Origin of the sequence: Pseudoalteromonas sp. BZK2, assembly GCF_014349195.1 — a bacterium.
Lineage (GTDB): Bacteria > Pseudomonadota > Gammaproteobacteria > Enterobacterales > Alteromonadaceae > Pseudoalteromonas > Pseudoalteromonas simplex.
Window position 1 is genome coordinate 57,672 of the sequence record NZ_JACSOG010000004.1, and the last position, 57,671, is coordinate 115,342.

At 38.3% G+C, this 57,671-nt stretch carries 58 protein-coding genes (2 of these 58 cut by a window edge); 37 read left to right on the forward strand and 21 right to left on the reverse strand.

From position 1 onward, the window contains the following. The 4 genes from BIZ38_RS03625 to htpX form a co-directional block, all read left to right on the forward strand. Positions 1–437, forward strand: the 3' portion of a protein-coding gene (locus tag BIZ38_RS03625; protein WP_187489577.1) for an aminotransferase class I/II-fold pyridoxal phosphate-dependent enzyme. 697 nt of this gene lie to the left of the window's left edge; the window shows 437 of its 1,134 coding nt (coding positions 698–1,134); the start codon falls outside the window, past its left edge; its stop codon occupies positions 435–437. After that, positions 434–1,225 (forward strand): methyltransferase domain-containing protein, encoded by a 792-nt coding sequence (locus BIZ38_RS03630; RefSeq protein ID WP_138616769.1) that lies wholly within the window; start codon positions 434–436, stop codon positions 1,223–1,225. The genes BIZ38_RS03625 and BIZ38_RS03630 overlap by 4 nt, the downstream gene beginning before the upstream one ends. Before the next feature lie 13 nt (positions 1,226–1,238). Further along, entirely contained in the window at positions 1,239–1,922 is a 684-nt protein-coding gene (bioD, locus tag BIZ38_RS03635; protein ID WP_130166356.1) for a dethiobiotin synthase, read from the forward strand. A gap of 174 nt (positions 1,923–2,096) precedes the next feature. Further along, entirely contained in the window at positions 2,097–2,957 is an 861-nt protein-coding gene (gene htpX, locus BIZ38_RS03640; RefSeq protein WP_054561446.1) for a protease HtpX, read from the forward strand. A gap of 37 nt (positions 2,958–2,994) precedes the next feature. Here the strand turns inward: htpX and BIZ38_RS03645 are convergent, their stop codons facing one another. Then, positions 2,995–3,198: a hypothetical protein gene (locus tag BIZ38_RS03645; protein ID WP_187489578.1), complete on the reverse strand. Its 204-nt coding sequence runs from the start codon at positions 3,196–3,198 to the stop codon at positions 2,995–2,997. Positions 3,199–3,278: 80 nt separating this feature from the next. On the opposite strand from BIZ38_RS03645, the gene BIZ38_RS03650 reads away from it, so the two are divergent. The 7 genes from BIZ38_RS03650 (at position 3,279) to BIZ38_RS03680 (ending at position 7,251) form a co-directional block, all read left to right on the forward strand. Then, positions 3,279–3,758, forward strand: a complete 480-nt coding sequence (locus BIZ38_RS03650; protein WP_171043817.1) for a GNAT family N-acetyltransferase — start codon at positions 3,279–3,281, stop codon at positions 3,756–3,758. An 82-nt stretch (positions 3,759–3,840) separates the two neighbouring features. Further along, complete coding sequence (locus tag BIZ38_RS03655; RefSeq protein ID WP_138616765.1) at positions 3,841–4,272, forward strand: DUF3859 domain-containing protein; 432 nt, start codon at positions 3,841–3,843, stop codon at positions 4,270–4,272. Between the two features lie 21 nt (positions 4,273–4,293). Continuing rightward, on the forward strand, positions 4,294–4,704 hold the full coding sequence (locus BIZ38_RS03660; RefSeq protein ID WP_138599572.1) for a GFA family protein: 411 nt from the start codon (positions 4,294–4,296) through the stop codon (positions 4,702–4,704). Between the two features lie 5 nt (positions 4,705–4,709). Continuing rightward, entirely contained in the window at positions 4,710–5,021 is a 312-nt protein-coding gene (locus BIZ38_RS03665) for an antibiotic biosynthesis monooxygenase family protein (protein ID WP_138616763.1), read from the forward strand. A 286-nt stretch (positions 5,022–5,307) separates the two neighbouring features. Continuing rightward, entirely contained in the window at positions 5,308–5,667 is a 360-nt protein-coding gene (locus BIZ38_RS03670; RefSeq protein ID WP_187489579.1) for a group I truncated hemoglobin, read from the forward strand. Continuing rightward, positions 5,658–6,548: a GGDEF domain-containing protein gene (locus tag BIZ38_RS03675; protein WP_187489580.1), complete on the forward strand. Its 891-nt coding sequence runs from the start codon at positions 5,658–5,660 to the stop codon at positions 6,546–6,548. Before BIZ38_RS03670 ends, BIZ38_RS03675 begins: the two co-directional genes overlap by 10 nt. A 319-nt stretch (positions 6,549–6,867) precedes the next feature. Further along, positions 6,868–7,251, forward strand: coding sequence for a nuclear transport factor 2 family protein (locus BIZ38_RS03680; RefSeq protein ID WP_187489581.1), 384 nt, complete (start codon positions 6,868–6,870; stop codon positions 7,249–7,251). Positions 7,252–7,316: 65 nt separating this feature from the next. Here BIZ38_RS03680 and BIZ38_RS03685 read toward each other — a convergent pair whose 3' ends face one another. Beyond that, positions 7,317–8,525 (reverse strand): porin, encoded by a 1,209-nt coding sequence (locus BIZ38_RS03685; protein WP_187489582.1) that lies wholly within the window; start codon positions 8,523–8,525, stop codon positions 7,317–7,319. 171 nt (positions 8,526–8,696) lie between these two features. Further along, positions 8,697–9,218, reverse strand: coding sequence for a TetR/AcrR family transcriptional regulator (locus BIZ38_RS03690; protein ID WP_054553889.1), 522 nt, complete (start codon positions 9,216–9,218; stop codon positions 8,697–8,699). A gap of 205 nt (positions 9,219–9,423) precedes the next feature. Here BIZ38_RS03690 and BIZ38_RS03695 point away from each other — a divergent pair, with 205 nt between their 5' ends. The 7 genes from BIZ38_RS03695 (at position 9,424) to BIZ38_RS03725 (ending at position 17,841) form a co-directional block, all read left to right on the forward strand. Continuing rightward, a complete protein-coding gene (locus BIZ38_RS03695) occupies positions 9,424–11,010 on the forward strand; it encodes an ABC-F family ATPase (protein WP_187489645.1) in 1,587 nt (528 codons plus the stop codon). Between the two features lie 148 nt (positions 11,011–11,158). After that, a complete protein-coding gene (gene purE, locus BIZ38_RS03700; protein WP_054561454.1) occupies positions 11,159–11,641 on the forward strand; it encodes a 5-(carboxyamino)imidazole ribonucleotide mutase in 483 nt (160 codons plus the stop codon). Position 11,642: 1 nt separating this feature from the next. Further along, positions 11,643–12,791, forward strand: a complete 1,149-nt coding sequence (locus BIZ38_RS03705) for a 5-(carboxyamino)imidazole ribonucleotide synthase (RefSeq protein WP_187489583.1) — start codon at positions 11,643–11,645, stop codon at positions 12,789–12,791. Between the two features lie 144 nt (positions 12,792–12,935). Continuing rightward, on the forward strand, positions 12,936–13,154 hold the full coding sequence (locus BIZ38_RS03710; protein WP_187489584.1) for a DUF2798 domain-containing protein: 219 nt from the start codon (positions 12,936–12,938) through the stop codon (positions 13,152–13,154). Beyond that, complete coding sequence (locus BIZ38_RS03715; protein WP_187489585.1) at positions 13,151–14,083, forward strand: YeiH family protein; 933 nt, start codon at positions 13,151–13,153, stop codon at positions 14,081–14,083. Before BIZ38_RS03710 ends, BIZ38_RS03715 begins: the two co-directional genes overlap by 4 nt. A 35-nt stretch (positions 14,084–14,118) precedes the next feature. Then, the gene (locus BIZ38_RS03720) at positions 14,119–15,243 is read left to right on the forward strand and encodes an endonuclease/exonuclease/phosphatase family protein (RefSeq protein ID WP_410445777.1); all 1,125 of its coding nucleotides are present in this window, start codon (positions 14,119–14,121) and stop codon (positions 15,241–15,243) included. Positions 15,244–15,348: 105 nt separating this feature from the next. Next, complete coding sequence (locus BIZ38_RS03725; RefSeq protein ID WP_187489587.1) at positions 15,349–17,841, forward strand: prolyl oligopeptidase family serine peptidase; 2,493 nt, start codon at positions 15,349–15,351, stop codon at positions 17,839–17,841. Between the two features lie 64 nt (positions 17,842–17,905). Here the strand turns inward: BIZ38_RS03725 and rrtA are convergent, their stop codons facing one another. Then, complete coding sequence (gene rrtA, locus BIZ38_RS03730; protein WP_187489588.1) at positions 17,906–18,490, reverse strand: rhombosortase; 585 nt, start codon at positions 18,488–18,490, stop codon at positions 17,906–17,908. A gap of 85 nt (positions 18,491–18,575) precedes the next feature. Here rrtA and ggt point away from each other — a divergent pair, with 85 nt between their 5' ends. The 3 genes from ggt to BIZ38_RS03745 all read left to right on the forward strand — a co-directional run bounded on the left by ggt (position 18,576) and on the right by BIZ38_RS03745 (position 23,052). Beyond that, positions 18,576–20,333 carry a gamma-glutamyltransferase gene (ggt, locus tag BIZ38_RS03735; RefSeq protein WP_187489589.1) on the forward strand — a complete coding sequence of 586 codons (1,758 nt, stop codon included), beginning with the start codon at positions 18,576–18,578 and terminating at the stop codon, positions 20,331–20,333. Between the two features lie 174 nt (positions 20,334–20,507). Continuing rightward, positions 20,508–22,202, forward strand: a complete 1,695-nt coding sequence (locus BIZ38_RS03740) for an NAD-dependent malic enzyme (RefSeq protein WP_166340422.1) — start codon at positions 20,508–20,510, stop codon at positions 22,200–22,202. A gap of 133 nt (positions 22,203–22,335) precedes the next feature. Continuing rightward, entirely contained in the window at positions 22,336–23,052 is a 717-nt protein-coding gene (locus tag BIZ38_RS03745) for an SIMPL domain-containing protein (RefSeq protein WP_054553878.1), read from the forward strand. A gap of 6 nt (positions 23,053–23,058) precedes the next feature. On the opposite strand, the gene BIZ38_RS03750 is transcribed toward BIZ38_RS03745, so the two are convergent. Further along, complete coding sequence (locus tag BIZ38_RS03750) at positions 23,059–24,411, reverse strand: DUF2254 domain-containing protein (protein WP_187489590.1); 1,353 nt, start codon at positions 24,409–24,411, stop codon at positions 23,059–23,061. A gap of 119 nt (positions 24,412–24,530) precedes the next feature. Between BIZ38_RS03750 and BIZ38_RS03755 the strand changes: the two genes are divergently transcribed. The 5 genes from BIZ38_RS03755 (at position 24,531) to BIZ38_RS03775 (ending at position 27,627) form a co-directional block, all read left to right on the forward strand. Further along, positions 24,531–24,905, forward strand: a complete 375-nt coding sequence (locus BIZ38_RS03755) for an MAPEG family protein (RefSeq protein WP_054553876.1) — start codon at positions 24,531–24,533, stop codon at positions 24,903–24,905. 1 nt (position 24,906) lies between these two features. After that, positions 24,907–25,812 (forward strand): substrate-binding periplasmic protein, encoded by a 906-nt coding sequence (locus tag BIZ38_RS03760; protein ID WP_166340115.1) that lies wholly within the window; start codon positions 24,907–24,909, stop codon positions 25,810–25,812. Beyond that, positions 25,809–26,441 (forward strand): sulfotransferase, encoded by a 633-nt coding sequence (locus tag BIZ38_RS03765; RefSeq protein WP_187489591.1) that lies wholly within the window; start codon positions 25,809–25,811, stop codon positions 26,439–26,441. Before BIZ38_RS03760 ends, BIZ38_RS03765 begins: the two co-directional genes overlap by 4 nt. 45 nt (positions 26,442–26,486) lie before the next feature. Further along, complete coding sequence (locus BIZ38_RS03770) at positions 26,487–27,059, forward strand: tRNA-(ms[2]io[6]A)-hydroxylase (protein ID WP_054553873.1); 573 nt, start codon at positions 26,487–26,489, stop codon at positions 27,057–27,059. Positions 27,060–27,255: 196 nt separating this feature from the next. After that, on the forward strand, positions 27,256–27,627 hold the full coding sequence (locus tag BIZ38_RS03775; protein ID WP_187489592.1) for a hypothetical protein: 372 nt from the start codon (positions 27,256–27,258) through the stop codon (positions 27,625–27,627). On the opposite strand, the gene BIZ38_RS03780 is transcribed toward BIZ38_RS03775, so the two are convergent. Beyond that, positions 27,619–28,326: a metallophosphoesterase gene (locus BIZ38_RS03780; protein WP_262387551.1), complete on the reverse strand. Its 708-nt coding sequence runs from the start codon at positions 28,324–28,326 to the stop codon at positions 27,619–27,621. The two genes, BIZ38_RS03775 and BIZ38_RS03780, sit on opposite strands and share 9 nt — an antisense overlap. A gap of 245 nt (positions 28,327–28,571) precedes the next feature. Between BIZ38_RS03780 and BIZ38_RS03785 the strand changes: the two genes are divergently transcribed. The 9 genes from BIZ38_RS03785 to BIZ38_RS03825 all read left to right on the forward strand — a co-directional run bounded on the left by BIZ38_RS03785 (position 28,572) and on the right by BIZ38_RS03825 (position 39,745). Beyond that, the gene (locus BIZ38_RS03785; RefSeq protein ID WP_187489593.1) at positions 28,572–30,149 is read left to right on the forward strand and encodes an ATP-binding cassette domain-containing protein; all 1,578 of its coding nucleotides are present in this window, start codon (positions 28,572–28,574) and stop codon (positions 30,147–30,149) included. A gap of 51 nt (positions 30,150–30,200) precedes the next feature. Beyond that, complete coding sequence (locus BIZ38_RS03790; protein WP_187489594.1) at positions 30,201–30,581, forward strand: hypothetical protein; 381 nt, start codon at positions 30,201–30,203, stop codon at positions 30,579–30,581. A 197-nt stretch (positions 30,582–30,778) separates the two neighbouring features. Next, complete coding sequence (locus BIZ38_RS03795) at positions 30,779–32,443, forward strand: hypothetical protein (protein WP_187489595.1); 1,665 nt, start codon at positions 30,779–30,781, stop codon at positions 32,441–32,443. Between the two features lie 472 nt (positions 32,444–32,915). Next, positions 32,916–33,503 carry a hypothetical protein gene (locus tag BIZ38_RS03800; RefSeq protein ID WP_187489596.1) on the forward strand — a complete coding sequence of 196 codons (588 nt, stop codon included), beginning with the start codon at positions 32,916–32,918 and terminating at the stop codon, positions 33,501–33,503. Positions 33,504–34,211: 708 nt separating this feature from the next. Then, on the forward strand, positions 34,212–34,607 hold the full coding sequence (locus BIZ38_RS03805) for a response regulator (protein WP_054553848.1): 396 nt from the start codon (positions 34,212–34,214) through the stop codon (positions 34,605–34,607). 7 nt (positions 34,608–34,614) lie between these two features. Beyond that, positions 34,615–35,508: an AAA family ATPase gene (locus tag BIZ38_RS03810; RefSeq protein WP_166340127.1), complete on the forward strand. Its 894-nt coding sequence runs from the start codon at positions 34,615–34,617 to the stop codon at positions 35,506–35,508. A gap of 3 nt (positions 35,509–35,511) precedes the next feature. After that, positions 35,512–36,471, forward strand: coding sequence for a DUF58 domain-containing protein (locus BIZ38_RS03815; RefSeq protein ID WP_187489597.1), 960 nt, complete (start codon positions 35,512–35,514; stop codon positions 36,469–36,471). A 2-nt stretch (positions 36,472–36,473) separates the two neighbouring features. Next, positions 36,474–38,414 carry a transglutaminaseTgpA domain-containing protein gene (locus BIZ38_RS03820; protein ID WP_187489598.1) on the forward strand — a complete coding sequence of 647 codons (1,941 nt, stop codon included), beginning with the start codon at positions 36,474–36,476 and terminating at the stop codon, positions 38,412–38,414. An 8-nt stretch (positions 38,415–38,422) separates the two neighbouring features. Beyond that, complete coding sequence (locus BIZ38_RS03825; RefSeq protein WP_187489599.1) at positions 38,423–39,745, forward strand: Na+/H+ antiporter family protein; 1,323 nt, start codon at positions 38,423–38,425, stop codon at positions 39,743–39,745. A gap of 41 nt (positions 39,746–39,786) precedes the next feature. Here BIZ38_RS03825 and BIZ38_RS03830 read toward each other — a convergent pair whose 3' ends face one another. Both BIZ38_RS03830 and BIZ38_RS03835 read right to left on the reverse strand, forming a co-directional pair. Beyond that, positions 39,787–40,269 carry a response regulator gene (locus BIZ38_RS03830; protein WP_187489600.1) on the reverse strand — a complete coding sequence of 161 codons (483 nt, stop codon included), beginning with the start codon at positions 40,267–40,269 and terminating at the stop codon, positions 39,787–39,789. Positions 40,270–40,307: 38 nt separating this feature from the next. After that, the gene (locus BIZ38_RS03835; RefSeq protein ID WP_187489601.1) at positions 40,308–41,759 is read right to left on the reverse strand and encodes a histidine kinase dimerization/phospho-acceptor domain-containing protein; all 1,452 of its coding nucleotides are present in this window, start codon (positions 41,757–41,759) and stop codon (positions 40,308–40,310) included. A gap of 166 nt (positions 41,760–41,925) precedes the next feature. On the opposite strand from BIZ38_RS03835, the gene yvcK reads away from it, so the two are divergent. Beyond that, the gene (gene yvcK, locus BIZ38_RS03840; RefSeq protein ID WP_187489602.1) at positions 41,926–42,831 is read left to right on the forward strand and encodes a uridine diphosphate-N-acetylglucosamine-binding protein YvcK; all 906 of its coding nucleotides are present in this window, start codon (positions 41,926–41,928) and stop codon (positions 42,829–42,831) included. On the opposite strand, the gene BIZ38_RS03845 is transcribed toward yvcK, so the two are convergent. Further along, entirely contained in the window at positions 42,796–43,128 is a 333-nt protein-coding gene (locus tag BIZ38_RS03845; protein ID WP_054553841.1) for an Hpt domain-containing protein, read from the reverse strand. The genes yvcK and BIZ38_RS03845 overlap by 36 nt on opposite strands. Before the next feature lie 20 nt (positions 43,129–43,148). On the opposite strand from BIZ38_RS03845, the gene BIZ38_RS03850 reads away from it, so the two are divergent. Further along, positions 43,149–44,183 (forward strand): glycosyltransferase family 4 protein, encoded by a 1,035-nt coding sequence (locus tag BIZ38_RS03850; RefSeq protein ID WP_187489603.1) that lies wholly within the window; start codon positions 43,149–43,151, stop codon positions 44,181–44,183. On the opposite strand, the gene BIZ38_RS03855 is transcribed toward BIZ38_RS03850, so the two are convergent. From BIZ38_RS03855 to BIZ38_RS03910, 12 genes are all read right to left on the reverse strand, one after another. Further along, positions 44,152–45,600 (reverse strand): sigma-54-dependent transcriptional regulator, encoded by a 1,449-nt coding sequence (locus BIZ38_RS03855; protein ID WP_187489604.1) that lies wholly within the window; start codon positions 45,598–45,600, stop codon positions 44,152–44,154. The genes BIZ38_RS03850 and BIZ38_RS03855 overlap by 32 nt on opposite strands. 100 nt (positions 45,601–45,700) lie before the next feature. Continuing rightward, positions 45,701–47,158 carry a SpoIIE family protein phosphatase gene (locus BIZ38_RS03860; RefSeq protein WP_166340143.1) on the reverse strand — a complete coding sequence of 486 codons (1,458 nt, stop codon included), beginning with the start codon at positions 47,156–47,158 and terminating at the stop codon, positions 45,701–45,703. Between the two features lie 7 nt (positions 47,159–47,165). Next, complete coding sequence (locus BIZ38_RS03865; RefSeq protein WP_187489605.1) at positions 47,166–47,870, reverse strand: AAA family ATPase; 705 nt, start codon at positions 47,868–47,870, stop codon at positions 47,166–47,168. Next, positions 47,867–49,933 carry an SLBB domain-containing protein gene (locus BIZ38_RS03870; RefSeq protein WP_054553836.1) on the reverse strand — a complete coding sequence of 689 codons (2,067 nt, stop codon included), beginning with the start codon at positions 49,931–49,933 and terminating at the stop codon, positions 47,867–47,869. Before BIZ38_RS03870 ends, BIZ38_RS03865 begins: the two co-directional genes overlap by 4 nt. A gap of 1 nt (position 49,934) precedes the next feature. Further along, positions 49,935–50,792, reverse strand: a complete 858-nt coding sequence (locus tag BIZ38_RS03875) for an OmpA family protein (RefSeq protein WP_138602250.1) — start codon at positions 50,790–50,792, stop codon at positions 49,935–49,937. Between the two features lie 8 nt (positions 50,793–50,800). After that, positions 50,801–51,121: an STAS domain-containing protein gene (locus tag BIZ38_RS03880; protein ID WP_187489606.1), complete on the reverse strand. Its 321-nt coding sequence runs from the start codon at positions 51,119–51,121 to the stop codon at positions 50,801–50,803. Positions 51,122–51,279: 158 nt separating this feature from the next. Next, entirely contained in the window at positions 51,280–53,115 is a 1,836-nt protein-coding gene (locus tag BIZ38_RS03885) for a sugar transferase (RefSeq protein WP_316247567.1), read from the reverse strand. A 9-nt stretch (positions 53,116–53,124) separates the two neighbouring features. Continuing rightward, positions 53,125–54,201 carry a glycosyltransferase gene (locus tag BIZ38_RS03890; RefSeq protein WP_138602246.1) on the reverse strand — a complete coding sequence of 359 codons (1,077 nt, stop codon included), beginning with the start codon at positions 54,199–54,201 and terminating at the stop codon, positions 53,125–53,127. Continuing rightward, positions 54,198–55,673, reverse strand: coding sequence for a GumC family protein (locus BIZ38_RS03895; protein ID WP_054553831.1), 1,476 nt, complete (start codon positions 55,671–55,673; stop codon positions 54,198–54,200). Before BIZ38_RS03895 ends, BIZ38_RS03890 begins: the two co-directional genes overlap by 4 nt. 153 nt (positions 55,674–55,826) lie before the next feature. Further along, positions 55,827–56,951, reverse strand: a complete 1,125-nt coding sequence (locus tag BIZ38_RS03900) for a glycosyltransferase (protein WP_187489607.1) — start codon at positions 56,949–56,951, stop codon at positions 55,827–55,829. Continuing rightward, a complete protein-coding gene (locus tag BIZ38_RS03905; RefSeq protein ID WP_187489608.1) occupies positions 56,948–57,658 on the reverse strand; it encodes an acyltransferase in 711 nt (236 codons plus the stop codon). The genes BIZ38_RS03900 and BIZ38_RS03905 overlap by 4 nt, the downstream gene beginning before the upstream one ends. After that, positions 57,651–57,671 carry the end of an O-antigen ligase family protein gene (locus BIZ38_RS03910; protein ID WP_054553828.1) on the reverse strand. Its footprint extends 1,344 nt past the window's final position, so 21 of the gene's 1,365 nt are visible here — the last part of the coding sequence; its start codon lies off the right edge, out of view; its stop codon occupies positions 57,651–57,653. Before BIZ38_RS03910 ends, BIZ38_RS03905 begins: the two co-directional genes overlap by 8 nt.

Below are 57,671 nucleotides of genomic sequence, written 5' to 3' on the forward strand. Positions count from 1 at the left end.
TGGCAAGTAGTGGCGCTTGCCTGCTTGCATCAAAGCAAATGATTGATTACATGTTGCAGTTTAATCGCGAATACATTTATTCAACGGCGATGTCACCACTGATGGCAAGTTGTACTCTTGAGCGACTCGAAAAGTTACTAAAAGCAGATAAGAGACGCTCTCAGCTTACAGAGAATATTGCCTACTTTAGAGCACTTGCCAAAGAGCATAACTTGGCATTAATGGAATCAACAACGGCAATTCAGCCCTTGGTATTGGGCGATGCAGAACACACGCTTGCCGTTGCTAATAAGCTTAAAGAGAAAGGCGTGTGGTTAACCGCTATTCGACCGCCCACGGTGCCATTTAATACGGCACGACTTAGAGTAACCATAAGTAGCGCACATCAAGCAGACGATATAAAACAGCTTGTTGATTCACTAGTGGAGTGTTTATGAGTGTTCAACTGCAAGCGCCTTTAAGCTTTCAACACAGTAATAAGCAAACAACACAAACTAAGTTCTCTAAAGCGGCTGCAAATTACGCGAGCCATGCTAATGTACAAAAACAAGCAGCTGCACACTTATTTAAAATGATGGCAAGTAAACATCAGCAGGGTACTTGCCTTGATTTAGGAGCTGGGCCTTTAGTTAATACGGCAATGCTTAAAACACATTTTGATACTGTATTGGCAATGGATTTAAGTCATTCCATGCTAAGCACAGAGCATAACCCGCGTTGTTTAAAAGTGTGTGCTGATATGGATAACCTACCATTACAGCAAAACTCTCTTGATTGTGTGTTTAGTAATTTTGCAATGCAATGGTCTGCTGATTTAGAGGCACTACTTAAAAGTCTTTTTTACTCCCTAAAAGCAGGCGGTAAGGTTTATTTAAGCTGCGTGGTAGATGGATCCCTTAAAGAGATCAAACAGGCTTTTGCTTGTTTAGATGATCAAAGCCATATTAATCAGTTTCATAGTGCTAGTCACATTATTGAGTATGCAAAATTAGCAGGGTTTAAGCTCAATTTTGCAGCCGATAGATGTTATATAGATGCCTATAACTCTCCCTTAGATGCTCTGCGCTCAATAAAAGCGATTGGTGCTACCTCATTGCAAACTAAGCAAAAACGCAAAGGATTATTGACAAGACAGGCACTTAATAGTGTTTGTAGGGCATACCCTCTGGTTGATGGGCATGCTAGAGTGAGCTATCAAGTTGTCCTTTTAGAACTAGAAAAATAGAATTAACTAAAAAATGAAAGAATTTTTTATCACGGGTACAGACACCGATGCCGGAAAAACCCATGTCACCAGTTTATTATTAAACTTACTGGCGCAACATAAACAGCGTGCGGTTGGTTTTAAACCTATTGCAGCAGGCGCAGAAGAAGCATTTGGTCAGCTAGTGAATGATGATGCATTAACCTTAATGGAAAGCTCATCAATTGGGGTTAAATATAACATAGTTAACCCCTTTACCTATGAGCCACCCATTGCACCGCATATTGCAGCTGCCCAAGTAGGTGACAGACTGACATTTGATAAGCTCGATACTGCTTATGCAAATGTAAAAGCACTCAATACCGATTATATTCTTACAGAAGGTGCAGGCGGTTGGTGTTTACCTATCAACGAAACTGATTTACTATGCGATTGGGTTAAATCACAAAACCTTGATGTTGTTCTAGTAGTAGGCATGAAGCTTGGTTGCCTTAATCACGCACTATTGACAGCTGCTCACTTTAAAGCGCTCGGTGTAAATTGTGTGGGTTGGATTGCAAATCATGTAGACCCAAACATGCGTGAACAAGAGGCCAATTTAGAAACACTAAAATCAGCATTGCCTTTCCCGCTTTTAGCGATTAGTCCGTATACAGACGGCACCCCTAAATTAAAAATTTACAAAACCTTACTTGAAATTTTATCTATCAACCCATAATAATTGAGTTGTTACTTTTGACATACTCTGTCACAATTGGTTGCAATTAGTTCCTTGCAACCAATTGCATAAGCCCTAAACTGAGTTGGTAGAACACCCAGATAATTTTATTAACTAACGATTTTTAACCATGTCGTTAGTTAATACAATTGGTATGTTTATTCTGAGGTTTTTATGAAGCGTGTATTTTTGTTTCTACTTACAAACTTAGCGGTAATGCTAGTGTTAGGTATTGTGTTGTCTATTGTGATGAGCGTACTGGGTATTAGCCATCGCAGTCTAGGCGGCATTTTAGTTATTTCGACCGTATTTGGTTTTGGTGGCTCGTTTATTTCGTTATTTATGTCGAAATGGATGGCAAAAAAATCAACTGGTGCACATGTTATTGAACAACCTCGTTCTGAAACAGAACAATGGTTAGTTTCGACGGTAGCAGCGCAAGCTAAAAAAGCAGGTATCGCGATGCCAGAAGTGGCTATTTACGATAGCCCTGAAATGAACGCATTTGCGACCGGCCCAAGTAAGAACAACTCGCTGGTGGCTGTGAGCACAGGTTTATTACACAACATGAATCAAGATCAAGCTGAAGCGGTATTGGCTCATGAGGTGTCACACATTGCAAATGGTGACATGGTAACGCTGACACTTATCCAAGGTGTAGTGAATACCTTTGTTATCTTTATGGCGAAAGTATTGGCAGGTATTGTTGATAACTTCCTTAATAGTGATGAAGAAGAGGGCGGGAGTAGCTGGACATACTTCTTGTTCGATATGATTTTCCAAATGTTATTTGGTGTTCTAGCAAGTGTGATTGTTGCTTACTATAGCCGTAAACGCGAATTCTCTGCGGATGCCGGTGCAGCAAAACTAGTAGGTGCAGATAAAATGCGCAGCGCCCTTGAGCGTTTAAAACAAAACCACCCATCACAACTTGAAGGTTCAATGATGGCATTTGGTATTGCAAGCGGTAAAGGTGTTGCTGAATTATTCTCATCGCACCCACCACTTGATGAGCGTATTAACGCATTACGTTAATTTAAACACGAAAAAGCCAGCTTGATGCTGGCTTTTTTTATTGTTGGTTTTTCTCTCGCTCGAGTTGTTGTGGCAATAAAACCTCAACAATTTCACGGGCCGGTAAGGTATACCTTACGCCATCAAACATCACAGAAGTATGTTCATCAATACTGGTGATCCCTGTTAAGGTCCAGCCTTGCCCGCGTTCTTTACAGTATACTGTGGTGGTAGGTTGAATTACTTTAAATTCTTCACTCATCGAACTTAATCTAATTGCTTGAAATTGCGTTTATAGTAAGACAATAATGCCAGCTCATAAAGCAAAAAGAAGAAATTAACGTGTCTAGCCACGATGACTTAGCCTTTGACTTACGCCCAATTCGTCATAAAGATTGCCAAGCGATATGGGATATTTTAAAAGATCCGCAAGTACAAACATTTAATGATTACGGCGCTGATATAACGAAAGGTGACGTGTACGACTTTATTCAAGGCGACATAGAACGTTTTTATAATCAACAAGGCATTCGTTTAGTTATTGTTTTACGAAGTAGTGGGCAGGTTATTGGCAGCGTAGGCATATTTAACATAATTGACGGACAGGGCATGTTGGGGTTTGAGTTGTCGTCTCAATACTTTGGCAAAGGAATAATGCAAAAGGTACTAGATATGCTATTTGAAAAACTGACGACCTATGTACCTGCTCCGCTAAACAGTGTGTTAGCTTTAGTTAACCCAAATAATAGCGCAAGTATTAAACTTTTAACTAAATGTGGCTTTCAACAACATGACACTCACTGGGTAAAATACGTTAGCTAATTACTATAATAGTACAATCTTGTTCTGCTAGGGTTGCTACTATAAAATAGCGCCTCATTTTTAAAAAGGAGCGCTTGCAGCTATGGCAAAAGCAAAGCCAATTACCACTATTGAAAGTTACGGCATTTACAGTCATTGGGATGCAAAAGAGAAAGACCTGCCACAAATCACCGAGTTTACAACAGACGTTCCTGCACAGTTAGATATTGAATTTGGCTTTATAGTTAACATTAAAAAGGCCAAAGGACAAAAAATTAAATTTTGCGTTTACCACCCAGATATTCCGGATGAAGATGGCGAGATCATGCCACCGTTTGAGGGCGAACAGTACGTTAAAACAAACGATTGGCAGTTTTATTTAGGTGATACGATATGGGCACCTGTTGACAATAAAGTAGGTATTTGGCGCATGACTATTGAGTTAAATGGCCATATAATTGCTGATAAATCCTTTAACTTATTAAAGGAAGCCGAAGGCACTGCCACTGAATTTTGGAAGCATCGCGGTTATTAATCTTTAAACCTGAGAGGGACTATGTATCAAGGAAGTTGTTTATGCAGCAAAGTAAAAGTAACTATTGCTGGTGGTATAGACTCAATTATTCATTGTCATTGCTCCTTATGTCGTAAAAACTCAGGCACAGCCTACGCAACCAATGGCTTTATTCAACGAGATGGTTTTAACCTCACAGAAGGTAAGCAGCATCTAAGCGCGTTTGAATTTAAACCCGGCAGAATTCGTTATTTTTGTAGCTATTGTGGCTCACCTATTTATAGCGAGAATAAAGATGACCCAAGCCGCTTACGTATTCGCTTAGGTTTATTAGATAGCGATATAAATGAGCGCCCGATCAGCCATAACTTTGTAAGCTCTAAAGCAAATTGGGATACATTTGACGAAAAAATTCCATGTTATGATGGTTTTGAACCAAGTAGGGGGAAGTAACAGCCATGATAGCGAATACACCAAAACCGCCTTATTACGCCGTGATTTTTACGAATACCTTATCTGACGATACCGCCGGTTATGAAGATGTGGCTAATAGAATGGTTGAACTTGCAGAGCAACAACCTGGGTATTTAGGTATAGAGTCTGTTCGTGATGGTTTGGGAATTACAGTGTCGTATTGGCAAAGCTTAGATGCAATAAAAGCCTGGAAACAAAACGTTGAGCACTTAAACGCCCAACAGCTCGGTAGAGACAAATGGTACAGCGCCTTTACAACGCGTATTGCTAAGGTAGAACGTGATTATTCATTGTAATAGCCATCAACTATAAAAAGAACATATCATACTGTTTTGAGGTTTATTTCAATCTCGGCAAATATCTTTGAATTTTAGGTTTTTAAATCAACAGATATGGTGTGTAAGAGGGGGTATTAATATTCACGTGCAACAAATGAGAATAATCCCATTATTTGCTTATTCAAAAATGCAAAATCTCTTTTCCTTTCTATAATTTAAATATCAATAGCTTGCAGACTTTCTTGTCATCTTTTGTGGTGCCTTATTAGCTACTTAAATATTTATCGATAATACAGGACTCGATGTGGAATCTTCTTTGTTTCTCAAATACGGTGGTTTTTCTCGAATTTATAAAGTCATAGAAAAGTTTTATGACAATATTTTGAAGTCAGAAACCCTTAATGCTCATTTTAAACATACCAATATGGAAAGGCTGATTCATCATCAAACAAGTTTTATCTCATCTTTAATGAGTGGACCTGATTACATCAGTGATGAACAGCTAGCACAAGCCCATAAAAATTTAGGTATTAATCTTAAAGATTGGCAAGAAATGATAAATATCTTGTCGCTTACATTTTCTGAACAAGGAATATCAGAAGACGACGCGAAGCAAGTCATAGCTAAGCTTGAAACAAAACGAGACTTTATCGTATGTCATTAGGGTCAGAACAAAACGACAAAAATTATTCTGTTTTAAATTATTTGCAGTTACCTGTCGTTGTTTTTTCGGCTAATGAACACAAGGAAGTATTTCAAAACAACTCATTTCAACTTGTTGCACAGCATTATCTAGATGCATCGAACAATCCAACTAACAGAAGCTTAGTACAATTAATTATTTCGAAATTATTAGAAAATGATACTGATAAGCTTGAAGTGGAAATTAATAACGGTTCTTATCGTCATATATTTAGATTTACTGCCAATGTAGTGGGTGAGCACGTCATTGTTGAAGGTGAGGATATCACCGAACTTAAGAGAAACCAGTTTTTGTTTAACCGAACAAACACTCTCTTAGAAGACTACAGTAAGCAAATGTTTGAACTTGCTCATACTGACCAATTAACAAATGTGCCAAATAGGCGAGCCTTATTTGCAAAATTCAGTCAGTTACAATCAAATCATAAAGAATTTAGTTGTACTGTTTCAATTATCGATCTTGATCACTTTAAGCATTTTAATGATTCATTTGGCCATGATTTTGGCGACCAAGTATTAGTCACCTTTGCAAAGCATGTAAAAGATAGCATTGATGATACGTGTTACTTTGCAAGACTTGGCGGTGAAGAGTTTTACCTTATTCAAATAAACAATAAAGACACGTTTTGTTTTGCCAATACAGAAACACTACTTCAAACAACTAAGACCATAAAGCTAATGACACCTGATAACTCAAATATAGGTATGTCGTTTAGCGCAGGTGTTGCTGTGTATGGTAAAGACGGCATTTCACTTGATGAGCTTTTGAATAAAGCTGATAAAGCACTTTATATTGCTAAAGAGAATGGCCGTTCGCGTGTAGTAAAGTTTGAAGGTGCTTAAAACGCTAAATTGATTACTGATACTTAATACATTTTAGATTCGCTAAAAGATTAATAGCTTATTTTTCTGCTAACACGTACCCATTCCAACATACGTAACATATAAGCTATTTACTAAAGTGAAGTGTAACCGTCATTCGTTATTATCGGAAATTTGAACGCTCCATTGCTAACTTTTCTGGCTAGTTATCAGTTAATAGCTCTGGTAGAAATAACTAATTCAGAAAATCGAGCTGTTTTCCTTTAGTAAACTGTGTAATTAGCTTGTCTTACATTTCTTAAATACAAGCGTATTCAATAAATTTGTGAAGAGGTGCTAAATGTCGGTTGATTTAGAATTAAATAAGAGAAATGCTATTGAGTTTTACAAAACCGCTTATCTAGGAAATCCCTCTCTGGCGGTTGAAAAGTATGTAGGCGAAGTATACATACAACATAATCCTTTAGTTGGTGATGGAACAGCCTCATTCATTACCTATTTTGAAAAAATGCATAATGAATATCCAGATAAGAAAATTGATTTTGTTCGTGCCATAGCAGAAGGTAATCTTGTTGCACTTCATACTCACCAAATATGGCCCAGGAATGACCAATATGTCACTATGGATTTCTTTCGGTTTGATGAAAATGGCAAGATTGTTGAACACTGGGATTCAATACAACAGATCCCACAAGAGACTTTGAATGGTAACTCAATGTATTGAATATGTACGTAAGTGATTTATCGCGAGTTTAAAGCCCACAATAGTGGGCTTAGTGTTTATCGTAACTACAAAGTGTAATTAAATCCAATAGCTATACCGTCATCTTCGGTTTGAGACATCTGTGTTTCTTGCTCTGCGTCATTACTTGAAAAGTCACTAAAATCCTTACGAGCTTCGATATATAAAATGGTATCTTCAGCCATAAAGTAGTGCACACCTAAAACTGCAAATTGGCGTTTAAACACATCTTCAGGGTCGGCATTAAAATTAGGCTGAATAACATAGTCACTACCTGCATCAAATACGTTATAGGCAACAAAAGTACGAATGTCATTATCAAAGCGATAACTTAGAATTGACTCTAAACCAACGGCATCTTTGATTAAGCGTCCTAAGTTGTCGGTGTCGTGGTTTTCGTTTTTATTTATATTTGCTGATGCATACCAGCCTGGTTTATAAAAATCACCATAAGTAACACCAACACCATAGATAAGATCTGTAACGAGTTGATCGCGACCGTTTGCATAAACAATATCAAATTCACCTCGGTTAACCCCTGCAGTAAATTTTAAATTATTTGTTGCATTGTAGGTAATAGCCGCACCATAGGTTGAATTAAACTCTACTCTTTGAGCTGCGGCATTACCTTGATTAAATAACAGTTCACATGAACTTCGTGATATGTCTGCAATGTCGCAGGTATAAAAGTCATCTGATTTTAGTTGCGCTTGTAGGGCAAGATGAAATTTTCCCCACGTATTACGATACTGTAGTACTTTATCACCGCGACCAGTACCATTTACTGCACCGTCATCTTTATTGTAGGTATAAACACCCGCGGCGTTACCATCCCACACTAAACTGTAGTTGGTGTTATAAACAACGTCATACCATGCACCCCATTGTTTGCCTAATGTAATTTGACCATAGTCTTCATGTTTAAGGCCAACATAGCCAAGCCGGTTATATAAAAACTCATCTTGAATCGATTCAAAGCGATTATTATAAATAATGTCACTACTACCAACAGGGTTTACACCCCATTCTAATAATGCCAAGGCTTGCCAGCCATTTTTTAATTGACGCTTAAAATCTAAATTGATTCGTGATGCACCATTAACTACCTCTGTTTCACCTTGTGTATTAATAACCCTTGCATCTATAAAGCCACCTATAGTGACACTATTGGTTTTATCGTTGTAGATCTCGATGGCATTCGCTGTAGGCATGGTTATCATGCCCGCAACAAAAAAGGCAGCGTGTGTTCTTTTCATAATGTACCTTGATTAAATATTGTCCCTAATAGGTATAATTTAGTTAAGAGTCGGAGATTATCAAAGCTAAAATTGGGTCAAAAGTGAAAAATTATCATGCAACAAACCTTGTTTGAGGAAAAATTATTCACTTTAGGTTCACAATATCGAATTATCAATGAGTTAGTGAGCTTAAAATATAGACACTTTCTGACTCAGCGTTCTCAGCATCAATTTTGTATTCGGAGTTTCAGCGCCCAATCCATACAATAAGGTCATAAAATAGCAGTCGAGTAATATAGCAGCTTTAACTTTATTAAATTGGGGTTGATCGGCAAATACTAATGATTGAATTAGTTCCATGTGTTGTTGTTGAAAGGTTTTGCAGAACAAGCGTTGGCTAAAAAGCACTTTATAAAAGCGGTGATGTAAACAGTAAAATTGATAAAAGTATTGAGCATAATGATTGATTTTAAGACGAGGAGGGCGGTGAATGTCGGTTTCTTTGGCAAGTTCTAATACGTCATGAAACCTTAGATCAAGACATGCTTCTAAAATCGCAATCTTACTATCAAAATGTTTAAACAAAGTACCGATTGCAATACCACAAGTAGAAGATATTTGCCGTGTAGATGTTTCATTGAACCCATGTTTAGAAAAAAGTTGCCAAGCAACATTTAAAATATGCTGATGTGTCTTATCGTAATTACCCATAGCTAATATCTTAATTTTTATAGTTAAATTTAAAAGTGAGCACGTTCACTATTAAAAGTGAGCGTGTTCACTAAATGTAGACCTAACAATTTAAGTTGTAAATTGAGGAATTGATTTAACTAATCTTTCATGGCGTGCCAAGCGGCTTTAGTTTAAAATTGCCCGCAGTTTCGTTTTTACTTTTTACCCGCTGGAGGGTACCGCTATCATTAGTACAGCTAATATCACCATGCAATTTGGTGCTAAACCTTTATTCGAAAATATCTCAGCAAAATTTGGCGATGGTAACCGTTACGGTTTAATCGGTGCGAATGGCTGTGGTAAATCAACCTTCATGAAAATCCTTAGTGGTGAACTAGAGCCATCTTCAGGTAATGTCAGCACAGATCCAAACGAGCGTATTGCTAAACTAAACCAAGACCAGTTTGCTTACGAAGAGTTTTCTGTAATCGACACAGTGATCATGGGTCATAAAGAGCTGTGGGAAGTAAAAAAAGAGCGTGACCGTATTTACAGCTTACCTGAGATGAGCGAAGAAGACGGTATGCGTGTAGCAGACCTAGAAACTGAGTTTGCCGAAATGGATGGTTACTCAGCAGAAGCTAAAGCAGGTGAGTTATTAATTGGTGTAGGTATTGGCACAGAGCAACACTACGGCCCTATGTCAGAAATTGCACCTGGCTTTAAACTACGTGTGTTACTTGCGCAGGTGCTGTTTTCTGATCCAGATATCATGCTACTCGATGAGCCTACCAATAACTTGGACATTTACACCATCAAGTGGCTAGAAGACGTGTTAAACCAACGCGACTGCACCATGATCATCATTTCGCACGACCGTCACTTCTTAAACTCAGTATGTACACACATGGCCGACATCGATTACGGTGAGCTTCGTATTTACCCGGGTAACTACGATGAGTACATGTTTGCAGCTACGCAAGCTCGTGAGCGTCTACTAAGCGAAAATGCCAAGAAGAAAAGCCAAATTGCCGAACTTCAACAGTTCGTATCGCGCTTCTCTGCGAACGCTTCAAAAGCAAAACAAGCCACATCACGTGCTAAACAAATTGACAAAATTCAGCTTGAAGAAGTTAAAGCATCTTCGCGTCAAAGCCCGTTTATTCGTTTTGAGCAAGAAAAGCAATTATTCCGTAATGCTTTAGAGCTAACAAATTTAACACAAGGCTTTGAAGAAACATTATTCAGTGGCCTTGAAGGCCTAGTTGAAGTAGGCGAGCGCATTGCAATTATCGGTGAGAACGGTGTTGGTAAAACCACACTATTAAATACCCTTGCTGGTCGTTTAGCACCAAAACAAGGTGAATTTAAATGGTCTGATAACGCTAATATCGGTTACTACGCGCAAGACCATGCTGACGAGTTCGAACAAGATATGAACTTATTCCAGTGGATGGAACAATGGCAACAAGAAGGTGACGACGAGCAAGTTGTTCGTAGTTTCTTAGGTCGTATGCTGTTTTCACAAAACGATATCAAAAAGTCAGTAAAAGTGATTTCAGGCGGTGAGCAAGGCCGTATGCTGTTTGGCAAAATTATGATGCATAAACCAAACATCTTATTAATGGATGAGCCAACCAACCACATGGATATGGAATCTATCGAAGCGCTTAACTTAGCACTTGAAGCATACGAAGGGACATTATTGTTCGTATCTCACGATAGACAATTTGTATCATCGCTTGCAAACCGTATTTGGGAAATCAAAGACGGCAAAGTTATCGACTTTAAAGGTACATACACTGAGTACCTAGCAAGCAAAGAAGCTTAATTAGCTGATGAGTGATTAAAAGCCATGCATGTCATGGCTTTTTTGTGCTTCTAGAGTCGCATCTTGATGTGAGTTAGGTATATAATACCCGCCACAAAATAAGGACAAAAGTCCGCTTTTTAGAAAACTATTTAACTGAGGTGTATTTATGACTGTTGGCATTATTATGGGTTCCAAATCAGACTGGCCAACGATGGAACATGCGGCGTTAATGCTAGAAAAATTCGGCATTGAATACGAAACTAAAGTTGTTTCTGCTCACCGTACCCCTCAATTACTTGCTGACTATGCAAGCTCGGCTGCAGAGCGCGGCATTAAAATTATTATTGCAGGTGCCGGTGGTGCTGCGCACTTACCAGGTATGGCTGCGGCGTTTACATCACTGCCAGTTTTAGGTGTGCCAGTTAAGTCTAAAACACTTAATGGTGTAGATTCGTTATTATCTATCTGCCAAATGCCTAAAGGTGTTGCGGTAGGTACTCTTGCTATTGGTGAAGCAGGCGCTGCAAATGCTGGCCTTTTAGCGGCACAAATTTTAGGTTGCCAACAGCCTGAAATCTTCGCAAAAGTTGAAGCTTTCCGTAAAGAACAAACAGACACTATCTTAGCTAACCCTAATCCTGCAGAGTAATATGAATATTCTAATTTTAGGTGCAGGTCAGTTAGCTCGCATGATGAGCTTAGCGGGTGCACCGCTTGATTTAAATGTTGTTGCCTACGATGTGGGTAGTGAAAAAATCATTCATCCATTAACTGGTGAAGTTCATAACAGCACATTACAACAAGCTATTGATAAAGCAGACGCAATTACAGCAGAGTTTGAGCATATTCCTGATGATGTACTTACATTATGTTGTCAAAGCAATAAGTTTTATCCGGGTAAAGCGGCAATTAAAACAGGTGGCGATCGCGCACTTGAAAAAGCATTACTTGATAAAACAGATGTTGAATGCGCGCCTTACCAGCTAATTACAGAAAAAGAGCACCTTGTTGCTGCCGTAGAGCGTTTAGGCAAGCCGCTTGTGATCAAAACTTGCCAAGCGGGTTACGATGGTAAAGGCCAATGGCGCTTAAAGTCTGATGATCAAATTGACCAAATCTGGTCAGAAATGGCAGATTTCATTGCATCAGGCACTGAAAGTGCGCCGCATTCTATTATCGCTGAAAAGATGATCCCATTTGACCGTGAAGTATCTATCATTGGTGCACGCGACAAAGCGGGTAACACCGTTATTTATCCATTGACTGAAAACCAACACACCAATGGTGTACTTACGCTTTCAGTTGCCGGTAAAGAAAAAGCAGCAATTCAAGAACAAGCAGAGCTTGCTTTTAACAAGCTTGCGCAAGAGCTTGACTATGTGGGTGTATTAGCAATTGAGTTTTTTGACGTACAAGGTACGTTATTAGTTAACGAAATTGCGCCACGCGTTCATAACTCTGGTCACTGGACACAGCAGGGTACACATTGCTCACAGTTCGAAAACCACATGCGCGCTGTTGCAGGTTTACCATTAGGTAGTACAGCGTGTCTTCGTCCTACTGCTATGATCAACGTACTTGGTCAGCCTTCAATCCCACACTCAGTACTGGCAACGCAAGACGTTACAAGTCACTGGTATGGTAAAACGGCTAAACCAGGTCGTAAGATGGGTCATATCAATGTATCGGCTGATAACCTTCACCAATTAGGTGAACGTTTAGCGGCACTGGCTGAAATTCTACCAGAGCAAGACTACCCAGGAGTAGCTGATACCAGCACTCAACTTATTTTAAACTAATCAGTTTAAATTCTTAAAAGCCGAGTTTATCTCGGCTTTTTAATTACCCGCAAACTTCGCTAATTTTGTACCTCTTGTCTCAAAGCACTTGCGTCAGGGTCATCTTGCTATAGACTAATATTTTTATATTAATATTAGATCGTTATGTTACATCCTCGATTAAGAACAGTCGTATTTGCGTTCTTTATGGCGCTGTTTATGTCTTTAGTGATCAGCATTTTTAACGTTGGTTTAATCGATAACATTGCAACCATTTGGCTTAAAGCATGGGCTTTTGCATTTTGTGTGGCGTTTCCTACTGTTATATTTGTTGCACCTGTGGTGCATAAGCTAACCAATAAACTTATCAGAGCACCGTTGTGATAGCCGAACGCCCAAAGCAGTTTCTATTTATTGCACTATTTTTAGTATCAGCATTACCATTTGTTGGCTCTGCTACGGCACTTGTCGTCGGTGCTTTATTTGCCATGATATTAGGCAACCCATTTGCATTGCAGTCACAAAAAATAAGTAAATGGATGCTAAAGTTGGCGGTGATTGGCTTAGGCTTTGCTGTTGATTTTAATCAAGTTATAGAAGTAGGTCGCAGCTCTATTGTGCTTACTATTGTTAGTATTACCGCTATTATTGGCCTTGGTGAAATTTTATCTCAGTTATTTAAGTTAAATAAAAACACCGGTGTACTTATTTCTTTTGGTACCGCCATTTGTGGTGGTAGCGCCATTGCAGCAATGGCGCCGGTTATAAAGGCCAAAGATCACGAAGTAGCTATATCACTCGCTGTGGTGTTTTTATTAAACGCCCTTGGTTTAGTGTTATTCCCAATGATTGGTCATTACTTTGGCCTGACTGAGCAACAATTCGGTGTTTGGGCTGCACTTGCTATTCACGACACCAGTAGTGTAGTGGGGGCTTCCGCTGCGTATGGCGCATCAGCACTTGCTATTGCCACAACCATTAAACTAACTAGAGCGATGTGGATAATCCCTTATACAAGCATTGCGGGTGTGTTTTGGAAATCAGACGAAAAAGCCAGTATCCCATTGTTTATATTTGGTTTTTTAGCGGCTGCACTGATTAATTCAAGCTTTCCTGAGTATCAAACACTGTGGCATGCACTCAATGTGGGTGCTAAACAAGTTTTGGTAATGACCTTATTTTTGATTGGTAGTGGTTTATCTATTTCAGTCTTAAAACAAGCGGGCATTAAACCTTTTATCATGGCGATGATCTTATGGATCATTGTCAGCAGTATTATTTTACTACTTATAGTAGACGGATTTATTTCATGAAAAACGCTTTATTAACTTCTTCAATAGCACTGGCCATGGGCCTTTTTGCTAACAATATATCGGCGGCTGATTTACGTGTTGCTACCTTTAATGTGAGTATGGATGCCACTAACTATGCTAAAAAAGGCGAAGCAATAGATAAAGATGCTCTAAGTAAAGCATTAGCCAGTAACCACCAGCAAATTCGTAACATTGCCGAAATTATTCAGCGCGTAAGACCTGATGTAATTTTACTCAATGAGTTTGATTATATTGATGCCGACAAAGGCATTAACGTATTTCGTAAAAACTACCTGCAAGTATCGCAAAATAAGCAAGTTGCCATCGATTACCCGTATTACTTTATTGCACCTGTTAACACTGGTTTACCTACTGAGTTCGACCTAGATAACGATGGTGTAAAGGGGCATTACAAAGGCGACGCACACGGCTTTGGCTTCTTTGAGGGGCATTATGCAATGGCAGTATTGTCGCGCTACCCAATCGATTTAGATAAAGCGCGTACATTACAAACATTCAAATACAAAGATATGCCAAATGCACAAATGCCTATCGACCCCAAAACAGGTAAAAACTGGTATTCAGCTGAAGAGTGGCAAGCAATTCACCTAAGTTCTAAGTCTTTTTGGGATTTACCAATAGATGTAAAAGGTAAAACGTTTCACTTGCTTGCATCGCACCCAACGCCGCCTGTTTTTGATGGTGACGAAGACCGTAACGGTAAGCGTAACCACGATGAAGTACGCCTAGTTGCAGATTACATCAACAATGCTAACTACATTTACGATGATAAAGGTCAAAAAGGTGGCTTAAAAGCGAAAAGCCGTTTTGTTATTGTTGGTGACTTAAATGCTGCGCCAGAAGGAGGTAAGGCACGCCCGAATACAACAGACCAAATTTTAAAAAATCCATTAGTGAATACCTCTTTTACGCCAACAAGCAAAGGTGCAAAAGAATCGTATAAAGAAGATTACGCTAAAAACTATACCGCTTATTGGCAGGCTCGTGCTGATTACGTTTTACCTTCAAATTATGGTATTGAAATAAACGGTGGTGGCGTTTTTTGGCCACAGAAAAACTCTGAACTGTTCCGTTTAATTAAAGATCGTAACGCATCATCTGATCACCGTATGGTATGGCTTGATATCAGCTTAAAATAAGCTGTTATTAAACGGAAAAGTTTGGCTGTTTATCCTATAAAAATTGCTATTTCATCAGTGCTTCTGCTTAAATAGGGCGAATTATAATAACCCGTAAGAAGCACTATGAAATTCAAAACCACTGCTAATAAAACGTTAGTGGCTCTCGCAGTCGCATCTAGCTTCATGCTAGCAGGTTGTCAATCAACCGCCTCAACGCCTTCTGAAGAACAAGTTACCAATGTAGCACCAGTTGTTGCTACTCCTGCTGATACAGGTTCAGCTGAAATCACGTTAGAGCAAGCAATGGCTCACCCTGATTGGTTAGGCCGTCAGCCTGAGCGTGCTTTCTGGAATGGTGATTCTGACAGCATCGTTTATGCACAAAAGCAACAAGGCAATGAGTTACGCGATTTATACGTTCAAGCGGTAAATAGCCAATCTGCATCACAATTAGCGTTAAACAAACTACACACTGTAGGCGCTAAAAATGCCGTTTATTCTGCAGATAAGAAGCAACAGGCTTATGCATTTGAAGGTAATATCTTCGTTAAAAACCTAAGCACTGGGCAAATTACACAAATCACTCACGATAGCGCACAGCAATCAAAACCACAGTTTTTAACTGATGGTAGCCTTGCATATCGCCAAGGTAATGCATTTTATAAAGTTGATTTAGCAACGGGTCGTCAAGTTGAATTAGTTAACTTACACCTAGACGATGCACCTAAAGGTGTACAAGAGCCAGACACTTACATCGCAAAAGAGCAGCACAAACTAATTGATTACATTGCGCTTACGCACAAAAACAAAAAAGATCGTGAAGAGCGTAAAGCACAAATCAACGAGCAAAACGACAGCATTGCTAATGCACAGTTTTATTTAGGTAAAGGTAAGCGTTTAGCAGATGTACAGCTTTCACCAAATGGCCAAGCACTTGTTGCAGTAACCACAGAAAGCCGTTCATGGCGCGATGAAGGCGATATCATGCCTAATTACATTGCCGATGATGCACGCGTTAAAGCAGAAAAAGTACGCCGCCGTGTTGCTGATGAAAAACCAATCAGCTCAGATGTAGTTTACATCGACCTTAAATCAGGCGAGCAAACAACGCTTGCATTCGATACCTTACCTGGCTTTGATGAAGATGTACTTGCAGCTGTTAAGAAAGAAAACTACGCCCGTGATGGCAAAACTTATAAGTCTGAAAAAGCACCACGTGCCATCAACTTAATGATGGATTGGGGTTGGGACCAAAGTGCAATCCAATGGAACACTGATGGTTCACAAGTGGCACTAATGCTTGAAGCATGGGACAACAAAGACCGTTGGTTAGCCACTGTTGATACACAAAACAATAAACTTGTTTCACAACACCGTCTGCATGACGATGCGTGGGTTAACTATGCATACAATGATTTTGGTTGGTTGAACAACTCAGACACGCTTTACTTCTTATCTGAAGAGTCTGGTTACAGCCACATTTACAAAAAGCCACTTAATGGTAAAGCAACGCAGCTTACTAAAGGCCAATTTGTTGTTTCTAACTTAACGTTAACAGCTGATAACTCAGCGATTTACTACAAAGCAAACGTTGAGCACCCAGGTCTTTACGAAATCTATCGTGTAAACCCTGCAAACGGTGAATCTGAGCAAGTAACCAACCTTGATGGTATGACTGATTACCAGTTAAGCCCAGATGAAAGCAAACTATTGCTAACTCACTCAAAAATTATGTCGCCGCCTGAGCTTTATGTTGCTGATGCAAAAGCAAATACCCAAGCAACTCAGTTAACGCACACGGTTTCTGATGAGTTTTTAGCGAAGAAACTGATCGCACCTAAGATTGTTGCTGTGCCTTCAAGCCACACTGATCAGCCAATTTACGCAAAAGTATATTACCCAGCTGATTATAAAGAAGGCGAAACAGGTAAAAACCGTAAAGCGGTTATCTTTAACCACGGTGCTGGTTACCTGCAAAACTCACACATGGGTTGGTCTGGTTACTTCCGCGAGTTTATGTTCCACTCACTACTGGCTTCAGAAGGCTATGTAGTAATGGACATGGACTACCGAGCATCGAAAGGTTACGGCCGTGATTGGCGTACAGCCATTTATCGTCAAATGGGTACACCTGAGATCCAAGATTTAGCAGACGGCGTAAGCTGGATGGCAGACAACGCAAACGTAGATACACAAGCTGTAGGCACTTATGGTGGCTCTTACGGTGGTTTCATGACGTTTATGGCGCTATTCACACAACCTGATTTATTCAAAGCAGGTGCTGCACTTCGCCCGGTAACTGATTGGGCTCACTACAATGGTCCTTATACGTCTAACATCTTAAACCATCCAGATGTTGACCCAATTGCCTATGAAAAGAGCTCACCAATTTACTTTGCTGAAGGGCTTAAGAGTCGTTTATTAATTAATGCGCCTATGGTTGATGACAATGTATTCTTCCAAGACTCAGTTCGCTTAGTACAACGCTTAATTGAGCTTGAAAAAGAAAACTTTGAAACAGCGATCTTCCCAGTTGAGCCGCATGGTTTTGTACAACCATCAAGCTGGTTAGATGAATATCGCCGTATTTATAAGTTATTTAAAGAAACACTTTAATCAATAGCGTAAATTAAAAACAGCCACTTTAAGTGGCTGTTTTTGTTTGTATTAAAAGTTTTAGTTACCCGCGCTTTTTTATTATTTTAATGAAGACAGGCAAAGCCAACAGTGTGCCGCCAATTGCGCCGATAAAGTGGGCATCAATGGCAACATTAGACGCGATTAACTGAGTCACCGATTCACTCGGGCCTGCTATTTGCTCCCAAATCACTTTAGCCCAAGTACCAGCGAACAATAACCAGCCTGATAGCATGCCTGCTTGTACATCTTTAACTGCACCCCAAATGATCACACCGTGCAACAGGGCACTTAATCCGGTGTAAATTTGGATATCTGGGCAAAATAGCCACACACCTAAGCCACACCATAATGCAAGAATGGCAATATTAAACGCATAGCGAGCAGGGCTTGTATGCTCAGCGTGTAGAGCCCAAATTAATAAAATTCCGGCGCAATTTAAGCCTAAATGTGGCCAATTTGCATGCACAAATTGGCTAGTGAAAATGCGCCAAAATTCACCATTTGCAACTAACTCACGGTTAAATTCAAGATATTCATTTAAGTTAAACGTAGCAAATGAGGAACTTAGTATTACTAAACACAGTGGCGGCAGAATATATTCTAGTTTCAGGGGCAGGTTTATCATGTTATTTTTGGTGTATCTGAGATTGTCGCCTATTGTGCACGTTTAATTTTAAGATGCCAAATACACTACGGGATTAAGTTTATTTATGTTATTCAAAACCAAAGCTCTGTTAGCTCTGTCCACCTCATTAATTTATTCAACGGCTATTTTCGCAGCCCCTGCAAAAGTTGAAACTCGCGAACCTGAAGCTGCAACGGGCTTTGCTCATAAGCAGGTTGTTGAAGGCGATAAGTACATGGTCGCAGCAGCAAACCCTTATGCAGTAAAAGCAGGGCAAAAAATGCTTGAGCTAGGCGGCTCAGCGGTTGACGCTGCTATTGCAACGCAATTAGTACTGACACTGGTAGAACCGCAATCGTCGGGGATCGGTGGGGGTACATTTATGATGTACTTCGACAACAAAACCAAAAGCCTAACTAGCTTTGATGGCCGTGAAACGGCTCCAAGCAATGCTGACGAAACGTTGTTTTTAGATAAACACGGTAAAGCCGTAAAATGGATTGAAGCCGTGGTGGGTGGCCGTTCTGTTGGTGTACCGGGCATTTTAGATGCCTTTGCCACTGCCCATAAACGTTATGGCAAGTTAGAGTGGCAAACTTTGTTTGCCCCTGCCATTGAATTGGCTGATAAAGGCTTTATTGTGTCGCCACGTTTACATCAATTATTGGCTAAAGAGTTAAACCCTGGGGTCACTAAGCTACCTGTTATTCGTGACTACTTCTTCCCTGATGGTAAACCGCTTGCTGTAGGTACCGTGAAAAAGAATCCTGAACTTGCCGCGCTTTATAAAGATATAGCGAAACAGGGCATTGATGCATTTTACAAAGGTGAAAACGCTAAAGAGCTTGTGCATGCAGTGCAAAACTCAGCAGTCGCACCGGGTACATTGACGGTTGAAGACTTAGCCAATTACAAAAGCAAAGAGCGTGCACCTGTGTGTGTTGATTATCGCCAGTACGAAGTGTGCTCAATGGCACCACCTAGTAGCGGTGGTGTAGCTGTGTTACAGATTTTAGCCTTACTTGAACATAAAGACATGGCTAAACTTAAACCAAACTCTGTACAGGCGCTGCATTACTTTACCCAAGCATCACGTTTAGCGTTTGCTGATCGTAATGTGTATATGGGTGACCCTGACTTTATGGCAATCCCGACACAAGGATTACTCGATAAAAACTATATTGCTGGTCGCGCAAAACTTATTTCTGAAAAAGATACACACGCAGAAGCAGGCACACCGCCAAACTCAGTTGCATACGCGCAAGATGATGCATACGAGCTGCCATCAACGACCCATGTTTCGATTGTCGATAGCCAAGGTAACGCTGTGTCGATGACAAGTTCTATCGAAATGGCGTTTGGTTCAACAGTAATGGTGAACGGGTATATTTTAAACAATCAACTAACTGACTTTGCTTTATCGCCAACTAAAGATGGTAAGCCATTGGCTAATCGTGTTGAAGCAGGTAAACGTCCGCGTAGTTCTATGTCGCCAGTCATGGTGTTTAACAAAGACGGCAGCTTACGTTTAGTGGTTGGTTCGCCGGGTGGTAGCCGTATTATTGATTATGTAGCTCAAGTGGTTGTAGGTGTGCTTGATTGGAACCTAGATGCGCAAACAGCCATTAACTTACCGCGCATTACTAATCGTAATAATTACACAAGCCTCGAAAAGGGCACTGAGCTTGCCAACGCTGAAGCTGATTTTGTTAACCGCGGACACACAGTTCGTATCCTAGATTTAAACTCTGGTTTACATGCTGTTGAAGTTAAAAACGGTAAACTTTATGGCGCAGCCGATCCGCGTCGCGAAGGCATCGCTTTAAGTGATAAAAGCCACTAAAAACAAGCTCAGCAGCCTTAAAGCTGCTGAGTTTTCATGTATACTATCTGCAATGCCATTTAAGGCATAAAATTCATTTTCTTCAATGGTCTGACAAGGTGAATTGTCATTGCAATTTCGCCTTCAAGAGTAATAATGTCAGGTCATAATTATGACGCATCAAAGCTTGGAAATATGACTACAAATACCGATCCAAATTATCTTTATATTCCTTATTCAGGCCCAGGTCTGATTGAAACGCCACTATTAAATAAAGGCAGTGCTTTTTCACAAAAAGAAAGGGAAAATTTCAACTTAGCCGGATTACTGCCACCGCGTTATGAAACGATCGAAGAACAAGTTGAGCGTTGTTACCAGCAGTATTCAAGCTTTAGCGATAATTTAAATAAGCACATTTACTTACGTGCTATTCAAGATAACAACGAAACACTTTACTACCGTTTAGTGCGTGATCATCTTGAAGAAATGATGCCTATTATCTACACGCCAACGGTAGGTGATGCTTGTGAAAAGTTCTCAGACATTTACCGCAGTGCCCGTGGTCTATTTATTTCTTATGAAGATCGTTTCCAAATTGATGATATTTTACGTAATGCCACTAAAGGCAAAGTAAAAGTTATCGTTGTGACTGACGGCGAGCGTATTCTTGGTCTAGGTGACCAAGGTATTGGTGGTATGGGTATTCCAATTGGTAAGTTATCACTTTATACAGCGTGTGGTGGTATTAGCCCTGCATATACGTTACCAGTGATGCTTGATGTTGGTACGAATAACGAAAAACTACTTAACGACCCTATGTACATGGGTGCTCGCCATAAGCGTATTTCGCAAGAAGAATATGACGAATTCTTAGATCTATTTATCAAAGCCGTTAAACGTCGTTGGCCAAGTGTTTTACTTCAGTTTGAAGACTTTGCACAACCAAATGCCATGCCATTACTAAAACGCTACCGTGATGAAATCTGTAGCTTTAACGATGACATTCAAGGTACTGCTGCGGTTACTGTAGGTTCTTTACTCGCTGCATGTCGTGTTAAAGGCGCGAAACTTTCTGAGCAAAAAGTTGTGTTTGTTGGTGCAGGCTCTGCAGGCTGTGGTATTGCTGAGCAAATCATTAGTACTATGGTTGCTGAAGGCATTAGCGATGAGCAAGCGCGTTCGCAAATTTTCATGGTTGACCGCTTTGGTCTACTTACTGAAGGTATGGAAGGCTTACGTGATTTCCAACAAGCACTTTGCCAATCTAAAGATGGCTTAAGTGAGTGGACTTACAGCGGTGAGTACGCATCACTATTAGATGTAATGCACTGTGCGCAACCAGACATTCTAATTGGTGTATCTGGCCAGCCTGGTTTATTCACTGAACAGGTTATTCGTGCAATGCACGCATCTTGCCCACAACCGATTATCTTCCCGCTAAGTAATCCGTCTAAGCAAGTTGAAGCACTTCCTGCTGATGTTATTGAATGGACAAACGGCCAAGCGATTGTTGCTTCTGGTAGCCCATTTGATCCGGTTGAGTATAACGGCCAAACATTCCCAATCCCACAATGTAACAACAGTTATATTTTCCCGGGTATTGGTTTAGGTGTTATCGCTGCTAAAGCAACGCGCATCACTGATGCAATGCTAATTGTATCAAGTGAAACACTGGCTGAGTCTTCACCACGTGCAAACACTGGTAAAGGCAGCTTATTACCTGCACTGACTGAAATCCAAGCGTTAAGTAAACGTATTGCATTTGCGGTTGCGAAAAAAGCGATGGAAGAAGGTGTGGCACTTGAGCTGAGCGATGAAGCGCTATGGGCAGCAATCGAGAAAAACTACTGGCTTCCAGAATATCGCAACTACAAGCGCCGTAGTATCTAAGCTATAACGCTTTTAGTGAATGAAAAAACAGGCTTTTTATGCCTGTTTTTTTATATCTGTAAAATGGCTTGTTCATATTCAATTAACCCTTTAAGGTGATAATGAACGGAGTTTTAAATTAAGGAACAGTATTATGCGTAAGTTAGTTTTTACCGCTATGGCAGCAGCACTTAGTTTTAATGTGTTAGCACAAGCAACACCTGATGCGCCACATATTTATATACAAGGTAATGCAACGGTTAAAGCGATCCCTGATAACGTTAAACTAACGGTAGGTATTGTTGAAGTAGATAAAGATTTAATTGCCGCGAAAAACAAAGCCGATGCAACCATGGCGAAAGCGATTAAGCTCGCTAAAAACCAAGGCGTAGAAGAAAAGGGCATTTATGCGTCTAATATCTCGATTAATCGCCAAACAGAATATAACCGTGAAACGGGTAAGCAAGAGTTTGTAGGTTATAGAGTAACGCGTAGCCTGTCTGTAACTTTAACTGATATAAAAAAATACCCAATTATGCTTCAGCAACTAGTGAATTCGGGCATTAATGAAATTAATCAAACGCAATTTGTATCAAGCAAGTACGAAGAGCTACAAAAGCAAGCGCAAAAGCTAGCCATTAAAGATGCCCGTGCTGCTGCAAAAGAATTTGCCAATGACTATGGGGTAGAGCTTAAAGGTCTTTATACAGCTTCAAGTAGCCCACTTGATACAGGTAGCCAACCTTATATGCGTGCCAGCAAAATGGTTATGGCAGAAGCTGCACCAGATAACTATGTACCTGATGCATACAATGGTGGTGAGCTTACGATTACCGCAAGCAGCTATGCGGTTTATTTAATCGAAAACTAAGTTAACTTATTGATTGCTGGCAAACCTTGCCAGCAATTTTTCACCTTGTTGCTCTGAAATACGAGCAATCGCTTTTAGCATATTAATGATTTGCTCACGGTCGTATTCATTACTAATATGTTTATCTATATCTTCAATAATTGCCCCTAAATAAACAAATAGGCTATCAGTTGCTTTATTGTTATCAGATGCTCTAAACAATATGTTTTTAAATGCCTCAAGCACGTTAACCATTACATAAGCGTCATTTTTTGCGTAGTTACGAATTGGTGTGAAGTTATCATGCAGCAGCTCATCGAATGAGGTTTCGTGAATAAACAGGTGCGGTTGATTGTTCTCGCAACGTTTAAGCGAGTAATTCACATCGTAAATGTCTAAGCGCAATATCAGTAATATGCTCAACATATCTATGGCTTTTACCGCAGTACCGGGATCGTTAATACCCGGGCTCATAGCTTTAACAGCGATTTCTGAAATTTGTGTCATACCGTAGCGGTAATGGTCACTAATATATTCTTCGATATAAAAGATAAAACAGTCTAGTAATTGTTCTACCAGTTCAGGTTTGTCAGATAAGTCAGTATCACACTTTAAAAACGGGTATCCCTTTACTGTAAAGAAGCCTTGTTTAACCGAAATATAAATTTTAATACCGTGCTGTTGGCATAACGCACACAACTTATCGCTATGTGCCCCTTTAAAGTAACCTTCTGTTTTACTTTTAACACTATGCCAGTCATCAAACTCAGGAAAATGCTCAACAGGATTTTGTTGTTGCATGTCAATTATGTATTTAAGCTCGCCTTTGGTATTTTTAAATAAGTCGTTTAGTACATTATCGACTTGAATTGCTTTTGAAATTGAGTGAATAAAAAACACAAAAAAACCAAGCGAAATTAAACCAAACACCAATGAAAAGAAGATACCAAGCGACGGGATACCCATATCTCCATCACCAATGGTGCGTATGTTTATCAGCATTAATATGGTGTAGATAATACTACCCAGATAAAACCCCAGTACTAATTGGTGCGACTTACGGGTAATAAGGCCCGGCAACACACGCGGCGAAAGACTGGCACTGGCACTATTAAGCACCACCATAACCATAGAAAAACTAAAAACCGTTAATGAGATAATGCTGCCGGCAAGCGTACTGAGGATGGTACGGGCATTCTCTTCGCTATCGACCAATAACACACCAATCAGCTTTTTAAATTCCATTGATAATGACGAGTACTCGACCGCAGTAGTTATTAATCCAAAAACTAAAAACACCACAGAGAGCATTGATGGGTAAAATCCGATACTACTGATCATTTCGCGGTAGTTATCGGCGATTTTTCTTGGCGTAAACATGCACTTCCTTAAGAACTGTTAGACATTAAATATCATACTGAGCTAACCTAACTACTTACTTAACAGCCTAGCAATAAATTATGCTAAGCGTCTAACTTTAAATAAAAATTGGAAAAACTGTGATTGTTTCAACGTTTGCTGCCATCTTGGCCATTTTATACATTCAACTTAGCTTTCGCGTGATCAAACTACGTAGAGCAAAACGCATTTCACTTGGTGACGGGGGAGACGAAAGCCTACAAGCAGCTATACGAACTCATGCAAATTTCATTGAATATGTGCCTTTTTCGTTGATCCTGCTATTTTTATTAGAGTACCAAGGCCTCCCAAGCCATTATTGCTATATTTTAGGTGCAATGCTGGTTGCTGGTCGTTTTTGTCATAGTTACGCACTTGCTGATAATCTGATGAAATTACGTGTATTAGGTATGATGCTTACTTTCATTACTATTTTGATTAGCGCTGTGATGTTATTAGTTACACAGGTTTTCTGATATGCTAAAAATTGTTTTTCCATGTTTGTTGTTCTTATTTTCAACTTGTTTATTTGCCAATGTAAAAACAATTAATGCCAAGAAAAATCGCGTAACACCACCAACCACTTTGCATGTTGTTTATCCTAAAACAATGGATAGCTTAGACGAAGAAGTACTTTATCCTTTAATACTTCTTCGTACAGCTTTAAAAAGAAGTGGTTATAAGTTTACCTTATCACCCGCACCTGAATTATTAAGCCAAAATCGTGTTTTAAAAGAAATTGAAACGACTGGATCTATCAATGTTACTTGGAGCATGACAAACCAAGAGCGTGAAGACACTTTGCTCCCTCTACGAGTTCCTATATTTAAAGGCTTGTTTGGTTGGCGATTAATGTTTACTACAGAAGATAAGTTACCGAGGTTGAAACAGCTAAAATCTCTTGATGATTTAAAATCGATTAACTTAGTTCAGGGTACAGATTGGCCAGATACACGAATTCTAACAAGTAACGGTTTAACAGTGGCAACGGCAATGGACTTTGAATCATTGTTTGTAATGTTAGATAGAGGAAGGGGGGATTTATTTCCTCGTTCAGTATTAGAGATCCAAGATGAACTTGCGTATTTTAAAGAAGGAATGCCGTTGGTCGTTCTGCCGCATCTAATGCTCAAATACAAAAGCCCAATCTATTTCTTTTTTAATAAACATAATACTAATATTGCTAAAGCCGTTTCTCAGGGGATTAAGGTTATGCAGCAAAGCGGTGAATTTGACGAATTATTTTTTAAGTACAACGGAAACTTTATAAAAAACGCCCACCTACACGACAAAATTGTTATAGAATTGCATAATTATGATTTACCAAGGTTAACCCCAGTCAACGACAAATCGCTGTGGTTAGCATTTGATCAGGTGCCATGAGCTCTAAAATTTTTATAATCGGTTTACCACGAACCGGCACAACTAGTATCTGTAACAGCTTTTTACAACTCGGTTATAAAACCGCCCACACAGCCTATACCCAACAAGCAATTACAAGTGCAGATGTTATTGCTGATACTCCAGTTTTTAGTGAATACGCCTTGCTTGATGAGCGCTTTGCAAATAGCCGCTTTATCAACCTCGAGCGCGATTTAACTAAGTGGCTGCCTTCGATTAGGCAGTTATTAACTCGTATGCACACTAATTTAATGCGCCCAGACGGTGGCTTTAATAGCCATTTAAAGCGCTGTTATTTTGATGTGTTTGGTCAGTATAGCTTGGCAGAGTTAGAATCTGATGAATACTTAACAGCGTGTTATCAGCGTCACCAACAGCAAGTGGCAGACTACTTTAAAGGGCGTACAAACCAGTTATTAACGCTTAATGTAGCAGACTCAAACAGCCCGCAATTACTTCAGCAGTTTTTAAACACTCAGCAGCCAATTAGCTTTAAACAGCTGAATATGGGTGGCAAAGTCACAGCGTGGAATGACATAAAACACCCAGATAAAGTATCATCTACCCGAAGTGGTAAAATTGATAAATCTCTTGGTTATAATCACACATAAAATACGTTAAAATCGCCGTAATTATAAGTTTAGTTGTTCCTCATCATGTTTGAATTGAAATACCACACGCCATTTGAATGGACAGAAGGTGTCTTAGCTGACTTCGATACCTTTTTACAAGATCATGCTGCAGCAGAGAAAAAAGCTTCTGGTATGGCTATGTCTATGCTTTCTCATTACCCAGACCGTCGCAAGCTTGTTAGAGCCATGACAGACTTAGCACTGGAAGAAATGATCCACTTTAAACAAGTGTTAAAGCTATTAATGGAACGTGATGTATCACTTGGCAATGACCAAAAAGATCCTTACATCAAACAAATTCGTGCGGTATTTAGAAATGGTCGTGATGAATTCTTAATGGACCGTTTATTAGTAGCAGGCGTTATTGAAGCACGCGGACACGAGCGCTTTTCGCTTGTTGCAGAAGCTTTACCTGCAGGCAAAGAAAAAGAGTTTTATGTCGCGATTGCAAAATCAGAAGAAAAACATAAAAACTTATTCGTTGAACTTGCTTACGAGTATTTCGATAAGCAAGAGGTTGATACACGACTTGAAGAAATTCTTATTGCAGAAGCCGAAATCTGTAAAAATATTCCATTTACAGCAGCGCTTCATTAACTTGATGCTTGTGTATTAGGCCTTTTAGCCTAATACACAAATTTATGTTCAAACCCCAAAGCAGTAAATTAGGGACTAAAAACAATAATTAAGTATCCTGCAAATAGTTACGCTAATTCTAATTGATTAAATAAACAGCATACATTCATCTTTCTCTCCTATAGTTAAATTAGTACCTAACTGAGAGGAATAGAGCATGAAATGGATGATGACTCTTACGACGTTGTCGTTAATAGGGATTGTATTCACCGGTAATTCTATTTATACCGAAGTGAAGCTCTTTCGTTCAAACGATAAGCCAACCGAAATAACTGCTAGTATGTATCGTTCGCTTATTTGGCATAGTGATATTTATAAAGACGATGAATTTCTACATACCGCACAAAGCTACTTTAGCGATGGCAAAATTGATACGCGTGAATACAGTAAACTAACTAGCCTGGCAAGCAAAACTGCTGGCCCAATCATCTACATTCAAGAAACAGATGAGCAGTTGTGGCACGCTAGGCTAACTTACAAAAAATACCTTGAAGAGAAAACGGTCGAACGACTGGCAAGTTTACATTGATGAAAACTGCTTGATCAGCGTGCTAAGCTCAACAATGGTGGGCTTACCGCTGAGGTAATTAGTATCAAGGTGGTAACTATTGCCAAGCCAATAGGGCTTTTTGGTTGTGTTATGACCATGCACTGAAAAGTCGATACTTGGATTTATTAAAGGTTTTTTCGCTTTGGTTAAGCTCCTATCCCAAAGCAAAGTGCCAATCGCTTGTTGTCTATCTTGAGTAGGATTTTGCCAATCCCAATCCGCATGTGTTGTATGTGATAAACCAACTTTAATTTTGCCGTATTCAACATAGTAAGAAAGCGGGCATTTAAGTAGCTGCTTACAGACAAATGCGAGCTCTTCATCGGTTGCATCTAAATGCCAACGGCCGCCATTCTCAACCCATAAACGGTAGTAACTTTTATCGCCTGCAAGTAAAGACTCAAGCAACATATGCTCGTGGTTACCAAGGCACATATGTACACCAAGCTCTTTAAAACGAGAAAGTAACGCAATGCTGTGCTCCCCCCGGTCAATCACATCACCCAGTGAAAACAAAATATCTTCGCTTGGATTAAAATTAACAGAGCAAAGCGCCTGTTCAAATTGAGTCAAATCTGCATCTAAATCGCCAATAACAAATACACGTTTACTTTCATTAATTTGCATCTTAACTTGAATTGGGTTTTGCGAGGCAAGAGAGCTTTTAACTAAATTCAAAATACATTCCTTTAAGCAGCTAATAATTTAAGACTATCATAACTCTTTGCTATTTGAGCACTGGGTGGTTATTATCTAGCCTCACTTTTTAGGAGTTACCGCCAACATGAACAACTAAACCTGTTATCCAATTTCATTTTAATCTTTTTGGACCAACAGGGTTAGTAGGCGTTGCTCACTATCACTTTTATAATATTACTTTTCGCGTGATCAAGCGCTTATGCCCCTGTAATACAGGAGGCACTATGCCACAACTTCAAGCTTTTAATTTATGTTACCAACATGGCAATGGCGATGTTGTATTTAACGACCTTTCATTTTCACTCACTGCTAAAGTCACTGCTTTAGTCGGCAGGAACGGCTGCGGTAAATCTATATTAGCGTCAATACTTACTAAGCAAAAAGAGCCTAGCTCTGGTACGGTTGTTCGTAATTCAACCCTCGGTTTTTATAAGCAAATGAACGATGTAAATCAGGCTGATAACCAAACAATTGCTGAGGCTATTGGGCTAGAGCCTGTGTTTAATGCCCTCGATGCGATAAACCAAGGGCAAGTTACAGAGCAAAACTTAACTTTGCTTGAAGGTAACTGGGACTTACTAGAGCGCTTTAATGCAGAACTTGTAAGGCTTAGCATAAACAACAAAACCCCAAACTCATTAAGCAAATATTTAAGTGGCGGTCATCTTAGTCAATTAAAGCTTTGGGCACTATTTACCTGCATAAAGCCCGATATTTTAATACTGGATGAGCCATCAAACCACCTAGATGCAAAAGGTAAAAGCTGGCTGATAAAGCAAATACACAACTTTAAAAGCCAATTATTATTAATAAGTCACGATCAAGAATTATTAGAACATGCCCATGAAGTTTGGGAGCTAACAACCCTTGGCTTAACACAATATGGTATGCATTTTTTTGAGTACCAGACTCAAAAGCAACAGCAAGTTACTGCACTTGCAAACAAATTAAATCACGTTGTTAAACAGCAAAGTAAGCTCAAGGTAGCAGAGCAACTACAAAAGCAAAAAACACAAAAACGTGCAGGTCAGGGCACCGCTCTCAGAAAATCAGGCAGCCAGCCTAAAGTGCTGATGGATGCTAAAAAAGATAAAGCCAGTGCCAATTTATCATCACAAAGTAAAAATACCGCTAAGCGAGAGGGTGAGCTCACTCGTAATAAGCAACAACTTTCTAGCAAGCTTGAACAAACTAAAGCGCAGCAATTTTATTTAGTGCAATCAGATACAGCTAAGCACCATAAAGTACTTAGCCTGGAGGATGTGGTATTAGCACATGGCACAAAAAAGCCGCTTAATTTTCAGGTGTTCAGTGATGATAAAATTCATTTAGCGGGCGCAAATGGCACTGGTAAATCAACCTTACTTAAAACGCTTATTTTCGACATACCAGTAAAAGCAGGGCAGTTACATTGCAATCAAGCACTCTATTATTTAGACCAACATTTTACATTAATAAACAACGAGCTAACCCTGCTTGAAAACGTGATGACTTACTGTAAAAACCTAGATGAAAGCACCACACGTACTCTACTTGCCAGTATTGGCTTTAGAAAAGACGCTGTTTTTAAACATGCCGCACTTTTAAGTGGCGGTGAAAAAATGAAGCTCGCCATGTGTATCGTCAGTAATATTGAAAGTACTGCATTCTTGTTACTCGATGAACCCGATAATCATCTTGATCTTGAGTCCAAACAGCTCTTGGCGCAGTCATTACAGAGCTTTAAAGGCGGGTTTATACTCGTAAGCCATGATGAATACTTTGTAGAAAGCATCGGCTGTAATAGGCAAATTGTATTATAAAATAGCCATTTATAAATAAGGGTGGTTGTAGGTGCCTTACAAGGAATGACTATGAATTTTACAGCCGCTTACCGCATTTTTACTGCTTTATTCATGCTGATAGTAACCATAGGTTTAGGCATGAAGCTGAATGGTTTTACTTCGGTGATCTATGTGTTCGTGCCGTTATTACTGATGCTAGTCAGTTCATTTATCCCATTTATTAAACAGCGAAAACTGCGTTTAATACTTTTAGCAGCCCCAATCGTTATTCTTTACTGCTTTGGCTTATATCCTTGGCTTACAAATTACCAAGAAGTCGCCGTTTCATCATCTACCTCAACCCTCGATTTTATCATCATCCCCGTATGGGCTACCCTATATGGAGCGGGTTTTGTGGTATTGCATGAAATAGCGCTGGGTGTTTCTAAGGCGTTTTATTGGGGGAAGTGAATTCAACTAATTAGAAAGATATTTACTAGTTTTGTTAACTTACTCTGAGTTTTGATGAAAGTTATTAAACTGATACATCAACCAACGTGAGGTGTTGGGTTTAGATGTAACGGGTTTAATTGAAGAGTATAGGGGCGTATAAAAGGTTGAAAAACTGATAGCTATGAATTAGCTTGTAGAAAAATAAGGAAGTTACAATGCAAGACTATGCCACTCAAATCCATGATCTTTTTGAAGATGACTCTTTTCCTCCAATTGTTGCTTTCTCTGGAAAATGGGGAATTGGTAAAACGTTTTATGTTCAAAATCACCTTACAACAGAGTTAGTTACAAAATACGACAAGAAAGTACACTACTTATCATTAATGGGGATTACATCGATAGAAGATTTTAAAGATCTTTTAGTATCCAAAGTTTATCTAGAAGAAAAACATGATAATACTGCAACAACAAAACTATTTGATCTATTTAGCTCTGTTGAAAAACACATAGGAGGTAATAACACTATTAGCAGTGTTATAAAAGGTTCAACTGGTGCAGTAAAACACTACATGTTGAAAAACATTGATGATGAAATTTTTATAATTGATGACATTGAGCGCCTTGAAGATAAGAGCCTAAAAAAAGCAATCATGGGTGAATGCTTAAATCTTTCAGAGAAAAGTGAAGATAAGAAAAATAAGTTTTTGTTTGTAACTGATTTAGATACTTTGAAAATCGAACAAACATATACAGAAAAAATCTTTTCGGAAGTGATTTCTTTTAATCCGACACCAGAAGATCTTTTCGAAATATTGCAAGAAAGCTTGTACCATTTAAAAGATAAACGAGCTGAAATCATTCATCAAATTGATTCCAAGAATTTAACAAATTTAAGAGTATTAAGTCGACTGTTTAAACGTTCAGAAGCATTGTTCTCCGAATTTAGTTCAGATTATGAATTAGATTTAGACGTTATAAAAAACAACATAATAGAAGATAGTTTTAAAGTTGCTAAACTTTTCTATATTGACAACAAAACAACTACTGAAATATCTCAACCAGCAAACAAGCACGAATCTATCCAGCTAAAGGTTAGGCATTCGTTTTTACTTAATGAAGACTTTATTAATTACTTTACTGGTTCTTATATAGACATTAAAAATATATTGGATCATGAAAACTTACCACTAAAAGGAAAACCATTAGATAAGTTGCTCTATCAGGAGCCTTATAGGCTCAGTGAAACCGATTTTAGTGAAGGTATTCGCGAACTTAAGACATATATTTTGAATGAGAAAGAAGTCCATCTTAAGAAATTTTTTGAATGTTGCTATTATCATGAATACCTAGTATCAAACGGTTACATTGAACAGGATAAAGACATCGAATATAACCAGATATCAAAAATAGCGGACCAAAAAAAGTTTCATAATTCTCCTAAGTTCCATAACTTAACTTTAAGCGATGAACGTTATAAAAACCTTTTCGAAGCTTATATTGGTAAGTTTAGTTATATAACAAATCAAGATGAACTGGATAAGCTATTTAGTTCAATGGAAAATTCATTTGCAAATTGTGAGTTATACGTTGGGAACTCTTACAAGTTAAGGCCTATATTGAACGAGTTTTCAGAAAAAGACTGGAGAACACTCTTTAATAATTGGACCTCTGAAGACATTGGTTGCTTCGGTGATTACTTATTTACGAGGTATGAAATAAATGAGTCTAAAAAAATATTTGAGAAAGAAAAAGGTACAATCAGGTTTTTGAAAAACTTAATAGATGAGTTATTAGAAACTGAACCTACAGGCTTAAAGAAAGGTTTACTTCATTATCTAAATAAAGCTTTAGAGCATTCACAAGACGTCCTAAACAACTAGGCTTGCATTTTCAATGCCTTTTCATTTTAACCTAATAACACACCCGCAAAACACAGCGCTGAAAACTACTTTACAGTGGAATGCCCCCTCTAAATTTATTTACTTAACGCATGACAAAAGCAGTGCATGCGCCATTTATTGAGTTAATAGCTCAGCTTATTGTGTCGGCCAATTCTAAAAACGAGCAGATTGCAATATCACGCCGTTGCCCGTTAAAAGATTTGCCAGCACTACGAAAAATACTCGTTAGCATGCCTGTTAAGTTAAAAATCTCAATTTAACCAAACATCATAATTAAAATAATAAACCATAAAAAAGCAGATAAGGGGGAGGGTATGGCAGTCGATGCAAACTAAATACCTAGCTTAAATTAAGTGGATAAACAGATAGTTTGAGTAGACTTTGATTTGGAAATTACATTAAGTTAAATTGACAGTTAACTATAAGGAAGAACAGAACACTAAGGATAGTTTTGAATAAATTCATAATTTTTCTCTTTTTATTGCCCCTCGCTATTATCTCTTTTGGTGCATCAGCAAACGCAGGAGTCCCTATGATTATGCTTGCAGTGCCTGTGTATTCGATCTCTTTGTTACCAATAATTGCTATTGAAGCAATATACCTTCAAAAGAGTTTAGATTTAACCAAAGGACTATCGGTGAAAATGGCATTTGTTTCAAATTTAGTATCTACGATTATAGGGGTTCCTTTAACTTGGGTAATTCTTGTTTTAATACAAGTGCTGACGGGCGGTGGCGCAGCGTATGGTGTGGATACATTTGTAGGTAAAATGTTAGCAGTAACGTGGCAAGCGCCTTGGTTAATCCCTTATGAATCTGACTTACATTGGATGATTTTATTTGCGGGGTTATTCCTACTTATTCCTTTTTATTTTGTATCATGGTGGTCTGAATTTTTAGTTTCAAAGAAAATTCTTGCAGATACAGTGCTTAGTAAAAATGACATTAAGATTAAAGTAAGGAATGCAAACCTAATAACATATAGTTTGTTGGCGTTTTGGCCAATTGGCTGGTATGTAGTTGGCTACGTATTAAAGTAATAGGCAATTCATGAAAGTCTAAAATTAATAAATCATTTGTACATTCAGAAATAGTAATTTCTTACAAAGCAATTGTTCACTCATTTTGATTAAGTCGTTACCAATGATATTAGGTGTCTAACTTACTTAAACCAAATCGTACAGCTATCCAATTTGAGCTTGCAGGGCATCTACGTGGCTTTCGTTATAATGAACAGTTTTTAGAAATAAATCATAATTAATGTACGTAAAGCTATAACGGTTACAGGTAATGAAAACAAAATTTGTTTAATATTTTTTTGGAAGCCATACAAGAAAGGCATTTCAAATCTAGGTTCGTAAAATTCACAGTTGTAGTCTTATTGAAATGAAGTAAGTTTGGTGAAAACTTACAAAGTAAAAATGAGAACTGCATAAAAAGCTATAAAACCGTGAAAACCCAAAGCAACCAAAAAAAGGGCTGAAAAACCTTAAAATCTAACGACTAATGAGCCTGCTTATAAAGATAAATATGCTATTTAACATAATATAAATTATAGGAAGTAAAGTGTCTCTACATAGCTATACCTATTCTCTGTGCATGTTAAGTCCAATACTAGACGGTATCGGACATTAAGGTGGTGTTTTATCATATTATTCATTTTATTAGTGCTTGTTTCTTGAGCTTAGTTATCTCATGACTTATATTAAAACTATCAACTTGAGATGTAACGATAAGATGTAAACGATATGGAATTTGTGAAGCCGTTAGAACCTATTCTGATAATCGATGATATGCAAGATATCCGCGACTATCTAAATCAAATTTTAACTGGTCTTGGTTTTGACGATATTTTAGAAAGTCGAGATTTTGAATCAGCTAAAACAGTTATTGAAGAAAAGTCGCCTAACGTTATCTTTCTAGATATTGAACTACCTAATACTGACGGTACAGAAATTCTTGAATACTTAAATGACCGCCATCCTCATACGCATGTTGTTATGTGCTCTGGCCATAATAGTCTTGAGAATGTGCAAAACACCTGGGAATTAGGTGCTAAAGGTTTTATCGCTAAACCATTCAACGCAAAAAAAGTCGACTCTGTTATGAAACGTCTAGAATTGATGGAAACCATAACAAATTAAGTAGTTTATGAATTCGACAATCCAACTCATTATCGATGACCTATCAACGGTCATTTTTGGTAAGCAACAACAAATCAAACTCGCCCTTACGTGTTTATTTAGTGAAGGCCACCTGTTAATTGAAGATTTACCAGGCATGGGAAAAACCACTTTATCTCATGCACTTGCCGCAGTTCTTGGCTTGTCGTATCAACGTATTCAATTTACTAGCGATTTATTGCCTTCTGATATTCTTGGTACAAACATCTTTGATGCTAAAGAACATAGTTTTTCTTTTCATCAAGGTCCGGTATTTAGCCAAGTTGTTTTAGGTGATGAAATTAACCGTGCAGGTCCTAAAACACAAAGTGCACTGTTAGAAGCAATGGAAGAAAAACAAGTGACGGTCGATTCGGTTAAACACGCCCTACCATCACCATTTTTTGTAATTGCTACGCAAAATCCAGTGCATCAATCTGGTACTTATCCGTTACCTGAGTCACAATTAGACCGCTTTTTTATGCGCATTAGTTTAGGGTTTCCTGATAAACACGCTGAGAAAAACCTCATTTTAGGCTTAAATAATCGTAATTATGACGACTTGCCTGTGCGCATTAACCCTGAGCAGCTTGCTGTTATTCAAAAAGAAATAAACACTGTAACGATAAGCAGCGCGGTGGTTGATTATATTCTTGAGCTTGTTGCGTTTACTCGCCAAGATAACCATTTTGTAAACCCATTATCACCAAGAGCCAGTATTGCGCTTGCCCGCGCTGCAAAGTCATGGGCGTATATTGAAGGTCGTGATTTTGTAATGCCTGAAGATGTACAAGCGGTTTTTCCAAGTGTGACTGATCACAGGCTTGGCTTAAATGCTGGTGACAGCGGCTATGCACTTAAACATGTGCCCGTAAGCTTATAAAACATGTTTAAGCGCCCTGCTTTTGTTAATCAATTTCGTCAGTCCGTTTTTAATAAGTTATTAAAAAACAAGCATAAAACTAACGAAATTGAGCTTCAGCATAAAACAATTTATGTATTACCCTCAAAACTTGGTGGGCAGTTTTTACTAATTGCCTTACTGAACTTTGTGATGGGCATTAACTATCAAAACAACTTGATTTTAGCCATGGCGTATTTAATGGTGGTTGTTTTAGTATTTGCGATACTCACCGGCTATAAAAATGTGCGAGGTTTGTCGGTTAAATACCAATCAGTTAATGAAAGTTATGCGCCAAAAGCCCCTTTTGCGCGTTTTCAAATTCACGCACGATCATACTGTGAGCTTATAAAACTGGTTAATGACAACCTTGAATCTGAAACTGTATCACTGCAAAACAAAGAGAAAAAGACCGTTGAAATAGTGCTTAAATGCTGTGAACGTGGTGCTTATGGCTTTGATAGAATTAAAATCATTAGCCACTTTCCATTTGGTTTAGTGTCTGTGTGGAGTTACATTGAACCAACCGAAACCGTGTATGTTTACCCACAACCTATCACCGCTGAAAAGCTTGATACTCAGCTCCATGACAATGTCGAACACGACGTTGATAACGCTCAAGTTAAAGCCGGAAGTGATGACTTTTATCAACTTACCCCTTTCGTACAAGGTACAGCACTTAATAAGGTATCGTGGAAACACTACGCTAAAACTCAGCAACTATTAACGAAAGAATTTACCAGTGATGCATCACAGGAATTAGCGCTTAATTTCAATATGTTAAGTGGCAATAATGAGCATAGATTAAGCCAGTTATGTTTTTTGGTTAATCAATTAACTGACCAACACATGGCGTTTTCGTTAACCTTACCCAATAAACACATTGCAAAAGGCCAAGGGATCAATCATCAAACAACCTGCTTGCAAGCATTAGCGGAGTTTTAAGTATGAATACGCCGCTTATAAATACTGTTTTATCACTGCTGTTTATTGTTATCAGTGGCTTTTTGTTTACTGAAGTACCTACTCCATTCTTAGCCATATTGGCTGGCCTGAGTTTTTTAAACCTGTTTTTAGGTAAGTTTTATAAAAAACTAAATGGGTTGGTGGCGAATATTTTGGCTGCGGTTTGCTTAGTTGCCTTATTTGTTCTGGTTGGTGTGGGCGATACCGTAAAGTTATTTGTCTCGATGATGCTACTTGCTAGTAGCTTTAAATTGCTGCAAGCGAAAACCGTTAAACAGTATCAAACTGTGTGTTTACTGGTGTTTTTTAACCTTTCAACGGTGTATTTGTTTCATCAAGGATTATTTGAAACCTTGATAGTCAGTGTACTTTATATTGTTAACTTCGCGGTACTAGGCTATTTAACTAGCCCTCAAAGCTTTAAGGCCGCTAACAAACAAAGTTTTAAAACCATACTACTAGCCTTACCCATAGCGGCGTTTTTGATTTTATTTTTACCTAAAATTCCAGCGTTTTGGCAGCTACCGGGGCCAAAGCTTGCTAAAACGGGGTTATCAGAGCAGGTTAACCCGTTTTCGATTGCGAAATTAGCAGAGTCAGATGACTTAGTTTTTCGGGTAGAACAACAGCCAGGGCAAACCTTACAAGCCCCCTATTACTGGCGCAGTCTTATTCATGATGAGTTTAATGGCAGTGAATGGTTAATATCGGACATTTTGAAATCGCAACAATATAACCCAATTCGCCGTACTATTACTCAAAGTAATGGTGTTAATTATCAGGTTATTGCAGAGCCTTCATCTTCTAATTGGCTTTTTGCAGTTGGCTTTGCGCAAAGTGATAATTCTGATGTGCACTCAACCTACAATGGTTTGTTAAAACGCAAAGGTAACTTAAACAAAAACATTAAATACGCGGTAACGAGTAGTGAGGCTATGCTGAGTCTAAATGACTTTGAGAAACGCTTATATACCCGCTTACCGAAAACAACTAATCCACAAACAACGGCACTGGCAAACCAGTTGGCTGCTGAGCATGAAAATGCGCAAGCTTACTTTAACGCACTACTTGATTACTTTAATCAGCAGCAGTTTGCTTACACATTAACACCTACACCCATGTATGGTGATAATACGTTAGACCAGTTTGTGTTTGATACCAAACGTGGCTTTTGTGGCCACTATGCCAGCACCGCTGCATTTATGTTTCGTGTTGCCGGTTACCCTGCCCGTGTTGTGTCGGGTTATTTAGGCGGAGAACAAACTAAAGCCGCTACGCTTAACATTTACCAATATGACGCCCACGCATGGGTCGAAGTATTCTTTGATGAAAAATGGCATATTTTTGATGCTACCGCTGTTGTTGCCCCGGAACGTTTAAACGGTTCGTTATCACAACTGGGGGATTTAAACGAAAGCTTTAACGACAATCTTAACTTTGGTCTAAAGCGTTGGAGCCACTTTAAAGCAATAAACTGGCTTAGAATTCACCTTGAAGAGCTCGACTATAAATGGACTAACTGGGTGCTTACGTTTGACCAAGAATCACAACAAAGTCTATTTGATTCTCTGTTTGGCAATAAGTCAGCATGGCTAACACCTTTAATTGTGTTAGGTACATTATTACTGAGCTTTACTGGCTATTTCTTATATAACAAACGCCCTATTCGAAGTAGAGAGCCGCTGGTTGATGACATCACTAAGCTTTATCTGTGGGCAAAAAAGCAAGGCATTGAGCTAGTTGATACCAACACACCACTACAAAATATTGCTTTAATTAAACAGCAAAAGCCTAGTACAGAGGCATATTTAAGTGAGTTTGAGCAAATAATCATCGAAGTACGTTATCAACAGCAATCATATAATCAAAATCGCAAAAACCGCGTACGAGTTCTGTTAAACTCTCTCAAAACAGCCAAATAGAGAACAATATGAATGCAGTAATTGTCGGCGTTATGTTGATGCTGATCCTGACACTTTGTCGAATTAATGTCATTGTGGCGATGACGGTAAGCGCAATTGTAGCGGGTTTGACCGCAGGCCTTGGTTTATCACAAACCGTTAATGCATTTAATGATGGCTTATCGGGCGGCGCTGAAATAGCACTGAGCTATGCGATGTTAGGTGCATTTGCGGTGGCTATTTCTAAGTCAGGTTTAACCCGTATTTTAGCGTCTAAGTTACTAAAGCAAGTAAACGACAATAGCCACAAAGGCGAAACGACGCTTAGTTATCTTATATTGAGTATTATTTTGTTGTGTGCGATCTCGTCGCAAAATTTGATACCCGTACATATTGCTTTTATACCAATTCTAATACCGCCCCTACTTGTTGTTTTTAACAAGTTACGCCTTGATAGACGTGCTATTGCGTGTATCTTAACCTTCGGCTTAGCCACCTCTTATATGGTGCTACCTTATGGTTTTGGTGGCATTTACTTATACTCGATACTACACAAGAACCTCACTGAAAATGGCTTAGAGATTGTTAATACTCAAGTGCCGATGGCAATGATCATTCCAGCCATTGGGATGTTATTTGGTTTATTGGTTGCGGTGTTTATATCTTATCGAAAACGCCGTAGTTACGAGTCTCACAGCCTAACAGAGCAACAGCAAGAGGTTGTCATTGAACAGCCTAAAAAGGTTTTAGCAGTGGGAATTACCGCCGTACTTTGTTCATTAGTGGCACAAAATATTAGTGGCTCTATGATCCTAGGTGGTCTTGTTGGGGTAGCTATATTTACCTTATTCGGTGTTGTAAAACTTGAACAAAACGGCGATGTATTTAGTAAAGGCATTGCTATGATGGCGATGATTGGCTTTATTATGATTTCGGCGCAAGGTTTTGCTTCAGTGATGAAAGCAACCGGTGATGTAGCTTCATTAGTTAGCTCTGCCGCAGGATTGATTGAAGGTAACAAGCCCCTTGCTGCTGCGTTAATTTTACTCGTTGGTCTATTAATCACCATGGGCATTGGTAGCTCGTTTTCGACGGTGCCAATTATAGCCACCTTGTTTGTGCCACTTTGTATGGAACTAAACTTTTCGGTCATGGCTACTGCAGCACTGGTTGGTACTGCTGGTGCGCTAGGAGATGCTGGCTCCCCTGCCTCTGATTCAACACTTGGCCCAACATCGGGCCTAAATGCAGATGGTCAACACGACCATATTTGGGACTCTGTCGTGCCTACTTTTATCCATTTTAATATTCCACTACTGATTGCTGGCTGGGTTGCGGCAATGGTGTTGTAAAATTAGCATTGTTTATTTTAAAGCCCCAATTTGGGGCTTTTTTATTGGCTGAATAAAATACGTAAAGCACGATTTAAATCATGAAATCTGATTGGTTTAGTGAGAACTTTGTCCATTCCTGCTTCTAAGCAAGCGCTCTTATCTTGTTTAGAAGCATTTGCAGTTAATGCCACAATAGGTATGGTGAGGTTTAGTTTTTCGCGCATGTACTTAGTTGCACTTATTCCATCCATAATCGGCATCATCATATCCATAAGAACCAAATCAAAAGTACTTGCTTGCACTTTTTCAATTGCCTGCTGGCCGTTATCTGCAAGTGTTACATGATGGTTAAGTTTTTCTAGGAATGTCTTAATTAACACCTGATTCGTTTTATTATCTTCTGTTACTAAAATAGAAATCGGCTCAAGTGACTGTTCTTGTTCCTGTGTGTGAGTGGTCTCTTTTACCAAGGTAAAGGGTATCACTATCGTAAATTTAGTGCCTACGTTAGGCTCACTAACAACAGTGATAGTTCCTTTCATAAGATCGACCAGACTTTTTGTAATACTCAGCCCAAGACCTATCCCTTCAGCTTCCTGTTTACGCCATCATCATGTTGTTTGAAAGCGTCATAGATTGTCTCAAGTTGAGACTGAGACATACCTTGCCCTGTATCTGAGATCTCAAAAATAAGTTCTTTTTCGTTACTATCAACTTTAAAATTAACAGTACCAACTTTAGTAAATTTAATCGCATTATCTAAAATATTAAATAGGATCTGTCCAACGCGAGCACTATCTATATCGATAGTTTTGGGTAATCCCATTTTTATTTCAGATGAAAAAATAACGCCCGTGCTTTGGCTTGTTTCTAAGAATTGAGAAGCGATATTTTTAACCAATGTATAAATGTCTGTCGCTTTGACATCAAGTTGCAGTGAGCCACTTTCGATTTTTGAAAAATCTAAAACATCGCTTATCAGATCTAGAAGAAGGTCTGCACTAGTATTAGCGTAATTTAACCACCTACTCTGTTTTTCATTTAACTCAGAGTCAGCGAGTAGTTCTAACATGCCAACAATGGCGTTCATTGGGGTTCTTATTTCATGCGACATAACAGTTAAAAATTGCGATTTTGCAAGACTGGCTTCTTCAGCCTTGTTCTTCGCTAGATTAAGTGCATACTCTCTATCTTTATTTACTGTTATATCTTTTGCAATACCCATATAGCCTTTGAAATGACCATTTGCATCATATTGCGGTTTACCACTAAAAGACACCCAAGCTTGAGGTGATGAATTTATCTCAAATTCAAAATCTATAAATTCATTTTGTTCTGACAATAAGTGTTTAAATTGAGACCACTTTTTTAACTGCGTTTGTTCATGTTCAGTTATTACATCGTCAAATGTTTTATTCAGGAAATGCCTTTTGTATAGATTGTTTGCTTCGTTTGAGGTTAATACGTTTGTAAACAGATTATTTTCTGTGGTTTTCCAAAACCATTCACTGGCAAAGTCATTAAATAGATTTGAAAGCTCAGCTAAACGGCTTAATAGTGAAGTCGAATGAAATTTTTGCCTGTTAAGCCTCGTTTGATGTTCTAATTGATGTGCAACTTGTTGAAGTAAAATTTGTAATGGCATTGATTCAAGTTCGTTAAAACAAGCTCCTGGTTCAATAGATAAAAATACCAGGCATTGAGCTTTACCAAATCCTGTTTTTACTTGAAAGACTAAAGCACTCTCTACATTGCTTGGGGTTCTAAACATGCTGCTATTGTTAATCTCAATCCATAACATTGAGTCATCAATCAAAGCATCAATAAACAATGTTTCTTCAAAATCGAAATACTTCATAGTACGCATTTCGACTGATGCTTTATTGTTTTCAATATTAATTAAACAAAGCTCATTAAAACTAAAATAAGGATTAAGTAAAACTTGAAGTTCTTTTTTAACAGTTTGATTTTCTGTTATTCCATTAAACTGTCTTAGCACAATTGGTAATTGCTCTAAGTTAATACCCGCCATGGCTTTTCCTATCAAAAATTGCATCGCATAATGCAAATATAGAAAAAAGAATTAGATTCATCCATATATTTTTTAAAAAATTATCGATATTTCATCATATTAGCTAAATCTTAAAAATGGTATGCCTTATGCTTTTAATTGGTATGAACTAATTAGGGTGAATCAAATGAAAATTGTATGTATTGGTGGTGGCCACGGCTTATCTCATATGCTTAGTGCAATTAGACCACATTGCGCAGAACTTACTGCAATTGTCGCAACAACTGATAATGGTGGTAGTACAGGAAAACTAAGAAATAGTCAGGGGGGCGTTGCTTTAGGTGATATAAGACGTTGTTGCCTACAACTTGCCGATGATGACTCATTAGTACATAAAGTATTTCACCATCGCTTTGAAGGCGGTGAGTTAGATGGTCATAGTTTAGGTAATTTAACACTGCTAGGGTTATCACAACAAACTAACTCTGCGACTCAGGCAATTGCTTGGTTCAATGCGATGTTGGGCAATTCTGAAACCATTTTGCCAATGTCTGATGAGCCAACCGATTTATTAGCTGTTTTACCAAACGGTGAAAAAATTATTGGTGAATGCCAGATAGACTCGCTAACTCAGTTACCTGAATATGTCACTCTATCTCAAAATGTAAATGCGGCTCCAGGTGCTGTTGAAGCAATACATAATGCTGACTTAATTTTAATTGGTCCTGGTAGCCTAATAACCAGTGTTATGCCAGCTATGCTTGTAGAAGATATCGCTCAAGCAATTAACATGACTTCAGCGTGTCGAGTGTTTATAGAAAATATTGCAAAAGAAACAAGTGTAATTAAATCATTAGATTTAAAACCCGTTGATTGGCTTGAAAGTATGCTGGGATATTCATTTTGTGATTTAAGTATTTCACACGACGCACTTAGCGAAATTGTTTCACATTTTGATGATGTGATTAGAACACCAAATCAGCAACATGATATTGAACAACTTAGTACAGTTTTTGGTGAGATACTTAAAATGCCATTAATTTTGGAGGCTGATAAATCAAGCCGAACTGATCAAGCTATTTCCATGCTTTAGTGTTAGTGAAAATTGGTCTTGCAGTGTCTCGATTAAATCATGCAATTCATGATCGAATTGTTCAGCTTTGGCTTTGTGCTCAATTTGTTCAGCAATAGAACCTACAGAAAGCGCGCCATAGCTTCGGCTACTGCTTTTCAGACTATGAGCATTTAAAGAAATAGTTGCTTGTTTTGTTGTATCAGCAATATCGTTAACAATTTGTGTGGATTCAGTGAGGTACACTTGTAGTAGCTGTTTTGCTAGGTCTTCACCAACATCCTGTTGCAATTGTGCAAATGTAGCAGTATCTATCATGTTTTTTCCTTGGAGTAGATATGAAGTACAGTGTTATTTTATTTGTAGATTCAAGCATCATTGGCGGCATCGAAAGCCATATCATCGCCCTATGCAATTTGCTTGAACAATATAATATTAAAAGCTCAGTTTTGTTTTATCAAGATCATAATAACATCGCATTTTACAATCGTTTAGATAATGCAAATATTGACTACCAATTTGCGGGCGGAAGTTTTTTTGATTTTTACAAAATTATCAAAGGGTTACCATCTAGTTCGTTACTTCATACTCATGGTTATAAAGCAAGTATATTAGGCAAGCTCGCTTGCTTAATGCAAAATCGCCGTTGTATATCTACTTACCATGCCGGTGAGCAAGGTCAGGGACTCGTTTATCTATATAACAGGCTTGATAAGCTTTTAAGCTACTTTTCATTTAATTTTGCCGTTTCAGATATTCTTTCAAAACAGATTTACAAAGCAGAACTACTGGAAAACTTTATCAGTTTGAATAATAAATCTAAGCACTCAATAAACATTGAGAGAGAGCCAATTAACGTTGGCTTTGTTGGCCGCTTATCTTACGAGAAAGCCCCTGATATATTTATTGAGACTGCTAAACAGTTTTCATCTGAATATCTTAATTTTCATATGTTTGGTGATGGACCAATGGCAAGTGAATTAGATTTAACAGCAATAACTTATCATGGACAATGTGAGCCAGAACAAATATGGCCACATTTAGATGTATTGGTTGTTTGTTCAAGGGCTGAAGGTTTACCTATGGTTGTTCTTGAAGCAATGTCTAATGGTGTACTAGTGATTTCTGCACCTGTTGGCCAACTTGTTAAAATCATTGAGCATTTAAAAAATGGCTTACTAATGACTGATTCAAGCACTGATGCATTAGTAAAGCAATTAAATTACTTACGATCACTCAGTGCTGAGCAAAAGCGCAATATGCTCAAAAAAGCTAAGCAATTAGTTGAGCAACGTTTTTCAGGTAAACAGCAATTTGAACAATTAAATAAGGCTTATACCGCTAGCTTACCTGCATTTCCTCCCAACTCTTGATTTTTCTGTAAAGTGTTGAAGGACTCACATCTAACAAGGCCGCTGCTTTTGGAATATTGTTATCACAAGCATCGATAGACTGTTCTATATAGCGTTTTTCAACTAACCAAAGGGGTTCTATATCTGACTGAGAAAACTCTGCTGGTTTTTCATCAATTGAAATTATTTCTGAAGATATAGGCGTACTATCCTCAAATTGTGTTTTAACCCTATGACTTGGTTCAGAAGCTGCCGTATCGACTGACTGGTTTTGGCTATGAGGTAAAGCAGGGATCATATTTGTTTCTATATAATCCTCATTGTGAAGTACGAGAATATTTCTAATTGTATTTTCTAGCTGTCGAACATTACCCGGCCAACTGTATTTTAAAAACATGTTTTTAACAGCATCAGACATGCCCCTGTAACTACGCCCTTCCTCTTTACTAATTTTTTTGAATAAGGCATCTGCTATCTCAATAACGTCTCTGCCACGTTGATCAAGAGGTGGTAAAGTGACAGGAATAACATGTAAACGATAATATAGATCCTCGCGGAAACGCCCTTCTTTAACCTCAAGCAAAGGATCACGATTTGTTGCACAAACAAAACGTACATCAACTTTAACCTCTTTTTCACTCCCTACTTGCTGATAACAACCAGTTTGAATAAAGCGCAAGAGTTTACTCTGAAGATTAATATCCATTTCGCAGAGCTCATCTAAAAATAAAGTTCCTCCATCAGCTTGGCCGGCAGCCCCTTCACGGTTTGCAATGGCCCCTGTAAATGCGCCTTTTAAATGTCCAAAAATCTCACTTTCAATTAAATCTTTAGGAATTGCGGCACAATTCAAAGCAACAAAGGGTTTATTTGCACGCGGAGATGCTAGGTGCACTGCACGGGCACATAATTCTTTTCCTGTACCACTTTCACCAGTAATAAAAACGGTTGCTTTGCTTGCTGAGGCAGATTTAATAATTTGGTAAACAGATTGCATTTCAGCAGAGCTGCCAATCAAATCAAAGTACTGTCCATTCTCATAGGTACTTTTGTATGTTTTTACGGTTTGCTTTAAGTCTTTTAGTTTTAATCCGTTATTAACAGTTATCCGAAAACGATCCGCTTCAATGGGTTTTTCTAAAAAGTCACTCGCACCTAATTTAATTGCTTTAATGGCCATTTCTTTTGTTGCATGGCCTGTTAAGACAATTACCTGCGGAGAGTTCTCAGCATTTAATGATGATAAAATATCAAGGCCATTCATATCCGGCAGCATGACATCTAATATGATCAGGTCTGGTTGAAATTCTTCTAAAGCAGCTATCGCCTGCTCGCCGGTGTAAGCGATGCGCGTATTTACACCCGTGGGTATTAAGTATGACTGGTACATTAAAGCCAGTGACTCAGTATCTTCAACAATGAGAATTTTAGGTGGCATTGGTATGTCCTTATTTTAATAGCTGTTGAGATAAAGTGATTATGATACAAAACCTTACTAATAGCTTAGTGTGAAATCGCTCAGTTTGTAAACTCAAACTTTAGTGTTTGTTGATCACAATGAGTGATGCATCATCAACTTCTTCAGATAACTTCACTTGACTGGCTTGCCATAAACCATATGCAAAATCTTCATTGTAGAGTTTGTTTGCGTTTAATTTCGATACTATTTGATCCACTTCATCTAAGTGCTGGTTATCTAACCAACCATCTGTAAAGATTAATATGTGCTCAACCTCAGCTAGTTCATATTGGTAATGCTTAAATTGATGTTGATCATTAAGGCCAAGCAAAGGATCTGTGCCAACTAGCTGCTCTAAACGGCCTTGTTTATTAATAACACAAGGCGCAGGATGACCCGCATTGAACCAATGTAAACGATTATCTTCGATATAAATTATCAACAAGGTTACTAAGCTTGATTTACATAAGCGCTGCTCAGATAGGGCTCTATTCAACATAGGTAGTACGGTCTCTAAAGGGATCTCTGTTGCTAAACAACCACTTAAAAAACCTTTAATAGCAAAGCTCTCTTTTAAAGCGACTAGACCATGTCCCATCATATCGCCAATTACCACGGCGTTGCTATGCTGGTGGGGATACAAACAAAAATCTCCCCCCATTTGGCTTATAATTGAGCCAAAATTATAAGCGTTATACGTTTCTAGCTCACGTTTGGTTGGCGCTCTTTCCTCATTAACAAAGTACTTTAAAGCAGAGAACCGATGAACAATTCTTTCAATACTTTGCAGTAATCTAGTTTTGGTAACAGGTTTAACTAGATAATCATCAACGCCGAGCATATTAATTCTTTTTATCAACTCTTCACTGTCATCCCCCGTGAGCATAACAACTGATAAATTAATTTTTAGATTTGACTGGTTTAGTCGTTTTAATAGCGGCTCACTCGTACCATTTTTAAGCTTGTGGTCTAACAGTAAAATCGTCGCACCTGAGGTAAGGATCTCTTGCCAACCTGATTCAATGTCTTCGCAACAAATTACTTGAAAATGTTCAGATAAATAGGCTTTAAGCAGAGCCAATTGTGACTTATCATCATCAATGTATATCAATGTTGGCCGCTTATCGATATTGTTTAAACAGAAAGAAAATGTATTAAATTGATGATGAGTATTATAGCTAGCATTAGGAAAATAATGCTTGATAAGCGCAACCCCCATCCCCCCTTCAACAAGCTCACCGCTGTCTATTTCCCAATTTGATGAGTGATTATTAAAAATATCATAACTTTTAAATGAATCTTTAAATTCAATTCGTAACTGCTGGTTTGATACTTTAAATATACTAAATAACAAAGGCTTATCATTTTTCTTTGTGTGGCGTAGTAAATTAGTTAAATACTCGGTTGCTACAAGGCCTGCAGCATCAATGTCTTGGTGCTTGACACTAATTGCAGTAAGGATATGTTTTAAAACATGCCGTATCTCACTCACTATCGGCCAATCTAGCGTATAACTCTTTTGATAAAGGCAGTCCATTTGTCTCTCAATATGCAGTAAACAACCAACGTTGTTTAATTATTTTATTTATTAGGTAATTAGAAAGTTTAGGCCATTTATGTTGGCGCGTTTTAAGTGACTCAATCAAACGTGTACCCAGTGGAGCAAAGTTATGCTGTGCGACTACAATTTTAATCTCAGTCAATCCTGCTTGCTCTAGATTTGTAATGCCATGGCACAGTGCTTCTTCATCATTTAAACCTAATGAAACAGTCAAAAATGTCATGTCAGTACATAAGCTTAGCGCATGTAATGGTACATTGCCTCGATTACACTTAAGTGCTGGGCTCATATCAATAAACACATAGTCATATTCTTGTTTTATTCGTTCAATTGCATCGTTTAGGATTGATTTGTTTTTAACTGATTCCAGCTCATTTAGATGCTGCATAGTTAAAATATCAACGTGATCTGTGCTAATAATATTTAATTGACAACTTATATCACTAAAGCACCATGGCCCAATGTCAGTACTTTGGTTCTGATCAAGTTTAAAAGGCGAAATTGGGTTCAAATCAATGATCAAAACTTTTTTTGATTGATTGCATAGTCTTGTTGCAACGCTAGTACATAAGGAAGTTGACCCCTCACTTCCTGTTAAAGATATAAAACAAATACAGCGAGCTTTAAGGTTATCAATTTCATTACAAACTGCTTCAAGCTCTTGGTATTGAGAAGGTATCATTTTCATAGGCCCACCACTAAAGCGATTACTGTTATGAAGTCGAGAAAGTTAGATTTAAATTGGCTAATCAAATCCTGACCTTTATCTGGCACATAAAGCGTATCGCCGGCACGTAACACAGGGATATACGCTGAATTCGGATTCTTAACAAACTCTTCTAAATCAAATACACGAGACTGCTCTTTACAGCATGAATGATTAACCACCACAATTTTGTCTATGAGTGCAGAGCTTGATGGACCGCCTGCTTCTGCTAGTACGTCAAGTACCGTCATAGTGTCATCAAAGCTGTAACGACCAGGCTTTTCAACAGCCCCCATAATACGCACTACTTGCTCTTTAGGGGTACGTAACCAATCTTTATCTTTTTCAGGAATGTAGATGGTATCGCCTGGTAAAACGTGTGGAAAGAGTGTTTCATCGCCTGTTTCAAAATAAAGTGCGAGGTTTAACTTACTAACCTTTGCAGTGTTTCCATTACGATGGGTAATACGAATATTACGTAAATCTGCATTATCTGTAGGACCATCAGCCGCGGCTAAAATATCAATAAAATGCATATTGGTATTAAATGCATAGCGGCCTGGAGAACCAACTTGACCCATTATATAAATAGATTTACTTGATTCTTGGCGGATCCATTGCGATTTATTATCAGCAGGATCAACTGGCAGTTCCTCAACAATGATAGTGTCGCCAGCAATCAAGTTGGGTAATTCATAGTTTCCTGCATCATTAATTGTATACTGCTCTAAATCGAAACGTTTAGTGACTTCACCGTTACGAACGATCTTTATATCATTGATATTTGCGCCTTTAGTTGGCCCGCCTGCATGCGCAAGTAAATCTGTGAAATCCATTTCGGGACTCCATTCATAACGGCCCGGTGATTGGATTGCGCCGATAATTTTAATTGCGCGTTTTGGTGGCACTTTCAACCAACTTTTTTCATTTTGGTCAGTCTTTTCTGGAACAAAAATCACATCTCCTGGGTTTAAGTTAGGCACTTTTACAGTCACAATTCCTTCACTGTAGCCTTGCAGATCGAATAAAATACTTTCGCCCGATGGCGTTAAAATCTTAATCTGGCGAGTTTCTGCAAAGCGAGTCGGCCCGCCGGCATTCGCAAGAATATCTAAAAAGCTGGTACTATCGCCGGCCTCATAAGCGCCCGGCTTTTGTACTTCACCCATGATGTAGACGGTACGTGATGTAGTGTTTACATCATCAACCATGATAGGCACGTAAATCGTAGAACCAGCTTTTAGTGCAGGCATTGTATCGTTGTTAGGTTTATCCAAATACGCTTTTAGGTCAAAAACAACAGGTGTTTTGTCTACGATAACGCGAATTTTGGTTACATCTGCGTAGCGAGTTACGCCTTCAGCTCGCATCAATGCATCTAATACACTCATATTTTCTTTGAATGAAAAACTACCTGGATTGTGGACTTCACCAAGTAAGGTGATTGCACTGTTATCGCTGGCATCACCGGATGCACTTAATGTTTGCGCATCAAAATCGATTTGTACATTGCCTAATAGTGGTGATACAGGTACGAATACTGTGTCGGCACTTTGTAATTGGGGTAATAAGTCAATGTTGCCTGAATCTAAATAGGCTTTGTAATTGAATTCTATTACATCGTTACCGCGACGAATTTGTAGTCTGTCTAGCTGTGCCCCTGGTTTCAAGCCACCTGCACGTGCAATGACCATTTGGATATTACCATCACGGGGAATACTGACTTGAGATGGGTCGTTCACATAACCCATAACATTAATAAAAATATCTCTAGAACGAATTTCGACATAAAAATCGTCCATCGCAACATAGACTTCGCTTAATGCAGCACGTAGTTGCTGTTCAATTTCAGCAAGTTCAGCGCCAGTTACTTTAATCTTACCAAGCTCAGGTAAAGTGATGGTGCCATCTTTGGCAACTTCAAATGGTTCATCGAACTCTACTTCACCCGGTAAGTATAAATATATTTTGTTTCCGACTTGAACTTGCTCTGCAACAGCGAGTGTTGAGAACATAAGTAAGCATATTAAAATTAATTGTTTCATATTATTGCCCCTTAGGACCATTTAAAACTTTGGTCCAACTGGATAATGCATGTACTTTTTTGTTCGTATCTTTGTCAGTAATATCAATAACTATCGCTTCTACACGTCTATCTGAGTGGCGTTTAGCATTTGAGTCAGGCTCATTGCTATAAGGTGATAAACTACCTTGTGTGAGCGTTGTAATTGTAGCTGGATTAACCCCGTAAATTCCTAACCAATGTTTAACCGTCTCTGCACGTTTCAATGCTAATTCATAGTTATTGGTTTGTTGCCCGCTAATATCTGTATGCCCTACTAGTAATAAATTGATTTTATCTACTTGTTTTATTAAGTCAGCCGCTTGTGATAAGCGAGAGATGTATTTAGGTGTTACTTGAAAGTCATTAAAAGAGAATTGATTGTCACTATTTAGCAGCTCAGTGATCTGCTCTTTCAATGATGCAGTCATCACCTGCTCATTTTCCGTTGGGCCAGCACATTGCGTCATCGCATTAACTGTTTCAAAGTGTTTTGATAACTGGTTTAGGCCGTGGTAATGGATCAAAAGATCATGCTCTGCGTCTTCCCACATTTGGGCTGCGATTAAACGACGTATACGATTTTCATAAATTTGAGCTTTAAGCAATTGAGCGGGCATACATTGTTTGATGCCTTGAGCTTTCAACAAATCTAATTTCAAAACGTGATGTTCAAACTCACTCAAAACCACTGTTTCTTGTGTATCGTAAATAAGCTCATTTTGTTCATCGGTTAATGGGTAATTTTGGTATTTTTCGGCCCAGCCTCCTTGTCCTTCATCAGGCCAAGAAGCACATCCGCCAATTATAATCAGTAAAACTGTTATTAGTATGTGCTTCATAACTCACCTCACGCGATGTCAGCTTGCTCAATGAATGGGATGGTTTTATCTACTCTTAGTAAACTCATTAATTTATGTGGTTGACCTGAAACGTTCAGTAAAGAAAGCGTTTGGCCTTTTTTCTCAATTCGTTTATATAAAAATACCATGGCACCAATACCTGAGGAGTCGATGAAGCTGGTGTCACTAAAATCCAGAACCACATTTAATTGTTCACTCGTGGCTACCGTTTCGAACTGATCTTTGAAGCTATCGACTGCTAAGCCAGAGAAATCATTTGGTAAGGTGATGAATGTGGTATTTGCATCAGATTTAGTTGTATTAGTCATGATTTTCTACCTTTAATATGGTTTGGTTAATCTTACTGTTACAACTTAAATGCCAGAATATAAGATATTGATAATTTTAAGTTTTTATTTACTTTGTGCATAATGCAATTAATTTATAGGAATTAATTTGCATTATGCAACTGATTTTGACCATAAAACTATTGGCCTTTTCCTGTAAAAACAACCATTAGCGTTTTGACAATTATTGAGCATTCTAATTTTAGCCATGCTAATGGCGTAGACATACTAAGTGAATAGGCATAATCCCAACCAATTTTACTGCGAGCATCTTCTATTGATTCGTCGTAGCCATTCATTACTTGGGCAAGACCCGAAATACCAGGTTTTACGCCATAAGTTCGTTGACAAAAATAGGGGATATTTTTTTCTAACTTTGCATAGAACACTGGACGCTCTGGTCTTGGACCAATTAATGACATATCCCCTTTAAGAACGTTTATTAATTGCGGTAACTCATCAATACGCGTTTTTCTCATAAATCTGCCAATAGGAGTAATTCGTGGATCATCCTTACTCGCCCATACGGCACCTGATTTTAATTCAGCATCAACAACCATAGAGCGAAACTTATATACATTAAATAATTTGACAAAGTCATCTGAGCTTTCACCGACACGAAGTTGGCTAAAAATAATCGGGCCTTTAGAAGTCAATTTAATTGCGATAGCGGCAAATAAACAAATGGGCCAAACGAGAGCTATTGCAACTAACGCACCGATAACATCACAGCCACGCTTTATAACCTTCACAAGCGACTTACCAGATATCTCATAAGAAGAACGATTCACATTGTTATCCCTCACACGTCGCCAAGGGGCATTAAAGTACCCTAGCTCGTAGCGTATAATTCCATATAAAGACAGAAAATAACTGTTTAAAATATAGTTTGTTTTATCTAAAACAGGTACGCGCATTTTAATATTAAAAACACTCTTTAACAGCTCAACACCGTGTAAGCTTAAAATACCTATGGCTAAAAACACTGCCCATGTGGTTTTCATGAATGCAGCTTCGAATAAAATACACAAGTAGATACACGCTAAGATAATCGGCATCACACCGCGTAGTACTTTATGCGAAAAAAAGTTTAAACTCGTCCAACCAAGCTGAGGCTTTAGAAGCTGTTTTAGGGACTTAATTTGTTGCCAATTCCCTGCTCCAAGGCGGATACGACGTTTGTAGTCTTCTTGTTGTAAATCGCATTCACGCTCATAAATAACAACGTCTTCATCTAATACTGCCTTACCACCTTGTGCAAGCGCATTCATAGATAAAATAAAGTCATCATTAATAGTGTTATCATCAAGCTCTATTGCCGATGTTGAACGCATCGCAAACATGGCACCAGGCACACCAATTACTGCACCTAGCTCGGACTCAGATAGTTTTACCTGATTTTGATACTTCCAATATGCTTTTTGTGCATCTGGAGCCCTATCATCAAGTGTGTACACTCCCGTAGAAATTGCAACTTTTGGATTACTAAATTTATCGGCGACCTTATTTAAAGCATCAATGCTCAAAAGCGCGCTCACGTCAGTGAACAATAAAATATCATTTTGAAATTTAGCTAACCCCATTAATGTATTTAATCCATGCACTTTACCTTTGTTCTCTTCCCTGACATGGAAAAAACATTGCACACCATGGCTCAATAAAACACGTTGAGCCTCATAAGCTCTGTTTACCGTCGCATCTGTGCAACCATCAAAATAGACATATATGCTGTAATGATCATTGTCATATAACAATGAGGCTAAGTTATGTAACTTTTCTGCTATGTGGTCTTGTTCGTTATACGCGCACATTAAAATACCAATATTTGGCTGATAGGTTTTAGGGTCAGCCTTGCTATTTTTGTGTTTAGATTTGTGACTTTTTGCAGCCCAATTAACCATGATTGGATATCCAACATGGTGGTAAATTGCAACGAATACTAATACTAAAAATACGATACTGAAAATTGTCATCATAGCCTCCCATCACGCTAACGCTGTGTATAAATTGTCATATTGACTGCTCATGGTCCGTGCATCAGCAACAGCAATAGCATGATGACGAATAGGATTTCCGTTTGGTAATTGCAAAGTACGTAATATTGCAGGGGCAATTAGCTTGTAGTTATTTGCTGCAATCAACTCCCCCTCTTTATCAGTTACAACTTCGTGAATACCACCTACATCAGATGCGACAATAGGTACTCCACATGCCATCGCTTCAATGATAGACAGGGGCAGACCTTCTCGTTTCGAGTAGAGACACATAACATCGATGCTAGAGTAAAAAACTCTCATGTCGTGTATGTTTCCTAAGAAATGTACTCGCGATTTTAAATCATAGCTTTCAACAGCTTTGTGGAGTAAATCTCTCTGGTCACCATCGCCTGCAAATACAAGGTGATAATTCTCAGGCAAATAAATGAGAGCATGTATTAAGTCTTTATGCCCTTTACCTTCAATTAGTCGGGCTGCACACCCGATCAACTGAACATTTTCTGGTAAGTTTAACTGCTGGCGTGCACATGATTTATCTATTGCTTTAAATTGCTCGCAATCAATACCATTTAAAATTGTCTGTTGAGGTATGATTGACGTTTTTGATTGAAACTCATTGGCTACGATGTTTGCATCTGCTACCCAATGAATATGTGTTAATAAGTTAAGAGCTCTGGTGAAAAAACGTTGCTTAATATTGTTTAAATACCAAGCATCATGAATAGTCGAAACATGGCGAATACGCTTAGTTGTTAATGAACACACAATACCAGCGTACAGTAATGGACCTATATGATGACTATGAATAATATCTATTTGCTGCTCTTTTATAAGCGCCTTTAATTTTTTTATAACCGAACCTTTAAAGCCAGGTGCTTTATTTAAACAAAAAACACTGCTTTTATAATTGCTAAGTTCCGGCCATTGTTTGATTGCTGACTCCTTATCACCTTCTAACGAGACGATGATGGTTGTTTGGCTATATTGACTATTCTTTAATAGCGTAATTGCCATTTTTTCTAGGCCGCCAACTTCTAAATGCTGTACTAAGTGCATTACCTTCATAAAGGTTCTCCTTCAATATGCTTGTTAGATGCACTGCTGTTTATAATTGGCAGGACAGTTACTACGTGTGCATTACTAAGCTTTTCAATAGTTTGAATATCTTTTAGATGGCTGTCGCAAAGTGAAGCAACAAATACACTTGCTCCACCTGTAAACATTCCAAGCACAACTCCAATCACGATTGTCATGACTAAAGAGGTATTGATTGGTTGCGTTGGGCTATAGGCGCGTTCAATTGTTTTTACTTTGTCTGGGCCTTCATATTTAACAAGTTTTCCTGTTACTTTTGCCATTTCGTATCGGCTTAACATATCTTTGTACAACGATTGTTTAACTTCGTAATCTCGTTCTAATTTTCTTAGCTGTTTTTCTACATCGCTGGTAATTAATAATCTCTCGCTTACCTCTTTTACCTGTTCTTCTAGCATTGCAAATTCTTGTTCCTGTTGAAGCAGGTTATTTTTAGCCTCTTCTAAGGCAAGCAGCTGAGAAACCAATACACTGGATTCTTTATTTTCACCCGAAGGCAAGGTATTAACCATTTGCCAAAGTTGATCTAAATTCGAGGTATCTAAATCTTCGCTTGATTCTAGTAATGACTGCTGACGCGCTTTTAAGTTTTTTAAAGTACGTGTTTTTTCAATAACTTTACTGTGCTTATCTGTATAACGAGTGCGCAGTAGACTTAATTCAGATTCTGTACGAATAATTTTTTCTTCTAACTTCCCTAGGATTGGATTAGCTTGCCCTACTTTATTTTTTAGTGCATTGAGCTTTGCTTTAGCACCAGAAAGAGCAATTAATTTCTGCTGTTTTTCCGATAATAATTTATCGAATGTTTCGCGGTTGCTATGTAAAACCGTTGGTAATGTATTGCTATTTTGGCTTTTAAATTTAGCAAGAGATTCTTCAGATACTTCTAACTCTTGGCGTAACCCTTCAAGTTGTTGAAAGAAAAATTGTTCTGACGTATCTAAAGAGGCTTTAGTTGGCGCAAGTAAGCGTTCAATAAATTTCTCTACCACTTTTTCAAGTACAGGTTTCATTTGACTTTGGTCGTGCCATATAAAGTTTATACGCACTAATTCATCGCCGATTAATGACAAAGAGAGAGCTTTAGAGAGCTTTTGATGAATTTCTTCAACTTGTTTTGGCGTTGCATCTTCTGCGATTAAATTAGTTTCCTTAGCGACAGCAATAAGTACTTTTCTGCTTATAACTAAAGTTCTAAGTGCTGCCATACGATCTGATAACTGAAATGAAAAAGACAGATCATCTAAGTACGGATTTAAAAGTGCAGATTCTTCAATCAAAATGGTTGCGTGGTTGGTATATTGTTTTTGAGCAGTCAGCCCCATGAAAATAACAACAAGAGGCACAATGCAAAACGGAATAATAAAAAGCTTAATACGCGTGTAAAGCGCATAAAGCCCTAAATATATTAATCGTTTGATCTGCTCTTTAACTAACATGGAGTTACCTATTGCTTTGCAATTTGCAAAAAAATGCAGTTATATTTGCATTTTGAAAAAAATAAATTGCGATAATTTCAATTAGTTATTCTGTTGCAGATCTTGTTCCAAAAATAAAAAAAGCTGCGTTAATGCAGCTTTTAATAGTTGAAGTTAACCAAGCCCTAGCTCATCACTTATTTGTAGCGCCTTAACTTGCCAACTGTGATTTTTTGCGTAATCAGCTTGAGTTTGTCGCCAATTAAGCTTTTGTTCATCGCTTATGCTAATGGCATAGTCCACACGCTCAATGAAGGCATTCATAGAGTCTGCGATCAGCACAGCCTCTTGATAGGGTCTCACTGCAGCAAAATTAGTTGAAACAATGGGGGTTCCTGTCGCTAGATACTCCTTAAGTTTAAGCGGATCGCATGCTCTAATTTGCGCGTTATCAACAAATGGGAGAATCGAGACATGCCAATGTTGAGAAAAAGTAGCAAGTTTATGGTGCTCTACTGCGGGTACATGGGACACATTGTTAAGGGATAATAATGAATCAAAGTTTTCAATAATGTTACCAATTAACATTATTTGGTATTGAGGCCGTTCAAGTGCCAGTTTTTGCAAAAGCTCTTTGTCGAGCCACGCATTTAAAGAACCATAAAAGCCAATAACCGGTTTATTTATATTACTAAGTTCAACTGCCTTCTGCTTTTTATTATTAAATAAATCAAAGTCAACACCATGAGATAACAGCTTAACTTTATGCTTTGGCATTTTGCTAGAAAGAAATTCACTTACTACATAAATAAGGTCGGCTTTAAGAATAAGCTCTCTCTCTAGTGGTTCAACCATTAAATGATCAACACCCGCTAAAGCCGAAAAGTCATCGCCACAATAATAAACAATCTTGTCTATGGGACGTAAATTAATAAGGTATATGGCAGTAGGAACACTAACCCAATAGATAATTGGTTCATTATCAACAAAAGGCTTTTTATTAAAAATCCATTTATTAAATGCTTTTACAAGCTTATTGTCATGCCAAGGTAAAATCGGCAAAGTATGATCTTTAAGTTTGCTGTGCTTGTCTGCAGATTCTTCAGTATGCCTCTTTTTCAACACTAAGGATTTTAGTTTGTAAAAAACTCTTTTTACATCAAGCAACTTTATTGTTGGCTTTCGCATACCGATTGAATTTATCCATACAATATCATGGCTTTTCGCTAATTCTTTAAAGATATGTTGAGTACTGCTTGGATGGCTTTGCCAATCTTCACCAAAAACGATAAATTTCATGACTCTGACTCCAGCTTCTTAACAACTTTTGCAGGGTTTCCAGCCACGATCGTATTTGCAGGTACATCTTTTGTAACAACACTACTTGCAGCAACTATTGCGCCCTTTCCTACTGTTACGCCAGCAAGGATTGTCACCCCCGTTCCAACCCAAGCCCCTTGCTCTATAATGATGTCTCCGACTTGCGAATCATCATCAGGCTCACCTAAAGCGCGCCTTTGCGAGTTTAAAGGATGGCCTGGAAAACCAGCTAGAAAAACCCGTCCAGCAAGCCTAACATCATCTTGCAGAACAATTTTACCAGCCACAGAGAATGAGTTTTGCCAACCAATATCGACATTGTTACCAATGATAAGTTGCGATTTGTTTAACCTATGACTACGACCACAAAAAGTGCTAATACCACTAATACGAGAATTATCTTGGCACGTTATATCTAGCTGCCCTAAAATTTGTGGCATACCAGAATAAAGATATAAATTACGTTTTGAACCTTTAATTTGGCTTTTAAAAATTGGCGTAAAATAGAAGATACGTAATAGTTCACTGAAAATTGTTTTAACAAGTAAATGCAGTTTGTATAGGCATGCATGGAAACCTGGTATTACAAACATTTGCGGATTGCGAATGAGTTTTGCAATTTGAAAAAGTGACTTTGCAAAAGGACTGTCACTTGATTTTAACCACTGTTTTAAATTCTCAGTCATAATGCCTTTCCTT

Coding starts and splice junctions, on each gene's coding strand:
- BIZ38_RS03630 (WP_138616769.1), top strand. CDS start 434: ATGAGTGTTCAACTGCAAGCGCCTTTAAGCTTTCAACACAGTAATAAG.
- bioD (WP_130166356.1), top strand. CDS start 1,239: ATGAAAGAATTTTTTATCACGGGTACAGACACCGATGCCGGAAAAACC.
- htpX (WP_054561446.1), top strand. CDS start 2,097: ATGAAGCGTGTATTTTTGTTTCTACTTACAAACTTAGCGGTAATGCTA.
- BIZ38_RS03645 (WP_187489578.1), bottom strand. CDS start 3,198: ATGAGTGAAGAATTTAAAGTAATTCAACCTACCACCACAGTATACTGT.
- BIZ38_RS03655 (WP_138616765.1), top strand. CDS start 3,841: ATGGCAAAAGCAAAGCCAATTACCACTATTGAAAGTTACGGCATTTAC.
- BIZ38_RS03660 (WP_138599572.1), top strand. CDS start 4,294: ATGTATCAAGGAAGTTGTTTATGCAGCAAAGTAAAAGTAACTATTGCT.
- BIZ38_RS03665 (WP_138616763.1), top strand. CDS start 4,710: ATGATAGCGAATACACCAAAACCGCCTTATTACGCCGTGATTTTTACG.
- BIZ38_RS03675 (WP_187489580.1), top strand. CDS start 5,658: ATGTCATTAGGGTCAGAACAAAACGACAAAAATTATTCTGTTTTAAAT.
- BIZ38_RS03680 (WP_187489581.1), top strand. CDS start 6,868: ATGTCGGTTGATTTAGAATTAAATAAGAGAAATGCTATTGAGTTTTAC.
- BIZ38_RS03685 (WP_187489582.1), bottom strand. CDS start 8,525: ATGAAAAGAACACACGCTGCCTTTTTTGTTGCGGGCATGATAACCATG.
- BIZ38_RS03690 (WP_054553889.1), bottom strand. CDS start 9,218: ATGGGTAATTACGATAAGACACATCAGCATATTTTAAATGTTGCTTGG.
- purE (WP_054561454.1), top strand. CDS start 11,159: ATGACTGTTGGCATTATTATGGGTTCCAAATCAGACTGGCCAACGATG.
- BIZ38_RS03705 (WP_187489583.1), top strand. CDS start 11,643: ATGAATATTCTAATTTTAGGTGCAGGTCAGTTAGCTCGCATGATGAGC.
- BIZ38_RS03710 (WP_187489584.1), top strand. CDS start 12,936: ATGTTACATCCTCGATTAAGAACAGTCGTATTTGCGTTCTTTATGGCG.
- BIZ38_RS03720 (WP_410445777.1), top strand. CDS start 14,119: ATGGGCCTTTTTGCTAACAATATATCGGCGGCTGATTTACGTGTTGCT.
- BIZ38_RS03725 (WP_187489587.1), top strand. CDS start 15,349: ATGAAATTCAAAACCACTGCTAATAAAACGTTAGTGGCTCTCGCAGTC.
- rrtA (WP_187489588.1), bottom strand. CDS start 18,490: ATGATAAACCTGCCCCTGAAACTAGAATATATTCTGCCGCCACTGTGT.
- ggt (WP_187489589.1), top strand. CDS start 18,576: ATGTTATTCAAAACCAAAGCTCTGTTAGCTCTGTCCACCTCATTAATT.
- BIZ38_RS03740 (WP_166340422.1), top strand. CDS start 20,508: ATGACTACAAATACCGATCCAAATTATCTTTATATTCCTTATTCAGGC.
- BIZ38_RS03745 (WP_054553878.1), top strand. CDS start 22,336: ATGCGTAAGTTAGTTTTTACCGCTATGGCAGCAGCACTTAGTTTTAAT.
- BIZ38_RS03750 (WP_187489590.1), bottom strand. CDS start 24,411: ATGTTTACGCCAAGAAAAATCGCCGATAACTACCGCGAAATGATCAGT.
- BIZ38_RS03760 (WP_166340115.1), top strand. CDS start 24,907: ATGCTAAAAATTGTTTTTCCATGTTTGTTGTTCTTATTTTCAACTTGT.
- BIZ38_RS03765 (WP_187489591.1), top strand. CDS start 25,809: ATGAGCTCTAAAATTTTTATAATCGGTTTACCACGAACCGGCACAACT.
- BIZ38_RS03770 (WP_054553873.1), top strand. CDS start 26,487: ATGTTTGAATTGAAATACCACACGCCATTTGAATGGACAGAAGGTGTC.
- BIZ38_RS03775 (WP_187489592.1), top strand. CDS start 27,256: ATGAAATGGATGATGACTCTTACGACGTTGTCGTTAATAGGGATTGTA.
- BIZ38_RS03785 (WP_187489593.1), top strand. CDS start 28,572: ATGCCACAACTTCAAGCTTTTAATTTATGTTACCAACATGGCAATGGC.
- BIZ38_RS03790 (WP_187489594.1), top strand. CDS start 30,201: ATGAATTTTACAGCCGCTTACCGCATTTTTACTGCTTTATTCATGCTG.
- BIZ38_RS03795 (WP_187489595.1), top strand. CDS start 30,779: ATGCAAGACTATGCCACTCAAATCCATGATCTTTTTGAAGATGACTCT.
- BIZ38_RS03805 (WP_054553848.1), top strand. CDS start 34,212: ATGGAATTTGTGAAGCCGTTAGAACCTATTCTGATAATCGATGATATG.
- BIZ38_RS03810 (WP_166340127.1), top strand. CDS start 34,615: ATGAATTCGACAATCCAACTCATTATCGATGACCTATCAACGGTCATT.
- BIZ38_RS03815 (WP_187489597.1), top strand. CDS start 35,512: ATGTTTAAGCGCCCTGCTTTTGTTAATCAATTTCGTCAGTCCGTTTTT.
- BIZ38_RS03820 (WP_187489598.1), top strand. CDS start 36,474: ATGAATACGCCGCTTATAAATACTGTTTTATCACTGCTGTTTATTGTT.
- BIZ38_RS03825 (WP_187489599.1), top strand. CDS start 38,423: ATGAATGCAGTAATTGTCGGCGTTATGTTGATGCTGATCCTGACACTT.
- BIZ38_RS03830 (WP_187489600.1), bottom strand. CDS start 40,269: ATGAAAGGAACTATCACTGTTGTTAGTGAGCCTAACGTAGGCACTAAA.
- BIZ38_RS03835 (WP_187489601.1), bottom strand. CDS start 41,759: ATGGCGGGTATTAACTTAGAGCAATTACCAATTGTGCTAAGACAGTTT.
- yvcK (WP_187489602.1), top strand. CDS start 41,926: ATGAAAATTGTATGTATTGGTGGTGGCCACGGCTTATCTCATATGCTT.
- BIZ38_RS03845 (WP_054553841.1), bottom strand. CDS start 43,128: ATGATAGATACTGCTACATTTGCACAATTGCAACAGGATGTTGGTGAA.
- BIZ38_RS03850 (WP_187489603.1), top strand. CDS start 43,149: ATGAAGTACAGTGTTATTTTATTTGTAGATTCAAGCATCATTGGCGGC.
- BIZ38_RS03855 (WP_187489604.1), bottom strand. CDS start 45,600: ATGCCACCTAAAATTCTCATTGTTGAAGATACTGAGTCACTGGCTTTA.
- BIZ38_RS03860 (WP_166340143.1), bottom strand. CDS start 47,158: ATGGACTGCCTTTATCAAAAGAGTTATACGCTAGATTGGCCGATAGTG.
- BIZ38_RS03865 (WP_187489605.1), bottom strand. CDS start 47,870: ATGAAAATGATACCTTCTCAATACCAAGAGCTTGAAGCAGTTTGTAAT.
- BIZ38_RS03870 (WP_054553836.1), bottom strand. CDS start 49,933: ATGAAACAATTAATTTTAATATGCTTACTTATGTTCTCAACACTCGCT.
- BIZ38_RS03875 (WP_138602250.1), bottom strand. CDS start 50,792: ATGAAGCACATACTAATAACAGTTTTACTGATTATAATTGGCGGATGT.
- BIZ38_RS03880 (WP_187489606.1), bottom strand. CDS start 51,121: ATGACTAATACAACTAAATCTGATGCAAATACCACATTCATCACCTTA.
- BIZ38_RS03885 (WP_316247567.1), bottom strand. CDS start 53,115: ATGATGACAATTTTCAGTATCGTATTTTTAGTATTAGTATTCGTTGCA.
- BIZ38_RS03890 (WP_138602246.1), bottom strand. CDS start 54,201: ATGAAGGTAATGCACTTAGTACAGCATTTAGAAGTTGGCGGCCTAGAA.
- BIZ38_RS03895 (WP_054553831.1), bottom strand. CDS start 55,673: ATGTTAGTTAAAGAGCAGATCAAACGATTAATATATTTAGGGCTTTAT.
- BIZ38_RS03900 (WP_187489607.1), bottom strand. CDS start 56,951: ATGAAATTTATCGTTTTTGGTGAAGATTGGCAAAGCCATCCAAGCAGT.
- BIZ38_RS03905 (WP_187489608.1), bottom strand. CDS start 57,658: ATGACTGAGAATTTAAAACAGTGGTTAAAATCAAGTGACAGTCCTTTT.